This window comes from Aquabacterium sp., assembly GCF_016234775.1.
GTDB lineage: Bacteria > Pseudomonadota > Gammaproteobacteria > Burkholderiales > Burkholderiaceae_C > Aquabacterium.
Map to the genome: position 1 here is coordinate 1 of NZ_JACRAH010000046.1, position 56,940 is coordinate 56,940.

51 protein-coding genes (1 of these 51 only partly in view) are annotated in these 56,940 nt (G+C 63.3%); 23 read left to right on the plus strand and 28 right to left on the minus strand.

Annotated elements, in window-relative coordinates:
• A partial coding sequence (locus HY836_RS14115; protein ID WP_290676905.1) for a type VI secretion system Vgr family protein occupies positions 1-1,660 on the minus strand: 1,660 nt, incomplete at its 3' end.
• A 263-nt stretch (positions 1,661-1,923) separates the two neighbouring features.
• On the opposite strand from HY836_RS14115, the gene HY836_RS14120 reads away from it, so the two are divergent.
• The 9 genes from HY836_RS14120 (at position 1,924) to HY836_RS14160 (ending at position 12,583) form a co-directional block, all read left to right on the plus strand.
• A complete protein-coding gene (locus HY836_RS14120) occupies positions 1,924-2,790 on the plus strand; it encodes a gamma-glutamyl-gamma-aminobutyrate hydrolase family protein (protein ID WP_290676908.1) in 867 nt (288 codons plus the stop codon).
• A 35-nt stretch (positions 2,791-2,825) separates the two neighbouring features.
• Positions 2,826-4,193 carry a glutamine synthetase family protein gene (locus tag HY836_RS14125; RefSeq protein ID WP_290676911.1) on the plus strand — a complete coding sequence of 456 codons (1,368 nt, stop codon included), beginning with the start codon at positions 2,826-2,828 and terminating at the stop codon, positions 4,191-4,193.
• A 49-nt stretch (positions 4,194-4,242) separates the two neighbouring features.
• The gene (locus tag HY836_RS14130) at positions 4,243-5,643 is read left to right on the plus strand and encodes an aspartate aminotransferase family protein (protein WP_290676914.1); all 1,401 of its coding nucleotides are present in this window, start codon (positions 4,243-4,245) and stop codon (positions 5,641-5,643) included.
• Between the two features lie 57 nt (positions 5,644-5,700).
• Entirely contained in the window at positions 5,701-6,825 is a 1,125-nt protein-coding gene (locus HY836_RS14135; protein ID WP_290676917.1) for a polyamine ABC transporter substrate-binding protein, read from the plus strand.
• Positions 6,826-6,859: 34 nt separating this feature from the next.
• Positions 6,860-7,996 carry a polyamine ABC transporter ATP-binding protein gene (locus tag HY836_RS14140; RefSeq protein WP_290676920.1) on the plus strand — a complete coding sequence of 379 codons (1,137 nt, stop codon included), beginning with the start codon at positions 6,860-6,862 and terminating at the stop codon, positions 7,994-7,996.
• A gap of 13 nt (positions 7,997-8,009) precedes the next feature.
• Positions 8,010-8,933, plus strand: a complete 924-nt coding sequence (locus HY836_RS14145) for an ABC transporter permease (RefSeq protein ID WP_290676923.1) — start codon at positions 8,010-8,012, stop codon at positions 8,931-8,933.
• A complete protein-coding gene (locus HY836_RS14150) occupies positions 8,930-9,793 on the plus strand; it encodes an ABC transporter permease (RefSeq protein ID WP_290676926.1) in 864 nt (287 codons plus the stop codon). Before HY836_RS14145 ends, HY836_RS14150 begins: the two co-directional genes overlap by 4 nt.
• A 71-nt stretch (positions 9,794-9,864) precedes the next feature.
• Positions 9,865-11,298, plus strand: a complete 1,434-nt coding sequence (locus HY836_RS14155; protein ID WP_290676929.1) for a DUF3138 family protein — start codon at positions 9,865-9,867, stop codon at positions 11,296-11,298.
• Between the two features lie 70 nt (positions 11,299-11,368).
• Positions 11,369-12,583 carry a GGDEF domain-containing protein gene (locus HY836_RS14160; RefSeq protein ID WP_290676932.1) on the plus strand — a complete coding sequence of 405 codons (1,215 nt, stop codon included), beginning with the start codon at positions 11,369-11,371 and terminating at the stop codon, positions 12,581-12,583.
• Between the two features lie 9 nt (positions 12,584-12,592).
• Here the strand turns inward: HY836_RS14160 and HY836_RS14165 are convergent, their stop codons facing one another.
• Both HY836_RS14165 and HY836_RS14170 read right to left on the minus strand, forming a co-directional pair.
• On the minus strand, positions 12,593-13,219 hold the full coding sequence (locus HY836_RS14165) for a ParA family protein (RefSeq protein WP_290676935.1): 627 nt from the start codon (positions 13,217-13,219) through the stop codon (positions 12,593-12,595).
• Between the two features lie 103 nt (positions 13,220-13,322).
• Complete coding sequence (locus tag HY836_RS14170; protein WP_290676938.1) at positions 13,323-15,113, minus strand: hypothetical protein; 1,791 nt, start codon at positions 15,111-15,113, stop codon at positions 13,323-13,325.
• A gap of 223 nt (positions 15,114-15,336) precedes the next feature.
• Here HY836_RS14170 and ytfE point away from each other — a divergent pair, with 223 nt between their 5' ends.
• The gene (gene ytfE / locus HY836_RS14175) at positions 15,337-16,005 is read left to right on the plus strand and encodes an iron-sulfur cluster repair protein YtfE (RefSeq protein ID WP_290676941.1); all 669 of its coding nucleotides are present in this window, start codon (positions 15,337-15,339) and stop codon (positions 16,003-16,005) included.
• 29 nt (positions 16,006-16,034) lie between these two features.
• Here ytfE and HY836_RS14180 read toward each other — a convergent pair whose 3' ends face one another.
• Positions 16,035-16,529 carry an Rrf2 family transcriptional regulator gene (locus tag HY836_RS14180; RefSeq protein WP_290676944.1) on the minus strand — a complete coding sequence of 165 codons (495 nt, stop codon included), beginning with the start codon at positions 16,527-16,529 and terminating at the stop codon, positions 16,035-16,037.
• A gap of 84 nt (positions 16,530-16,613) precedes the next feature.
• On the opposite strand from HY836_RS14180, the gene HY836_RS14185 reads away from it, so the two are divergent.
• Positions 16,614-18,143 (plus strand): aldehyde dehydrogenase, encoded by a 1,530-nt coding sequence (locus tag HY836_RS14185; RefSeq protein WP_290676947.1) that lies wholly within the window; start codon positions 16,614-16,616, stop codon positions 18,141-18,143.
• A gap of 25 nt (positions 18,144-18,168) precedes the next feature.
• Positions 18,169-18,540: a thioredoxin family protein gene (locus HY836_RS14190; RefSeq protein WP_290676949.1), complete on the plus strand. Its 372-nt coding sequence runs from the start codon at positions 18,169-18,171 to the stop codon at positions 18,538-18,540.
• A 16-nt stretch (positions 18,541-18,556) separates the two neighbouring features.
• Here HY836_RS14190 and HY836_RS14195 read toward each other — a convergent pair whose 3' ends face one another.
• From HY836_RS14195 to HY836_RS14205, 3 genes are all read right to left on the minus strand, one after another.
• The gene (locus HY836_RS14195; protein ID WP_290676951.1) at positions 18,557-20,971 is read right to left on the minus strand and encodes an EAL domain-containing protein; all 2,415 of its coding nucleotides are present in this window, start codon (positions 20,969-20,971) and stop codon (positions 18,557-18,559) included.
• Between the two features lie 25 nt (positions 20,972-20,996).
• The gene (locus tag HY836_RS14200; protein ID WP_290676953.1) at positions 20,997-21,203 is read right to left on the minus strand and encodes a hypothetical protein; all 207 of its coding nucleotides are present in this window, start codon (positions 21,201-21,203) and stop codon (positions 20,997-20,999) included.
• A 125-nt stretch (positions 21,204-21,328) separates the two neighbouring features.
• Positions 21,329-22,675, minus strand: a complete 1,347-nt coding sequence (locus HY836_RS14205; protein ID WP_290676956.1) for an acyltransferase — start codon at positions 22,673-22,675, stop codon at positions 21,329-21,331.
• Between the two features lie 202 nt (positions 22,676-22,877).
• On the opposite strand from HY836_RS14205, the gene HY836_RS14210 reads away from it, so the two are divergent.
• Positions 22,878-24,113, plus strand: a complete 1,236-nt coding sequence (locus HY836_RS14210; protein WP_290676959.1) for a cystathionine gamma-synthase family protein — start codon at positions 22,878-22,880, stop codon at positions 24,111-24,113.
• Positions 24,114-24,125: 12 nt separating this feature from the next.
• On the opposite strand, the gene holA is transcribed toward HY836_RS14210, so the two are convergent.
• From holA to HY836_RS14275, 13 genes are all read right to left on the minus strand, one after another.
• Positions 24,126-25,181, minus strand: a complete 1,056-nt coding sequence (holA, locus tag HY836_RS14215) for a DNA polymerase III subunit delta (protein WP_290676961.1) — start codon at positions 25,179-25,181, stop codon at positions 24,126-24,128.
• Positions 25,182-25,205: 24 nt separating this feature from the next.
• Entirely contained in the window at positions 25,206-25,871 is a 666-nt protein-coding gene (gene lptE, locus HY836_RS14220) for an LPS assembly lipoprotein LptE (protein ID WP_290676964.1), read from the minus strand.
• Positions 25,872-25,876: 5 nt separating this feature from the next.
• Entirely contained in the window at positions 25,877-28,603 is a 2,727-nt protein-coding gene (leuS, locus tag HY836_RS14225; protein WP_290676967.1) for a leucine--tRNA ligase, read from the minus strand.
• A gap of 91 nt (positions 28,604-28,694) precedes the next feature.
• Complete coding sequence (locus tag HY836_RS14230; RefSeq protein ID WP_290676970.1) at positions 28,695-29,387, minus strand: YafY family protein; 693 nt, start codon at positions 29,385-29,387, stop codon at positions 28,695-28,697.
• A gap of 30 nt (positions 29,388-29,417) precedes the next feature.
• Positions 29,418-29,813, minus strand: a complete 396-nt coding sequence (locus HY836_RS14235; RefSeq protein WP_290676973.1) for a VOC family protein — start codon at positions 29,811-29,813, stop codon at positions 29,418-29,420.
• Positions 29,814-29,890: 77 nt separating this feature from the next.
• Positions 29,891-30,775 (minus strand): SDR family NAD(P)-dependent oxidoreductase, encoded by an 885-nt coding sequence (locus HY836_RS14240; protein WP_290676976.1) that lies wholly within the window; start codon positions 30,773-30,775, stop codon positions 29,891-29,893.
• Positions 30,776-30,786: 11 nt separating this feature from the next.
• Positions 30,787-31,686 carry an alpha/beta fold hydrolase gene (locus HY836_RS14245; RefSeq protein ID WP_290676979.1) on the minus strand — a complete coding sequence of 300 codons (900 nt, stop codon included), beginning with the start codon at positions 31,684-31,686 and terminating at the stop codon, positions 30,787-30,789.
• Between the two features lie 115 nt (positions 31,687-31,801).
• Entirely contained in the window at positions 31,802-32,233 is a 432-nt protein-coding gene (locus HY836_RS14250) for a PACE efflux transporter (protein WP_290676982.1), read from the minus strand.
• Positions 32,234-32,268: 35 nt separating this feature from the next.
• Positions 32,269-35,073, minus strand: a complete 2,805-nt coding sequence (locus HY836_RS14255; RefSeq protein ID WP_290676985.1) for a response regulator — start codon at positions 35,071-35,073, stop codon at positions 32,269-32,271.
• Positions 35,070-35,498, minus strand: a complete 429-nt coding sequence (locus HY836_RS14260; RefSeq protein ID WP_290676988.1) for a response regulator — start codon at positions 35,496-35,498, stop codon at positions 35,070-35,072. The genes HY836_RS14255 and HY836_RS14260 overlap by 4 nt, the downstream gene beginning before the upstream one ends.
• Positions 35,485-36,963, minus strand: coding sequence for a PAS domain S-box protein (locus HY836_RS14265; RefSeq protein ID WP_290676991.1), 1,479 nt, complete (start codon positions 36,961-36,963; stop codon positions 35,485-35,487). The genes HY836_RS14260 and HY836_RS14265 overlap by 14 nt, the downstream gene beginning before the upstream one ends.
• A gap of 130 nt (positions 36,964-37,093) precedes the next feature.
• A complete protein-coding gene (glpK, locus tag HY836_RS14270) occupies positions 37,094-38,623 on the minus strand; it encodes a glycerol kinase GlpK (RefSeq protein WP_290676994.1) in 1,530 nt (509 codons plus the stop codon).
• A 45-nt stretch (positions 38,624-38,668) separates the two neighbouring features.
• On the minus strand, positions 38,669-39,451 hold the full coding sequence (locus tag HY836_RS14275; protein ID WP_290676997.1) for a DeoR/GlpR family DNA-binding transcription regulator: 783 nt from the start codon (positions 39,449-39,451) through the stop codon (positions 38,669-38,671).
• A 131-nt stretch (positions 39,452-39,582) separates the two neighbouring features.
• On the opposite strand from HY836_RS14275, the gene glpD reads away from it, so the two are divergent.
• From glpD to HY836_RS14290, 3 genes are all read left to right on the plus strand, one after another.
• A complete protein-coding gene (gene glpD / locus HY836_RS14280; protein ID WP_290677000.1) occupies positions 39,583-41,253 on the plus strand; it encodes a glycerol-3-phosphate dehydrogenase in 1,671 nt (556 codons plus the stop codon).
• A 94-nt stretch (positions 41,254-41,347) separates the two neighbouring features.
• Positions 41,348-42,271, plus strand: coding sequence for a family 1 glycosylhydrolase (locus HY836_RS14285; protein WP_290677003.1), 924 nt, complete (start codon positions 41,348-41,350; stop codon positions 42,269-42,271).
• Positions 42,268-42,528, plus strand: coding sequence for a family 1 glycosylhydrolase (locus tag HY836_RS14290; RefSeq protein WP_290677006.1), 261 nt, complete (start codon positions 42,268-42,270; stop codon positions 42,526-42,528). Before HY836_RS14285 ends, HY836_RS14290 begins: the two co-directional genes overlap by 4 nt.
• A gap of 23 nt (positions 42,529-42,551) precedes the next feature.
• On the opposite strand, the gene HY836_RS14295 is transcribed toward HY836_RS14290, so the two are convergent.
• Positions 42,552-43,622, minus strand: a complete 1,071-nt coding sequence (locus HY836_RS14295; protein WP_290677009.1) for an AraC family transcriptional regulator — start codon at positions 43,620-43,622, stop codon at positions 42,552-42,554.
• Between the two features lie 87 nt (positions 43,623-43,709).
• Here HY836_RS14295 and HY836_RS14300 point away from each other — a divergent pair, with 87 nt between their 5' ends.
• Together HY836_RS14300 and HY836_RS14305 are read left to right on the plus strand one after the other, a co-directional pair.
• Entirely contained in the window at positions 43,710-44,516 is an 807-nt protein-coding gene (locus HY836_RS14300; RefSeq protein ID WP_290677012.1) for an SDR family oxidoreductase, read from the plus strand.
• Between the two features lie 35 nt (positions 44,517-44,551).
• Positions 44,552-45,547, plus strand: coding sequence for an NAD(P)-dependent oxidoreductase (locus tag HY836_RS14305; RefSeq protein WP_290677015.1), 996 nt, complete (start codon positions 44,552-44,554; stop codon positions 45,545-45,547).
• Between the two features lie 21 nt (positions 45,548-45,568).
• Here the strand turns inward: HY836_RS14305 and HY836_RS14310 are convergent, their stop codons facing one another.
• The 3 genes from HY836_RS14310 to HY836_RS14320 form a co-directional block, all read right to left on the minus strand.
• The gene (locus tag HY836_RS14310) at positions 45,569-46,561 is read right to left on the minus strand and encodes a hotdog domain-containing protein (RefSeq protein WP_290677018.1); all 993 of its coding nucleotides are present in this window, start codon (positions 46,559-46,561) and stop codon (positions 45,569-45,571) included.
• 61 nt (positions 46,562-46,622) lie between these two features.
• Positions 46,623-48,098: a methyl-accepting chemotaxis protein gene (locus HY836_RS14315; RefSeq protein ID WP_290677022.1), complete on the minus strand. Its 1,476-nt coding sequence runs from the start codon at positions 48,096-48,098 to the stop codon at positions 46,623-46,625.
• 91 nt (positions 48,099-48,189) lie between these two features.
• Positions 48,190-48,789 carry a DUF1439 domain-containing protein gene (locus HY836_RS14320; protein ID WP_290677025.1) on the minus strand — a complete coding sequence of 200 codons (600 nt, stop codon included), beginning with the start codon at positions 48,787-48,789 and terminating at the stop codon, positions 48,190-48,192.
• A gap of 136 nt (positions 48,790-48,925) precedes the next feature.
• Here HY836_RS14320 and HY836_RS14325 point away from each other — a divergent pair, with 136 nt between their 5' ends.
• On the plus strand, positions 48,926-50,404 hold the full coding sequence (locus tag HY836_RS14325; protein WP_290677029.1) for a tetratricopeptide repeat protein: 1,479 nt from the start codon (positions 48,926-48,928) through the stop codon (positions 50,402-50,404).
• Here HY836_RS14325 and HY836_RS14330 read toward each other — a convergent pair.
• The 4 genes from HY836_RS14330 to HY836_RS14345 all read right to left on the minus strand — a co-directional run bounded on the left by HY836_RS14330 (position 50,353) and on the right by HY836_RS14345 (position 54,373).
• Entirely contained in the window at positions 50,353-50,826 is a 474-nt protein-coding gene (locus HY836_RS14330; protein WP_290677032.1) for a putative toxin-antitoxin system toxin component, PIN family, read from the minus strand. The two genes, HY836_RS14325 and HY836_RS14330, sit on opposite strands and share 52 nt — an antisense overlap.
• A 133-nt stretch (positions 50,827-50,959) precedes the next feature.
• On the minus strand, positions 50,960-52,624 hold the full coding sequence (locus HY836_RS14335; protein WP_290677035.1) for an RNA-binding domain-containing protein: 1,665 nt from the start codon (positions 52,622-52,624) through the stop codon (positions 50,960-50,962).
• A 6-nt stretch (positions 52,625-52,630) separates the two neighbouring features.
• A complete protein-coding gene (gene mnmA, locus HY836_RS14340; RefSeq protein WP_290677038.1) occupies positions 52,631-53,764 on the minus strand; it encodes a tRNA 2-thiouridine(34) synthase MnmA in 1,134 nt (377 codons plus the stop codon).
• Between the two features lie 51 nt (positions 53,765-53,815).
• Positions 53,816-54,373: an NUDIX hydrolase gene (locus tag HY836_RS14345; protein WP_290677041.1), complete on the minus strand. Its 558-nt coding sequence runs from the start codon at positions 54,371-54,373 to the stop codon at positions 53,816-53,818.
• A 321-nt stretch (positions 54,374-54,694) separates the two neighbouring features.
• Here HY836_RS14345 and HY836_RS14350 point away from each other — a divergent pair, with 321 nt between their 5' ends.
• The 4 genes in view from HY836_RS14350 to HY836_RS14365 are tightly spaced (at most 39 nt apart) and all read left to right on the plus strand, a layout consistent with a single transcriptional unit that may run on beyond the window.
• The gene (locus HY836_RS14350) at positions 54,695-55,810 is read left to right on the plus strand and encodes a Re/Si-specific NAD(P)(+) transhydrogenase subunit alpha (protein ID WP_290677045.1); all 1,116 of its coding nucleotides are present in this window, start codon (positions 54,695-54,697) and stop codon (positions 55,808-55,810) included.
• Positions 55,811-55,841: 31 nt separating this feature from the next.
• The gene (panD, locus tag HY836_RS14355) at positions 55,842-56,207 is read left to right on the plus strand and encodes an aspartate 1-decarboxylase (RefSeq protein ID WP_290677048.1); all 366 of its coding nucleotides are present in this window, start codon (positions 55,842-55,844) and stop codon (positions 56,205-56,207) included.
• Positions 56,208-56,246: 39 nt separating this feature from the next.
• Positions 56,247-56,564, plus strand: coding sequence for an NAD(P) transhydrogenase subunit alpha (locus tag HY836_RS14360; RefSeq protein WP_133610116.1), 318 nt, complete (start codon positions 56,247-56,249; stop codon positions 56,562-56,564).
• Positions 56,565-56,940, plus strand: partial view of an NAD(P)(+) transhydrogenase (Re/Si-specific) subunit beta gene (locus HY836_RS14365; protein ID WP_290677057.1) — the 5' end (the start) only. 1,082 nt of this gene lie beyond the right edge of the window; only the first 376 of its 1,458 coding nucleotides appear in the window; its start codon is at positions 56,565-56,567; its stop codon lies beyond the right edge, outside the window.

A 56,940-nucleotide genomic window follows, 5' to 3' on the forward strand; every position in this document is an offset into this window, starting at 1 on the left:
CCACGGGGCGGTCGATGTCCCCCTCCACGAAGGCGATGACCACTTCCTGGCCCAGGCGAGGTGTGAACACGCCACCCCAGTTGGCGCCGGCCCAATCTTGCGCCACACGCACCCAGGTGCCGGAAGCATCCGACGCGGGGGCGTTGCATCCTGCTGTGTGATCCAGCCTGTGGCTGCTGCCTGCGCCGCGTTGCCAGTGGAACTGCACCTTGATGCGGCCGTCGCGGTCGGTGTGGATGGGGCCATCCAGGCCCACGACCAGCGCGGTTTGCGTGCCCCACACGGTAGGTTTGGGGTGGAGCAGGGCGCCCTTGTCGTCCGTCAGCGCAGGGCGTACGGGAATGGCAGCGCGCTGGGCGTCGAAGCGGGCTTCGTACAGGGGCTCGGCGCTGGCATTGCCTGCTGTTCGGCCTTGGCCCGGCGCATGTTCGCCCCCGAGCAAATGACCGGCATCGCCCAGCAGATGCTGCAGGCCGGCCTTGGCGTCGGCGCTCATGTTGTTGCGGGCGCGGTGCACCACGTTGAGCACGACGAACTGGCTGGCGTCGCCACCCAGGTTCAGCATGTCGAGATCGTGTTCACTGTGATCGGCCAGCGTGAAGGTCGTGGCCGGCGCCAGGGTGCGCACGGTGGCGCGCCCTTCAAACTGTTTGCGGCGGGCTTCGAGCGATTGCAGATACACGGTGGCCAGGCGCTGTGCTTCTTCAGGCGTCTCGAACGCGTAGGCGCCAGGTTGGTCGGCATGGACCAGCGGCATGGGCTGGTCGTGCCCGGCATCGACATCCGCGCTGCCGCTGTGGTTGCTCACAGAGCGGTAATCGAAGCTGGCGGTATGCAGGCTGCTGGTGCCTACGCGGCGGATGCCATGCCAGCGGGTGATGCTGTCTTCCTTCATCACCGCGCCTGGCTGGGTGAAGCGGATGCGGCTTTGCTCGTTGGCAGTGAAGGCGCCGTTGTGATCGGCGATCACCAGGGTGTGGCTGCCCAAGGTGACCGTATCGGCGGCATCCCCCGTGTGCTCGAACCAGCAGAACAGGCCGTTGGCGGCCCACAGACGTTGCAGGAAGTCGAAATCCGTCTCGGCGCGCTGGCTCAGGGTGCTGAGCTTGGGGTAGACGGCCGCATCCTTCAGGTCCCAGCGCCATGTGGGCTGCAGGGTGCCTTGGGCAGCGTAGTCGGCAAAGATGCGCTCCGTGATGTCGATGACGGATTGATCCTGAAAGATCCAGGCATCGGTCCGGTGGCGCAGGAAATCCAGCCAGGCGCCGATCTGCAGGCGGTAGCGGGCATAACCGCCATCGGAGCCCAGCAGCTCGAAGGCCAGCACATGGCCATGGAAGGGGCGCAACTGCGTGGTGCTGTGGGCCGTGAGCAATTCCAGCAGCACGGGTTGCCCGATGAGGTCGGTGGGCTGAAGGTCGGCCCTGGTGCTCAGGGCCAGCAGGTCGATAGAAAAAGCGGCTTGCGTTTGACGTGGGCCGATGCCCTCGGTGATCTGAGCGCGTTCGGCCAGCAGCACATCGCCACCCAGGGGCGTGTGCAGGCGCAACAGGCGGGTGTGCTGATTCGGCCCAAAGCTGAGCAGATCGCCCAGCAGGCTGTCCGCGAGCGCGTGCGCGGCACCGGCCAATGCCGATTGGATGCCGGAGAGGTCGATCATGCTTGCCATCCCAGAATTTTCTTTATAGGGCGCGTGGCATGGAGAGACACGTCACCCGAGGCTGGGAAGTTATCGCAAAAGACTCTGGCCGGATGCCCCTCACCCCCGCATGGGGGCCTGCATTCTGGCATCAATGTGAAAGCAAATGTTAGGGGCTGCAAGTACTTGTCGCCGGCCCGATTTCACGGCTTTGACAACACCGCGCGTCGCCCCCCGTTGACAGTTGTAACGGCTTTGGCACACTGTTTGCAGCGAGTGGCATCATGAGTGCAAACCAGATTCACCCGCCCCTTGTGCTGGTGCCCGCGTGTCAGCGCATCCTCGGGCGTCATCCCTTCCATGTCGCGGGCAAAAAGTACATCGATGCGGTGCGCATGGCGGGTTGTGTACCCTTGGTGGTGCCCGCCGCACAAGCCGATGAGTTGCCAGCCTTGCTGGATCTCGCCAGCGGCATCTTGCTGACCGGCTCGCCCTCCAACGTGCACCCTAGTCATTTTGGCGAGGACGTGCTCGACGAATCCCTGCCCCTTGATCCCGAACGTGACGCCTGGACCTTGCCCATGATCCGGCTGGCGCTTCAGCGTGGCATGCCCTTGCTGGGCATCTGCCGGGGCTTCCAGGAGGTCAATGTGGCGCTGGGTGGCTCCCTGTATCAGGCGGTGCATGACGAGTCGGGGCTGATGGACCATCGAGGCGATGGCACCAAACCGGTCGACGAGGAGTACGGCCTGGCCCATCCGGTCAAGCTGATCCACGGCGGTTTGCTTGACAAGGCCTTGCAGGGCCTGGCCGAGCCCGTCATCCTGGGCGGTGAATTCATGGTCAACAGCCTGCATGGGCAGGGCGTCAAGCGCCTGGCCGACGGTGCGCGCATCGAGGCCCTGGCGCCTGATGGCGTGGTCGAAGCGTTTTCCTGGCACCCCTTGCCCGACGACACCGAATCGGTGCGTGGCGGCTTCAATCTGTGCCTGCAATGGCACCCCGAGTGGCAGGCCGCGGGCAATCCGGTCTCCCAACGCATCTTCAAGGCTTTCGGATCAGCCTGTGCGGCTTACCAGTCTGCGCGCTTGTCGCCCTCGGGCGCCGCGTCAGATCATGTCGAGCGCGTGCAGCATCCCGAGAGACGGTAGTTCAACCCAGTCCCACACAGAACTTAGGTGATGACATGCAAAGCAAGTTACCCGGCAGCTTCAGCGAACTGGAGCAATGGCTCAACGAGCGGCGTGTCACCGAGATCGAATGTCTTGTTCCTGACCTGACCGGTGTGGCGCGCGGCAAGATCCTGCCGCGCGAGAAGTTCACCGAAGACCGCGGCATGCGCCTGCCCGAAGGCATCGTGGCGATCGGGGTGACGGGCGAGTTTCCGGCCAGCGGCCCGTATTACGACGTGATCACGCCCACCGATCGGGACATGCACCTGCAGCCCGACCCGGCCACCGTGCGCATCGTGCCCTGGGCCACGGACCCGACGGCGCAGGTCATCCACGATTGTTATGACCGCGAAGGCAAGCTGATCCCGTATGCGCCGCGCTCGGTGCTCAAGCGGGTCTGCCAGTTGTATGACGACCAGGGTTGGTCGCCCGTGGTGGCGCCCGAGCTGGAGTTCTACCTGATCGAACGCAGCGTGGACCCCAACATGCCGCTCAAGCCGCCGAAGGGCCGCAGTGGCCGCGCCGAGACCTCGCGTCAGGCTTATTCGATCGACGCCGTCAATGAGTTCGACCCGCTGTTCGAGGACATTTACGACTACTGCGAGAAGATGGAGCTCAACGTGGACACCCTGATCCACGAAGTGGGCGCGGGGCAGATGGAGATCAACTTCTTCCACGACCACCCGCTGGGCCTGGCCGATGAGGTGTTCTTCTTCAAGCGCACGATCCGTGAAGCGGCGCTGCGCCACGAGATGTACGCCACCTTCATGGCCAAGCCCATGGCCAACGAGCCCGGCAGCGCCATGCACATCCACCAAAGCGTGGTGGACAAGGCCACGGGGCAGAACATTTTCAGCAACCCGGATGGCAGCCCCTCCAAGGCCTTCTACTGGTTCATTGGTGGCCTGCAGCGCTACATCCCCTCGGCCATGGCCTTGTTCGCGCCCTACGTGAACAGCTACCGCCGCCTGGTGCGCTCGAATGCCGCACCCATCAACATCCAGTGGGGCACAGACAACCGCACGGTGGGCATCCGTTCACCTGTGGCCACGCCGGCTGCGCGCCGCATCGAAAACCGTGTGGTGGGCTCGGATGCCAACCCCTACGTGGCCATGGCCGCTACGCTGGCCTGCGGCTACCTGGGCATCACCAAACAGATCGAGCCTTCGCCTGAATGCCGGGGGGATGCCTATCTGGGCGATTACCAGTTGCCACGCAGCCTGGGCGAAGCCGTCAACCTGTTGCGTGACGAGGCCGATCTGGCCGAGGTGCTGGGGCAGGACTTCATCACCGTGTATACCGAGATCAAGGAAGTCGAGCATGCCGAGTTCATGAAGGTGATCTCGCCTTGGGAGCGCGAGCACCTGCTGCTTCACGTGTGATCCTGCCCCTGACCAAGATACCGACATAACGATAAGAAGGACCCCCACCATGAGCCCCACTTTCGAACACAGCACGGCCGAATGGCAGGCGCTGGACGCCGCCCACTTCCTGCACCCCTTCACCGACTTCAAGGCACTGGCGGCCAAGGGCACCCGCGTCATCACCAAGGCGGACAACATCTACCTGTGGGACAGCGAGGGGCACAAGCTGTTCGACGCCATGAGCGGCCTGTGGTGCGTGAACGTGGGTTACGGCCAGAAGGCCTTGATCGATGCGGCCACCGATCAGCTCACGACCCTGCCGTTCTACAACTCCTTCTTTCAGACCACGACCATGCCGGCCATCGCGCTGGCGCACAAGCTGTCGCAACTCAGCCCGCCTGGGTTCGAGCATGTGTTCTTCAGCGGCTCGGGCTCGGAGGGCAACGACACCATCGTGCGTCTGGTTCGCCGCTATTGGGATCTGCTGGGGCAACCGGGCCGTCACACCATCATCAGCCGCTTCAATGCCTATCACGGCTCGACCGTGGCGGGCGCCTCGCTGGGTGGCATGACGGACATGCACGCCCAAGGTGGCCTGCCCATCCCCGGCATCGTCCACATCGACCAGCCTTACTACGTGCAACACGGCCAGCCCGGCGAAAGCAAGGACGACTTCGGCAAGCGCGCCGCCTCCTGGCTGGAGGCCAAGATCCTGGAGGTGGGCGCTGACAAGATCGCCGCCTTCATTGGCGAACCGGTGCAGGGCGCGGGTGGCGTCATCATTCCGCCCGAGACCTACTGGCCCGAGATCCAGCGCATCTGCGATCAATACGGCATCCTGCTGGTGTCCGACGAGGTGATTTGCGGTTTCGGGCGCACGGGCCACTGGTTTGGTTGCGAGCGCTTTGGCTACAAGCCTGACCTGATCACCTTTGCCAAGGGCGTGACCTCGGGCTACATCCCGCTGGGCGGGGTGATGGTGGGCGAGCGCGTGGCCAAGGTGCTGATCGAGCAGGGTGGGGAGTTTGCCCACGGCTATACCTACAGCGGGCACCCGGTGGCCTGTGCGGTGGCCCTGGCCAATCTGCAACTGATCGAAGAGCAGGGCCTGGTGCAGCGCGTGCACGATGACACCGGCCCGTATCTTGCGTCGCAATTTGCAGCGCTGGCGGCGCACCCCCTGGTGGGCGAGGCGGAAACCTGTGGCCTGATGGGCGCGATCCGGCTGGTGCGGCGCAAAGCGCAGGGTGATCAGCCTGCAGAAGCGTTCACGTCGGATAAATCGGTGGGCATGGTCTGCCGGGGGCATTGCTTCGGCAACGGGCTGATCATGCGGGCCGTGGGCGATCGAATGATCATCGCGCCGCCCCTGGTGATGACGCGCGCCCAGGTGGACGAGCTGATGGCCTTGATCCGGCATTGCCTGGACCTGACCTGGGCTGATTTGCAACAAAGGGGCTGGGTTTGACACACAAGCCCGCCCGGATGGATTGACAATACGAACGACTTCAAGGAGCTGGACACCATGACCGCAAGGATGACTGTGAAGACCTTTTTGAAACCCCTGTGCGCTGCCACGCTGCTGGCGCTGACGGCTTTGGGCAGCGCCCATGCCGAAGAAGAAAAGGTGCTCAACGTCTACAACTGGTCCAACTACATTGCACCAGACACGGTGGCCAACTTCGAGAAGGAGTACGGCATCAAGGTGCGCTATGACGTGTTCGACTCCAACGAGATCGTGCACGCCAAGCTGGTAGCCGGTAAAACGGGTTACGACATCATCGTGCCTTCGTCCTACTGGGCCAAGATGCAGGCCGACGGCGGTTTGCTGCAGAAGGTGGACAAATCCAAGCTGCCCAATCTGAAGAACATCGACCCGGGCATCATGGCTCAACTGGCGCGCCTCGATCCGGGCAACCAGTTCATGGTCAACTGGATGTGGGGCTACACCACGGTCGGCATCAACGTGGACAAGGTCAAGGCGGCCCTGGGTGGCCTGCCCATGCCGGACAACGCCTGGGATCTGGTCTTCAAGCCCGAGTACATCAGCAAGCTCAAGTCTTGCGGCGTGTCCTTCCTGGATTCCGCGACAGAAGTGGTGCCTGCCACCCTGCATTACCTGGGGCGCCCCGCCTACAGCAAGAACATCGCCGACTACCAGGCTGTGCCACCTGTGCTCAAGGCCATTCGCCCTTACGTGACGCTGTTCAGCTCCACCGGCTACATCAACGATCTGGCCAATGGCTCGATCTGCGCAGCCTTTGGCTACTCGGGCGACATCAACATCGCCAAGAACCGGGCGATCGAAGGCAAGACGGGCCAGAACATCAAGACCCTGACGCCCAAGACGGGCGGCGTGATCTTCATGGACACCATGGTGATCCCGGCCGATGCGCCTCACCCCGAGAATGCGCACCTGTGGATGAACTACATCATGCGCCCCGAGGTGCATGCTGCGCTGACCAACAAGGTGTTCTACGCCAACCCCAATCTGGCCGCGCGCAAGTTCGTCAAGCCTGAAATCGCCAATGACCCGGCGGTGTTCCCGCCCGAGGCCGAGATGAAGAAGATGGCTCAGCCTGAGGCGCTCAACAACGACATCCGTCGCCAGATGACGCGCATCTACACCTCGTTCAAGACCGGCCTGTAAGCCACCACGGCCAGCAAACGGAGGGCGAACAGGCATGAGCGGTAGCGACCAGGCTGAAGCCTTCCTGCGCATCGACAAACTGATCAAGGATTTCGCTGGTCAGGATGGCAGCGTGTTCCGCGCGGTCGATGGCATTTCGCTGGACATCCACCAGGGCGAGATCTTTGCCTTGCTCGGGCCTTCGGGTTGTGGCAAGACCTCGCTGTTGCGCATGCTGGGCGGTTTTGATCTGCCCACATCTGGTCGCATCATGCTGGGTGGGCAGGACCAGTCCCAACTGGCGCCGTATCAACGGCCCATCAACATGATGTTCCAGTCGTACGCGCTGTTCCCGCACCTCAGTGTGTGGGACAACATCGCGTTCGGGCTGCGCCGTGAAGGCCTGCCCAAGGATCAGGTGGCCTCACGCGTGGACGCCATGCTCAAGCTGGTGCAGCTGGGCAAGTTTGCGCGCCGCAAGCCGCATCAGTTGTCGGGCGGGCAGCAGCAGCGTGTGGCCCTGGCGCGCAGCCTGGCCAAGCAGCCCAAGCTGCTCCTGCTGGACGAGCCCCTTGGTGCGCTGGACAAGAAACTGCGTGAAGAAACCCAGATCGAGCTGGTCAACATCATCGAATCCGTGGGCGTGACCTGCGTGATGGTGACGCACGACCAGGAAGAAGCCATGGCCATGGCCAGCCGCATCGGCGTCATGAGCGAAGGTCGCATCCTGCAGGTGGGCACGCCACGCGAGATCTATGAAACGCCTGCCACCCGCTTCGTGGCGGACTTCATCGGCAATGTCAATCTGATGGACGGCACGCTGGAGGTGGACGAGGCCGCGCACGTGGAGATCACCTGCCCGGACGTGCGCCACTATGTGGGCCATGGCATCACCGGCCACACGGGCATGCCCGTCACCGTGGCTTTGCGGCCCGAGAAGATCCGCATCTCATGCAGGCCGCCTGCACAGGAAGACGACATGGCGCCCGCGCCCTTCAATCAGGTCAAGGGCCGGGTGAAGGACATGGTCTATTTCGGCAGTGACACGCTCTATCACCTGCAACTGCCCAGCGGGGCCATCCTCAAGGTCACGCAAAGCAACACCGAACGCCACCCCGATGACACCCTGAGCTGGGACGATGAAGCCTACGCCTGGTGGCTGCCCTCCGCCCATGTGGTGCTGACGCAATAAGGCAAGGCGGGCAATGGGCACCATCAGCAAGCCAAAACTGACCTGGTCCGGCCGCACCGTGATCGGTGTGCCTTACCTGTGGCTGCTGCTGTTTTTCATGCTGCCCTTTCTGATCGTGGTGAAGATCAGCGTGTCCGAGATGGAGACGGTGGCCTTCGAGGACCTGATCACCTGGACGGATGGCATCCTGCAGTTGCGCTTCAAGCTCGGCAACTACCTGTTCATCACGCAGGATGATCTTTACTTCAAGGCCTACCTGGCCAGCCTGAAGTACGCCGGCATCACGACTGCCTTGTGCCTGTTGATCGGTTACCCCTTTGCCTACTTCATGGCGCGTGCAGCCAAGGCCGTTCAACCAGCCTTGTTGATGATGGTGATGCTGCCGTTCTGGACGTCCTTCCTGTTGCGCGTGTACGCCTGGAAGGGCCTGCTGACCGAAGGCGGCTGGGTGGCTTCGGCGCTGGATGCCTTGTACGTCGACCGCTTGCTGATGGCGCTGGATCTGATCCCCGGGCCAGGTCAGTACATGAACACCCCGTTCTCGCTGGTGCTGGGCATGGTCTACACCTATTTGCCTTTCATGATCCTGCCTCTGTACGCCAACCTGTCCAAGATGGACATGCGCTTGCTGGAGGCCGCCTCCGATCTGGGCGCGACAGCCTGGGTGGCGTTCTGGAAGGTCACCGTGCCGCTGTCCCGCGCGGGCATCGTTGCGGGGTCCATGCTGGTCTTCATCCCTTGCGTGGGCGAGTTCGTGATCCCCGAGTTGCTGGGCGGGCCGCAGACCTTGATGATCGGCCGTGTGCTGTGGGATGAGTTCTTTGCCAACAACGACTGGCCGATGGCCTCCAGCGTGGCGGTCGTCATGATCCTCTTGATCCTGGTGCCGCTGGCGCTGTTCAACAAGGCCCAGGCCGATCAGGAGGCGCACCGATGAGCAAGCCGGCTTTGATCCCGGCCTACCAGCGGCGCGGGCAATGGATTGCCAGGGCGTGGCTCACGGCGGGCTTCACCTTCCTCTACCTGCCCATCGTGGCGCTGGTGGTCTACTCCTTCAACAATTCGCCCTTGCCGACGGTGTGGGGTGGTTTCACCTTGCAGTGGTTCGGCAAGCTGGCCCACGACGAAGAAATACTGGGCGGCTTGTGGCTGTCCTTGAAGATCGCATTCTGGTCTGCCAGTGCGGCTGTGGTGCTGGGCACGCTGGCGGCGTGGGCGCTGGCCAAGTTCAAGCGCTTTGGCGGGCGTACCTTGATGGTGGGCATGATCAACGCCCCACTGGTCATGCCCGAGGTCATCATCGGCTTGTCGCTGTTGTTGATGCTGGTGTCCATGCAGCGTGCACTGGGTTATCCCGAGCGCGGCATGATGACCATCTGGCTGGGGCATCTGCTGGTGGGCATGGCTTACGCCACCGTGGTGATCCAGGCTCGCCTGCAGGATCTGAATCCGCAACTGGAGGAGGCCGCGCAGGATCTGGGCGCGCGCCCCTTGCAGGTCTTCTTCCTGATCACGCTGCCCATGATCGCGCAGTCCATGGCTTCGGCCTGGCTGCTGACCTTCACGCTCTCGCTGGACGATGTGGTGCTGGCCGCCTTCTTGTCCGGCCCGGGCTCGACAACCCTGCCGCTGGTGATCTTCTCGCGTGCACGCCTGGGTGTGGATCCCAGTGTGAACGCCGTGGCCACCGTGGTGATCGCGTTCGTATCCATCGCAGTGGTGGGTGGCAGCTACATGCTGGCCAGAGCCGAGCGCAGGCGTTCGCAGGACATGGCGCAAGCGGCCCGGTCTGCCTGAGTGGCATGCGAACGATGGCGGCAGCAGATACAAGACAAGCAAATCGTATTTGATACAAGGAGCACAGCAAGATGAAGCACAAACTGACCTGGTCCCTTCTGCCCGTGGCACTGGCCGTCTGCGCCGCGTTTCCTGCGCCGGCCCTGGCCGACACCAACCAGGATCTGCTCAACGAGTTGCGCGCCTTGAAGGCTCGTGTGAACGAGCTTGAAAAGAAGATCGAGGCGCAGGCCGGCAAGCAGGCTCAAGCGCCAGTACAAGCAGCTGCTGCGGGCATGACACCCGAGCAGCAGCAGGACTTCAACCGCATCGCCGTGAAGACCGAAGCGCTGGAAGATTCGCGCGACATGCTCGGCTTCAAGGGCTTGAAGGTCAGCGGCTACATGGACCCGACCTTCGTGTTCAATCAGCGCCAGCATCGGGCGGGCTTCCAGTTCCTGAACTCGGTGGGCGATGGCGGCTACACCTATGACAACTCCTACATCGGCTCCGCGGCGATTGACTTCGTCAAGGAAACCGAAGGTGGCTCGCGCTGGCGCTTGACGTTGTCACCGCAGCGCAGCACGCAGGCCGTGTCGGAAGGCAGTGCCTCCATCCTGCATGAGGCCTCGGTGTCCGTGCCACTCACCGATCTGCAGACACGCTTCATCGCTGGGCACATTCCGGACTGGTCTGGCTACGAATACCTGCAGCCCACGCTCAACAAGCTCATCACGCACAACCTGTTGTTCGATCTGACCTTGCCCACGGCCTACACCGGCGCAGGCCTGGAGTTGACCCGCGACAAGTGGATCGTCAAGGGCGTGGTGGCGAACATGAATGCGAGCAAGCGCAACGCCAACGAGAAGACCCCGGTACTGGCTTATCGCGTGGACTATGCCAAGGGCGAGTTCCAGGGCTTTGGGTTCGCGGGGGTGCATGGGCGAGCTGCCAACAATACGGAGAACGTGTTGTCCGATCCAATGGATTCCAGTACGGTAGTCAGTCAGCGTGATTCGCGCGTGGATCTGTTTGAGTTTGATGCTTATTTCATCCGGGGCGATTGGACCGTTCAAGGTCAACTGAGCTGGGGGCGTCAGAAAAAGGCGGCCATCTATTCTCCTGGCACCACAGCGGAGGACCTGCGCGACGCATACTGGAGTGGCTTGTCCGGCCTGGTCGCCTACAAGTTCGAGCCACGCCTGGAAGGCATCGTGCGTTTCGACCACATCTTCAACAGCAAGAACGGCGGTGGTTTGCTGACCTACGCCACCGCTGACGATCACAACGGTATCGGCCCCGCACAGGCCTATCAGGACGACGGTGTGACCTTGGCGAACGCCAACAAGGGCGTCGATCGCTCCGCCTTGACCCTGGGCATGAACTACGCCTTCAACCTGAGCACCGTGTTCAAACTGGAGTACCGTTACGATTGGGCCAGCGGACCGGTGTTCCTGGACACCAAGTCTGGTGACTACAAGAAGAACAACCAGTTGCTGAGCACCGCCGTGGTGGTGAGCTTTTGATTGGCGCGCGACCTGACCGAGGTTTCTGCCGCGGTCAGGTTCGCGGGTGAGATGGCTTGAGGAGCAGCCTATGGCCGACACGCAGAGCGATCTAGACCAGTTGCTGCAACAGCGGCCCTGGCTGGCGCCTGTGCCCGAGCATCTGCAGCAGGCTTATCGCAGCAAGCGACAGGAAGAGTTCGGTCGCCTGGTGCGGCTGTGGTCACCCCTTTTGCCCATCGGGTTCATCGCCTTCCAGGCGTTCACGCTGGTGTTCTACACGGCCGAGTTGCATGGGCCGGATTTAAGCCTGTTGCTCAAGTCGGAAGGGCTGGACATCGGCCTGCTCATGGGTGGCTTGCTGGCTGCACATCAGGTGCGCTGGCGCCTTTCCTTTGATCGCTGGATTCCCTGGGTGTTTGGGCTCATCACGGCGGTGAAGGTGGCCACGGGCTTTTTGCTGCACAGCCCCGTGCTGGCTGTCAACCAGGTCTACATCACGCTGATGGTCTTGTTGATCGGCATGCTGGGCTTGCAGTTGTCCATTCGATCGGGCATCCGTGGGAGCCTGGTGGGTGCGGTGCCTTTTCTGGCTTTGCCGTGGATATCCGACATCCACTATGGGCTGCTGTTTTTGGGGCACTACCTGCTGACCGTGACGGTGGCTTTGTTTGTCGTGGCGGTGCGGGAAGACAAGGACCGCATGATGTTCCTGCAGTCCATGCGCCTTCAGCAGGAGCGCCAGGAGGTGCAGCGCCTGAACGCCGAACTTGCCGAGATGGCCCGCAGGGACGCGCTCACCGGGCTGGCCAACCGGCGCGTGTTTGATGAGTCTTTGCGGGCGGAGTGGGATCGCGCTCGCCGCAACAGGACTTCGTTGGCCCTTCTCATGATCGATGTCGATCACTTCAAGCGTTTCAATGACCGCTATGGTCACCCGGCGGGGGATCGTTGCCTGGCCGAGGTGGCTGCGGCGATCGCGTCTGTGGTGCGTCGCCCTGGTGACGTGGCTGCCCGTTACGGCGGCGAAGAGTTCGTGATCCTGTTGCCCGACACGGATGCGTCAGGAGCCACTGAGCTGGCGCGGCGGGTGATTGAGCAGGTTGATGCTGCTGGCATGGCGCATGAAGACTCGCCGACCGCAGCGAACGTGACGGTCAGCGTGGGCGTGTCGCATTGCCTGCCGCATGGTTCCGCCACAGCCCAAGGTCTGACCGATGCGGCCGACGAGGCCTTATACGAAGCCAAATCGACCGGACGCCATCGTTTGGTCTGTCACGAATGGCGCGCCCTGGACGGGCAGTGAGCGGCTGGCTTACTGTCGCAGCCAGTCCAGCACGGGTGCCCACTGATTCAGGTCCTTTTCGACCTTGGCAGCAGGTACATCCCACAGGCTCAGCCCATGGGCAGCCAGGTGGGCGTAGTTCTGCGTGTCGCGCAGCAGGCCCAGCAGAGGTATGTCCAGGGTCTGAAGGAACTCTTTGAGGTGTTCCGTGGCCTTGGTGTGGTCCTTGATGCGGTTGCCCACCACGCCCATTTGCACTTTGCCGGCCTTGTCACTTTTCTTGCGCCTGGCCAGTTCGGCCAGGAAATCTTGCGTGGCGTAGATGTCGAACACGCTGGCCTGCAACGGCACGATGACCTTGTCGGCCAGTTTCATCACGGCCTCCAACCCTGGCCCATGCAGTCCGGCCGGCGTGTCCAGCACGATGTGGGTTGTGCCTTTGGGCGGGCGGGCGATGTGGTCTTCGCTGATGTCCCAGCTCTGGATGTGGGGCAGGTTGCCCGGGCGCAGCTTGAGCCATAGCCGCGACGATTGCTGGCGATCGACATCGCCCAGCATCACGGCATGGCCCTGGCGAGCGAAGTAGCCCGCGATGTTGCTCGACAGCGTGGATTTGCCCACGCCGCCCTTGGGATTGGCGACCACGATCACCGGCATGGCGTCCTCCTCATTGGGGTCTGAGGTGTTTATTGTGACCCATCTGAATGCCCCACAGGTTGATGGCATCTACCTGTGGGGCACGCCGGTACGCGAATGGTGTTCAGGGCTGTGTCGAGACCAGCTTGAGCGAAGCCGCCGTGCCGGGATTGAGCATCCACAGCGTGTTGCTGTAGCTGTTTTGCGCCTTGAGCACGCCCATTTGAATCAGGCTGTTTCGTCCGCTCCAGCTCTCGTGCAGTCCGAATGCGTTGAACGCAACGACATCACTTGCTTGCGTCAGCGTGCCCAGGTTGATCTGCGCATCGGTGCTGGTGTCGTAACTGAACAAATTGCCATTGGCGCAGCCCTGGGTGGCGTTGCCGGCGGTGCACCACAACAGTTGTTTGACTTGATGTGTGGCCGCAACGATATGGGGGTCGCGTACGTGGTCGAGCAAATAGACGCCTGAGGCCATGTTGAAGGGGCCGAACCCTCCCTGAGCATCACCCTTGTAGATGTCTCGCCAGTACTTGTTGCCAGGTGAGCTCTGGCGGCTGAAGTAAACCGTGTTGCCGAAGACGGACTCAATGGCCAGTTCGGCCGAGCTGTTGCTGTTGGTCAGCTCGAAATACGTCCCGGTATTTTTGTTGAAAGACCACAAGGTGGATGCAGGCGGTGCGACCGGCGTGACGATGGGCGGGGTGGGGACGCTGGCCGGCAGCAGCAGAGCTGACTGTGCCGCCACGGTTGCAGTCGGTGTCGAGGTACCCGTGCCCGGGCCAGTACCCGTGCCGCTGCGAATCGTCTGATTCACGATCACACCCAGGTCTGTGATGGCGGCTTCAATGATGTCGCCGCGTTCTGGCGGAAAGCTGAAGGTAGCCAGCAGCTGGCCGGACGTATTGATCGCATGGCCTTGCGTGCCATCGCCCAGATAGTAACGATCGTTGTCCCTGGTTGTCACGGGCTTGGCGCTGTTGGCGGCGCCAGAGCGCAGATTGTTGATGATGGGGGCCGTCAGCGTCAGTGTCTGCCCGTTCCAGTCAGCCATTCGTACCGTGGTACCCAATTGAATCAAGGACTTGCGCGCCTTGACGGATGAGCCGATCAGTTCGCGGGCGGCGTCGCCACCGGATACGGCAAAGCCTGGAACTGGCACGTTGTACAGCTTGGTCTTGAGGTCATTGCTGTAGACGGCCAGCGCAGCACGATCCCTGTCTATCACCAGCAACCCTTGGGCGAGCCCCGCCGCATCGTTCAGACTGGAGATGATCTCGCGACCCGAGTTCAAACCTGACGCCACAGCTTGATCGGTCGCCGTCATGTCAAGAGAGGCCAGCACGCTGAGGTTGTCAGCCTGGTTGCTGCAATTGCGGTCGGGCCCCTGGGTTGTGACACGAACCCAGGCACGGCGCCCATCAGGGCTCAGGTGAACCTCATCGCGATTGATCGTGCAGGCGTCTGCGATGTTGGTCAGTTGGCGGGGGGTGCCCAGGGCGTCGGCATTGAGGTCCAGCGCCATGACCTTGCCATCCTGAATGTACGTCAGCTGGCTGGGGCCTTGCACGGTGTAGCCCACGCCGTCGCTGTCCACCATGACGCCAAAGATGACATTCCACGAGCGGGAAGGATATTCACCAAGGAAGGTGGCCGTGGTCAATGGGATACGGCGAGCAACCGCGCCGGTGCGCAGATCCACAATCTGCAGCTGGACCAGGCTGCCAGCGCTGTTCTCGCTGCGCGTCTCAGCGACCGTGAAAGGGTTGCCGGAAGTCGATTTTGGCTCAGCCTGGGGCTCAGGGCTTGGCGTATTAGAGCCGCCTCCGCCACAGGCGGTCAAGAGGCTGATGCTCGCGGCCACAAGGCTGTTGAGCAGGTATGTTTTGCGCTTAAGTGGTCGAGTACGGTCCATGGCCCATCCCTTGAGTTTTTTTCGTGGGCGATTGTCTCCGACCTTGGTGGCTTTTTCACGGGGGGGGGCGTCCTGGATTGCCAGTGCCTGTCGCAATATGCCCCGTCACGACCTCCGTGATGCCGCAGCTTTTGCGTTGATGCCCATCATCTGCGCGCGGCAATGGTCATCCAGCACTTAAAACATATATAGTTAATGAATGTTTTAAGCATGAAGGCAAACCATGACATTCATCCAGCAATCCCTCGGTCAGATCGCGCGCGAGGTGCCTGGCGCGACAGACGTGTTCCATGCCTACAAGCTGGACTTCTGCTGCGGTGGCGCTCACACCTTGCAAGAAGCTGCAGCCAAGAAGGGGCTGGATGCCGTCCTCATCGCCGATCGGCTAGCGCAACTGGTGGCGCAAGCTCAACAGCCACCTCGACAATGGCTGGAAACGGACGTGCCTGAACTGGTGGACCACATCCAGTCGCACTTCCACGAGCGTCATCGCGCGCAATTGCCGGAACTGGTGCGGCTGGCGCGTCGGGTGGAGGCTGTGCACCGCGATCATCCCGCGTGTCCGGCCGGGTTGGCGGCCCTGCTGTCCGAGATGAACTCGGAACTGGCCAGCCACATGGAGCGTGAGGAAAGCATCCTGTTCCCGCTGCTCAAGGAGCGCCAATACCTGGTGTCTCAAGGGCCCATCCAGGTGATGTTGGAAGAGCATGATCACCATGGCGAGAACCTCGCGAAGGTGGAGGCGCTGACCCAGGACATGACCCCGCCCGCAGGTGCCTGCAACACTTGGCAGGCGCTGTATCTGGGTTTGCGCACCTTCAGGGAGGAGTTGATGCAGCACATCCATCTGGAGAACAATGTGCTGTTCCAGCACGCGGCCAGGATGGGCTGATGGGCCTGCTCGGCCGGGCACTGGCCGGATCAGTCTGGCGTGCCGGCCTTGCGTGAGCGCGGCCCACTGATCTTGCTCATCGCCGGGATGCCCAGCAACGACGCCGCCGCGACCGGCGCCGTGATGGCTTGCGCCAGGGTGAGCGCATCAAGCTCGCGCATGAAGGCTTCCATCGCTCGGCGCAAGGTGCGCTGCAGGTTGCAGGCGGGCTGGATGGTGCAGATGTCGGGGCTGTCCGGGTCATGGCAGGCGACGACGGCGAAGTCCTTTTCTGCCAGCCGCACGATCTCGCCGATGGTGATGGCCGACGGCGGTTTGGCCAGTTGCATGCCGCCGCTGCGCCCCCGCACCGTATCGACCAGACCACTGTGACCCAGCTCATGCACGATCTTGGTCAGGTGGCTGCGCGAGATGTTGTAGGCCTGGGCGATGTCATCGATGCGCGAGAGCTCACCCGTGCGATGCCGGATCGCCAGGAACATCATCACTCGCAGCGTGTAGTCCGTGTAGACGGTCAGGCGCATCTTGAATTACCCATGGCTCATGGTAGCGCGAGATGTGGCAGGATGAAGGCGAAGTGAAGCCCTTGCGTTTTCAGGAGACCGGTCATGAGTGCGATTGCCCCTTCCAGCCCGCAGGCTCGCATCTGGCGAGACCGCGCCGATGCGCTGATTGCAGAGCGCCGCATCGACGGTCGCGCTTTCATCAACGGCCTGCGTGTGCAGGCGCTCAGCGGCGCCACGTTTGATTGCCTGTCCCCGATTGATGGGCGCCTTTTGGGCGTCATCGCAAGAGGCGAGCGTGCCGATGTGAATGCCGCCGTGGCCTCGGCCCGTCAGGCCTTCGAAGACGGCCGCTGGGCACGCCAGGCGCCAGCCGAGCGCAAACGCGTGCTGCAACGGTTTGCCGAGCTCATGATCCAGCACAAGGACGAACTGGCCTTGCTGGAAACGCTGGACATGGGCAAGCCCATTCAATACAGCCTCAGCGTGGATGTGCCGCTGGCGGCGCGCTGCATCAACTGGTTCGGCGAGGCCATCGACAAGGTGTATGACGAGATCGCTCCGACGCCTCACACCGCCCTGGCCTTGATCCAGCGTGAACCCATCGGCGTGGTGGGGGCCATCGTGCCCTGGAATTACCCCATGCTGATGGCTGCCTGGAAGCTCGGGCCAGCGCTGGCGTGCGGCAACAGCGTGGTGCTCAAGCCCTCTGAAAAATCTCCCTTGACGGCCTTGAAGCTGGCCGAACTGGCGATCAAGGCCGGGCTGCCTGAAGGTGTGTTCAACGTGGTGCCAGGCTATGGGCACGAGGCGGGCGAAGCGCTGGCCTTGCACATGGACGTGGACGCACTGGGCTTCACCGGCTCCACGCGTGTGGGCCGCAAGATGCTTGAGTACGCGGGTCAGAGCAACCTCAAGCGCGTGTTCAACGAGCTGGGCGGCAAGTCGGCCTTCATCGTGTTTGACGATACCGACAGCATTGAGCGCGCCGCCGATACGGTGGCCGGTTCCTTGTTCTTCAACCAGGGCGAATCCTGCAATGCGCCATCGCGTTTGCTGGTGCACGAGTCGATCGCCGATGAGGTCGTGGCGCGCATCGTGGCGCAGGTGCCGTCGTATCAACCCGCTGACCCGCTGGACCCTGCCACGGTGATGGGCGCGCTGGTGGATGAAGGCCAGTTGCGGTCGGTGCTGGGCCATATCGAGGCGGGCGTGCAGCAAGGTGCGGCCTGTGTGGCTGGTGGCGCACACGTTCTCGCGGACACCGGCGGCTTCTATGTGCAGCCCACGGTGTTTGACCGTGTCGACAACGGCATGAAGATCGCGCAGGAAGAGATATTCGGTCCGGTGCTCAGCGTGATCCGCTTCAAGGACGAGGCCGAAGCCATCCGCCTGGCCAATGGCACACCCTACGGCTTGCAGGCCAGCGTGTGGAGCCAGCACATTGACCGGGCCCACCGCGTGGCCCGTGCCTTGAAGGCGGGCACGGTGCACGTCAATCAATACGATGAAGACGACATCACCGTGCCTTTCGGCGGCTTCAAACAGTCGGGCAACGGGCGCGACAAGTCTCTGCATGCGCTGGACAAGTACACCGAGTTGAAGACTACCTGGATCCGCATCAACGGAGCCTGAGCGCGGGCTCTGACACAATCACCGCATGGCTACCCCACCCCTTGTTCTTGACGTCGTCTGCCTGTGCGCCGCCTGGTGCGGCACCTGCCGCGAGTACGAGGCCACCTTTGCCGAGTTGCAGCAAGCCTTGCCGCAGCATCGTTATCGCTGGATCGACATCGAGGACGAAGCCGATTTTGTGGGCGATGTGGATGTCGAAACCTTCCCGACCTTGCTGGTGGCCTGGCAGGGGCAGGTGATGTTTGCGGGGCCGGTATTGCCGCGCCTGGGTGACGCCCAGCGGCTGATCGAGGTGCAGCAGCACCAGGCGGAGCGCGGGCAAGTGCCCGGCGCGGCTTTGCTCAACTTGCCTGCTGATCAGATTGACGCGTTTGAGGTGCTGGCCAGATCGTTGTGACCGTGGCCGACGAGCATCACATGATGTCCGCGAACTCGGTGGGCAGCATCTCGTGCGTGGTGTCAGGCGGCGTCCACTGCCGCACCCAGTTGGCGAACTGCGCGCCGGGCATGGGTTTGGCGATGAAGAAGCCTTGCACCTCGTCGCATGACAAGCTGGCCAGCAGCTTCCAGGATTTGGCGCTTTCCACGCCTTCGGCCACCACGCTCAGGCCCAGGTTGTGGGCCAGGTCCACGGTGGAGCGCACGATCTTGGCATCCTGCAGATCGCTCTCCATGTTCATCACGAAGGACTTGTCGATCTTGAGCTCGTCAACCGGCAGGCGCTTGAGGTAGGCCAGGGATGAGTAGCCCGTGCCGAAGTCGTCGATGGACAGCTTCAGGCCCATCGCGTGCAGGCGGTTGAGCGTCTGCAGGGCGCGCTGGGGGTCGTCCATGATGGCGCTTTCGGTGATCTCCAGCACCAGCAGGGTCGGATCCACCTCGTAGCGAGCCAGCACCTGTTCGAGTTTGAAGGGCAGCTCCTGGTCCATCAGATCGCGTGTGGACAGGTTGACGGCCAGCTTCATGCGAAGGCCTTGTTCGGTGAGCGAGTGGCTCATCTGGGCCACCTGCTCGATCATCCACATGGTCAGCACGCGCACGAAGCCGGTCTGCTCGGCAAAGGGGATGAAGCGCATGGGCGGCACCATGCCGCGCACAGGATGCTCCCAGCGCACCAGGGCCTCGGCGCCCAGCACTTCGCCCGTGCGCAGGTTGATTTTGGGCTGGAGGTACAGGCGCAGTTGGTCCTGGTCCACGGCCGAGCGCAACTCGCTGAGCATGGTCAGCGATTCTTCGCTGGTCGAGTCCAGGCCGGGGTGATAGGTGACCGTGCCGGATTGCTGCTGCTTGGCGGCATACATCGCCACTTCGGCGCGGCTGAGCAAGGTGTCGGCATCCAGGCCGTGTTCGGGGCTGCTGGCCACGCCAATGCCCGCGCCCAGGTCCACCGTGTGGTCGTCCAGGGTGATGGGGCGCTCGAAGGCCGACATGATGCGCTGTGCCACGGGGTAGGCCGATTTGGCATCGGTGCCTTGCAGCAGGACGGCGAACTCGTCGCCGCTCAGGCGCGCGAGCACGTCTCGCTCGGTCAGGGCATCGTTGCGCAGGCGCTCGGCCACGGCCCGCAGCAGGCGATCGCCAAATCGGTGGCCCAGCACGTCATTGACGTGTTTGAAGCGGTCCATGTCCAGCAGCAACACCGCGCAGGGCACACCATCGTCGTGCGCTTTCTGGATGGCCTGACGCAGGTCGTGGCGGAACTGCTCGCGGTTGGGCAGGTCGGTCAGGGCATCCTGATAGGCCAGGCGGCGGATCTCACCTTCACGCGCCTGGATGGCCTGCCGCATGGTCTCAAAGGACTGAGCCAGCTCGCCGATTTCGCCTTTGAAGGTGTCACGGACTTCAGCGCCATAGTCGCCGCGCTCCAGGCGGCGGGCTGAGGTGGACAGCACGCGCAAGGGGGTGGTGATGCGGCGGGCTGTGACGAAGCTGCCCAGTCCGAATACCACCAAGCCCACCGCATTGAGCATCAGCAGCGTGAATTTGAGTTGGTTGAAGGGCTCCAGCGCCTTGTCCACCGAACGCATGAGCAAGGCGGTGGTGGGCGATTGGCCGGGGGCGCCCGGCAGCATCACCGGCAGGGCGCTGTATTCGGTGCCGGTGACGCGCATGGCCACGCCCTGGGTGTCGCCGTTGTTGATGGGCTTTTCCCAGGCGCTGGCCACTGCCAGCCATTTGCTGGTGTCCATGGAGGCCACCGCCACGCGCCAGTCACCGGTGTTTTCGCGCAGCATCAGGGCCACTTCCATCCCTGAGAGGTTGCTCATGTCCTGCAGCAGACCCCGGTCGATCTTGAAGCCCATGCCGACCCAACCGATGGTGGCGGGCGCACGAACAGGCACGGCCACGATCTGGTAGGGTAAGCCGTCGATCACTTCGATCTGGTATTGCGGGGCGCCACCGGCCTGCAACTGGCCCGCGTAGCGCCGCACGGCAGCCAGGAAGTGCGAGGCATCGGGGGTGGTACTGGCCTTGAGCTGGAATTCGGTGTCGGTGAACAGTGCCAGATTGGCGTGGATGCGCTCGCTGTTGTTGGCCAGGGCCGATTGCACGGTTTCCTGGTCACCACTGGCGATGGCCGAGCGAAAGCCATAGTCGGCCGACAGCACACGCGTGGCTTGATCCAGATTGGCGTTGTTCTGGCTGAGCAGGCGCAAGAACACACGCTCCCCGGTGCTCAACTCCGTGCGGATGGACGCTCGGGCGTTGTGGTCAATGCTGTCCTGAATGAACCAGTACGTGGCGGCCTGGACGACCAGCAACAGGCCCAGGTACACGGCCACGATCCGTGTCTGGAGCTTTTGCGGGTTGAAGATCGCTGGCAGCATGAGGGGCTGGGGGCGGCCTCGGGAATCAGCGAACGGCGGCGTTCAAGCCAGTGTCGGTGGCGTGCTTGCGTTTAGGTGCGTCATCGTCACGCATCCAGATGGCCATGGCCGTGCTCAGCCAGTTGATGGCGGAGGTGCCAATGGTGCTGTCGTCTTTCACCGTTTGAACGTCGGCTTCACAGATGGCCGGAATCGCCTTTTTGCTCGGTTGTTGTGTGTCGATCCGTTCCATATACAGCCTCTAGGTGCGTGGGTCATTTTTTTTCTTGACCTCTGTCTATCGGCTATCTTGGCGCGGGGATGAAGGGTACTGCCTGCCCATGAGGGGTGCAAAAACACCCTATTTCGTGTGGGACTTCACGCGGCTTGAGATTCGCTCATGACCTGCAGGATCTGCCGGTCAAATTCGGCGCGGAAGGCATCTACGGCCTCACGCGGGATCTCGTCATTCTGATGGGACAGGCACAGGAACTGTTTGCCGTTGAGGATGACCGCACCGATCAGGAACACCGTGCTGAGCGTGGTGGGCCACAGCTCATGCAATCGGACGCGGGCGTTCTTGGGGTTGATGAACTCGCAGGCGCCCAGGTTGCTGAGGTGGCAGCTCAAGGTGGGCAGCGTGCCTTTGACCTTGCTCCTGTAGATCAGGTAGCTGAACAGCGTACGCCCCAGCAAGGGCAGCAGCTCGTAAAACAGCAAAGGCAGGGCGTAGTCTCGGGTCTCGTAGCGGGCCAGATGGGTTTTGACCTGGTTTTCCAGAGACTGGATCTGCGCGTCCAGCGTGGCTTGCTGGCGCGCCAGGACCGTGAAGGAATGCACGAAGTTGCCGAACTCGGGCGCCTTGCCTTCGGGGTAGTAGCGACGCAAGTCCACCGAGATGCGGATGGCCGCCATGGCTTTGGGGTTCTTCTCGGCCAGGGCCAGGAAGGTGTTGCCCACGAGGGCGGTCAGCAAGGTATTGACGGTGGTGCCGTGCGCTTTGGCCAGGGCCTTCATCGTGTCGGCCGGGCAGGGGATGTCGTGATAGACGATGCCGGTGGTGGTGTAGCGCGGGCTTTGCTTGCGGTTGAGCGTGACGATCTGGTGGCCGCTTGCGGCCTGCTTGTCGGCCCGGCTGTTGCGCCACCAGCGCGCGATGTTGCCGGGCCACTGCCACCACTTTTGCGGCATCACGGCGGGCAGCATCGTGGGGTTGTCGATCTGGCAGGCCGGCATGGCCTGGCCGCTGAGGCGGGCCATGATGGCGCACACCATCTGCACCATGGAGCGGCCGTCACCGATGATGTGGTTGATCGAAAACAGCAGCGCAGGTTGCGTGGGATGGGGGATGAACCGGGCAACCCAAGGCAGACCACGCTCCATGCAGATCGGCTGGTTGATCAGCTGGGTGTGCAAGGTCTGCAGGGCCTCACGCGAGGTGGCATCCACACCCTGGACCACCTGAAAGGCATCGTCAAACAGGATGTTGATCTGGGCTTCGTCAGACAGGAGGCGCAGGGCGTAGCTCAGCCCGGTGGGTTCGATCACGCCGCGCATGCGGGGGAAGGCCGTGGCCAGTTCGCGCATGGTCTGGCGGATCAGCGCCAGTTCGACCGGTGCATCGAAGCGCAGGATGAAGGGGATGTTGATGGGGCCGAGATAGCCTTCGGCTGCCCAGTACATGTGCTCGGATCGATTCAGGGGGATCAGGTCAGGGGCGGCCACAACAGCTTCCAGCTCGGATGAGAGGCCCGGAAATCGAGCTTCGTACAACGCATCTCGATGAAATATAACAATTCGCGCCAAATCCCAGCGTGGGGGCTTACCAGCGCAAACAGGCCCCAAGTCAGGGGGGGCTTCAGTGGCGCAGGGCTTAGCATGGCAGGCCGGCATCTAACCGGCATCAACCAAGAGGGAAGAGGGCGCCATGAGCCAGGGCTTGACCACCAGACTGCTGCACGCTGACCGCCTCGCCGGTGTCGAGCATGGTGCGGTACACAAACCGCTGCATACCGCCGCGACTTACGGCTATCCGACAGCGCAGGCGCTGATCGATGTCTTTCAGGGGGCGGCACCGGGCTACGTGTATTCGCGCCAGGGCAACCCCACGGGCGCGGCGCTGGAAGCCAAGCTGGTGATGATGGAGGCGGCGCGCTCGGCCGCGGTGTTTTCAACCGGCATGGCCGCCATCAGTGCGCTGTTCCTGAGCCTGCTCAAGGCGGGCGATCACGTGGTCAGCAGCCGCTTTCTCTTTGGCAACACCAACAGCCTCTTGCAGACCTTGCAGGGCTTGGGTGTGACGGTCAGCCTGGTGGATGCGACGGAGGTGGCCGAGGTTGAAAGCGCTTGTCGGCCCGAAACCCGCATGGTGTTCGTCGAGACGATTGCCAACCCGCGCACCCAGGTGGCTGATCTGGCCGGGATCGGCGCCCTGTGCGCCCGCCTGGGCCTGCTCTATGTGGTGGACAACACCATGACCACGCCGGTGCTGCTGCAGGGCCGGGATGTGCAGGCCGGCCTGGTGGTGCACTCCTTGACCAAGGGCATAGGCGGCCACGGCCATGCCCTGGGCGGTGCGGTGGTGGACACGGGCCTGTTCGACTGGGCCACCTACCCCCACATCGCCGAGCCGTATCGCAAGGGTGACCCCAAGGGCTGGGGCATGACCCAGATCCGCAAGAAAGGCTTGCGCGACATGGGGGCCACGTTGCGGGCCGAAGATGCCCATCGTCTGGCCGTGGGGGCCGAGACACTGGCCTTGCGGCTGGATCGAACGTGCAGCAACGCACTGCAGCTGGCGCAGTGGTTGAGCGCCCAGCCCCAGGTGGCCATGGTGCACTACCCTGGCCTGCCCACGCACGCTCAGCATGAACGTGCGGCAGCCTTGTTCAAGGGGCGTTTTGGCAGCCTGATGAGCATCGAGCTGCGCGAAGGACTGGACCCGCTGGCGTTCCTGGATGCGCTCAAGCTGGTCATCCTGTCGAGCCATCTGTCCGACAACCGCACGCTGGCCATTCCTGTGGCCCACACGATCTTCTGGGAGATGGGGCCGGCCAGGCGCGCCGAGATGGGCATGGCCGAGGGCCTGATCAGGCTGTCCATCGGCATCGAGGATCTGGCGGATCTGCAGGCTGACTTTGCGCAGGCGCTGGCCCGGCTCTGAGGCTGGGTTGGGCTAGGCAGCGACCTTGGCCAGCTGCAAGGCCAGGCGCCGCAACGCCTCCCACGGGTCTTCGGGCCATTGCGGGTGACGCAGGCCCTTGACGATGCCGTCCACCGTGCTGGCATTGGTCACCAGGCGCGCCAGCATGGCGGCCTTGGCGCGCGGCAGGATGCGCTCGAACAGCCGCTCGCGCGGGCCCCACACGCGCTGTTCACGCAAGACCATGGGCAGAGGCTTGCCGCCTTCCAGTGCGGTCTTGGCGCGGTGCAGGGCCAGGATGTCTTCGGCCAGGGCCCAGTGCACCAGCACGGCGGCTTCGCCTTCAGCCTCCAGGCCATCGATCATGCGCAGGGTGCGTTCCACCTGGCCTGAGAGCACCGCTTCACTGAGCTTGAAGACGTTGAAGCGCGCCACGTCGACCACGGCCTCTTCGATCTGCTCGATGGTGAGCGTGCCCGGCGGGTGCAGCAAACCGAGCTTGACGATTTCCTGGTGGGCGGCCAGCAGATTGCCTTCCACGCGATCAGCGAAGAACGCCAGGGTGCGCTGACCGGCCTCGCCGGGCTCGACCTGCTGCCCCTGTGCGGACAGCCGTTGTGCAATCCACAGTGGCAGTTGCTGGCGCTCGATCGGGTCACAGCGCAAGGTGGCGCCGATGCCATCGAGCGCCGTGAACCAGGCGCTGCTTTGCTGGGTCTTGTCCAGGCGAGGCAGGGAGACCAGGGTGATCACGCCGTCATTGCCGGCGGCCATTTCGCAATACTGCTGCAGGGCTTGCGAGCCATCCTTGCCGGGCTTGCCCGATGGGATGCGGATCTCGATGAGCTGCTTGTCGCCGAACAGGGACATCTCGCTGGCCGAACCCAGCAGGCTGGACCAGTCGAAATAGGCGCCGCTGACCGTGTGCACCTGGCGCTCGGTGTAGCCGGCCGCGCGTGCGGCCTGGCGGATGGTGTCGCCACCTTCTTGCACCAGCAAGGCCTCGTCGCCATACAGGGTGTAGACAGGCTTGAGCGCACCGCCTGCTTTTTGCAGATGGGCAGAGAGCTGGTCCAGTCGGATCTGCATGGGTTTTTGTGGTGGGGGCGGGCGTCAGCGGGATGCCGCGGGCTCTGCTGGTGACGGTGCAGACGGGGCGTGAACGACCGAGGGCAAGCTGGGCTCTGCAGGCGTCACCAGTTGATCAGGGCGGATGGCTGCCAGGCGGCGCAGCACCTGACCCACGATGTCGGATTGCATGGCCTTGTGCAGGGCAGCGGATTCGTCCTGCTTGGCCAGCGCATCCTTTTCGTTGTAGGTCATGTCGCGGGCCAGTGCCACGTCTGAGGCGGGAAGCAATATGCTGCCATCACCGCGTTTGACCTGGAAGCGCAGCGTGTTGCGCGCCGTCATGTCCCGGATCTGGCCATAAGCGGTGGTGGTGGAGACGGCCATATCTCGCTTGTCCACCAGGGCCTCCAGCACGACGTGGCTGTTGGGCACATTGACCGATGAGGCTGCACGGGTGGCTTCCAGCGTGCTATCGACCACGTCGACCCCCGACGCTTCCAGCGCGCGGGCCAGTTCGGCGGCCATGGGGGAGGTGCCCACAAAGCCGGTGAGCTGGATGGTCTTGAAGGCCATGTCATGGCCGCGACGCAGCTTGAAACCGCAGCCGCTGGTGCCCAGCAGCAGGCCGGCCGCCATGCCCGTGGCAAGGGTCAGGCGAGCGGCTTGGGTGAGCCAGTGGCGGCGAGGGGAGGGCTGTGTGCGGCGCATGGCGATCAAATGACCACGTTGACCAGACGGCCCGGCACCACGATGACCTTCTTGGCTGGCTTGCCTTCGGCAAACTTGGCGAAGTCTTCGCTGGCCAGGGCGGCGGCCTCAATCGCAGCCTTGTCGGCGTTGGGGCTGACCTTGATCGAACCACGCAGCTTGCCATTGACTTGCAGCATCAGCTCGATCTCGTCTTGCACCAGGGCCTCTTCGACCACGACGGGCCAGGGGGCGTCCAGCAAGTCGCCTTGGCCGTCCTGTGCGGCGTAACCCAGGTCTTCCCACAGCACGTGCGTGAGGTGCGGGCAGGCGGGGTACAGGCCACGCAGCAGCACGCTGTAGCCTTCGCGCAGCACAGCCAGATCAGCGGGCGTGTCGCCCTTGTGGGCTTCCAGTGCATTGAGCAGCTTCATGGCGCCGGAGGCCACGGTGTTGTACTGCATGCGCTCGTAGTCGTAGCTGATCTGCTTGAGGATCACGAAAACCTCGCGGCGCAGGGCCTTGGCATCGGCGCTCAGTTCAGCCTGAACGACCTTGCCAGCGGTTTTCAGCGCCTCGGCGTTTTTGGCGCCGAAGTTCCACACGCGCTTGACGAAGCGGTGCGCGCCTTCCACGCCAGCGGCGCTCCACTCCAGCGTCTGCTCGGGGGGCGAGGCGAACATGGTGAACAGGCGGGCCGTGTCGGCGCCCATGGTGTCGATCAGCTCCTGTGGGTCCACACCGTTGTTCTTGGACTTGGACATGGTGCCCACGCCGCCGTAGTCGATGGCGGAGCCGTCGGCCTTGAGTTTGGCGCCGTTGATCTTGCCGTTGGCATCAAACGTGTTCTCGACCTCATGCGGCCAGAAATACTCGATGCCGCCTTGCGCGGTCTTGCGCGAGTAGATGTGGTTGAGCACCATGCCCTGTGTGAGCAGCTTCTTGAAGGGCTCGTCGATCTTGACCAGGCCCAGGTCACGCATGACCTTCGTCCAGAAGCGCGCATACAGCAAGTGCAGGATGGCGTGTTCGATGCCACCGATGTACTGGTCCATGCCGCGGTTGCCGGCGGCATTGGCGGCGCCCATCCAGTAGTTGGTGCGCTCATCGACCATGGCTTGCGCGTTGTCGGCGCAGGTGTAGCGCAGGAAGTACCAGCTCGAATCCACGAAGGTGTCCATCGTGTCGGTTTCGCGCTGGGCGGGCTTGCCGCACTTCGGGCAGCCCACGTTCAGGAAGTCGGGGCGCGATTTGAGCGGGTTGCCGGAGCCATCGGGCACCACGTCTTCGGGCAGGACCACGGGCAGGTCCTTCTCGGGTACGGGCACGGGGCCGCACGCGTCCGGGGAGGGGGCCCCGGGCGTTCCGGAGCCGTGGCAGTGGATGATCGGGATGGGGGTGCCCCAGTAACGCTGGCGGCTGATGCCCCAGTCGCGCAGGCGCCAGGTGGTCTTCTTCTCGCCGATGCCCTTGGCCATCAGGATCTCGGCGACCTTGCCCACTGCGTCCTTGTAGGCCAGGCCATTGAGGCCCTCGCTGTTGACGCACGTGCCGCGTTGCTTGTCACCGTACCACTCGGCCCAGGCGGAGGTAGAGAAGGTTTCGCCTTCCACGCCAATGACCTGCTTGATGGCGATGCCGTACTTCTTCGCAAACGCGAAGTCGCGCTCGTCATGCGCCGGCACGCCCATCACGGCGCCATCGCCATACGACATCAGCACGTAGTTGCCCACCCAGACCTCGACCTTGTCGCCGGTGATGGGGTGGGTGACGAACAGGCCCGTGGGCACGCCTTTCTTCTCTTGCGTGGCCAGCTCGGCCTCGGTGGTGCCACCGGTCTTGCATTCTTCGATGAAGGCTTGCAGGGTGGCATTACCAGCCGCTGCATGCACGGCAAGCGGGTGTTCCGGCGCCACGGCGCAGAAGGTCACGCCCATGATGGTGTCGGCGCGGGTGGTAAACACCCACAGCTGGCCCTGGTTGATCAGGCCGCCGTCGGCACCGGTGATGTCATGCGCGAACGCAAAGCGCACGCCTTCAGACTTGCCGATCCAGTTTTCCTGCATCAGGCGCACGCGCTCGGGCCAGCCGGACAGGTAGTTCGGGTCTTCAGGGTTGGCCACGGCCGAGAGCAGCTCGTCGGCGTACTTGGTGATGTTCAGGTAGTAGCCCGGGATCTCGCGCTTTTCAACGGGGGCGCCCGAGCGCCAGCCCTTGCCGTCGATCACCTGCTCGTTGGCCAGCACGGTCTGGTCCACCGGGTCCCAGTTCACGGTCTGGGTGCGGCGTTCGCACACACCGGCTTCCAGCATCTTGATGAACAGCCACTGGTTCCACTTGTAGTAGTCGGGCTGGCAGGTGGCGATCTCGCGCGACCAGTCGATCGCCAGACCCATCGCCTTCATCTGCTTTTTCATGTAAGCGATGTTGTCGTAGGTCCAGGCGGCGGGTGGCACCTTGTTTTTCAGTGCGGCGTTTTCAGCCGGCAGGCCGAAGGCGTCCCAACCCATGGGCATCAGCACGTTGTGACCGTTCATGCGCAGGTAGCGCGTGAGCATGTCGTTGATCGTGTAGTTGCGTACGTGGCCCATGTGCAACTTGCCCGAGGGGTAAGGCAGCATCGAGCAGGCGTAAAACGCCTTTTTGTCCTTGCTTTCGGTGACGCGGTAGGCGTCGCGGTCGTTCCAGTGCTGCTGGGCACGGGCCTCGACGGCACGTGGGTCGTAGGTCTGGTTTTCTTGTGTAGCGCTCATGGGATCGGTCACCGCAAAGACGAATTCAGGCTGGCAGCCCTTCACCATACGGGAAAAAGGGCTCCAGCCTGTGAAAGGTGGAATCTGGGGATTATAGGAAGGGTGGGGGCTCGCACCATTGCCGAAACATGTCTGCCAGCGTTTTGCCGGCTTCATCCTTGAACGTACCTGGTCCGATCAACAGTTTCCGGATGCGGTCCAGCCGGAACTGTCGGAAATCCTGCCGTAGCTCGCACCAGGCTGACAGGGTCCAGGCAGATTCCCAATAGAAACAGGCCAAGGGGCGCAGGGTACGTTGGCTGGGCTGGCCTTTGACATCGGCATAGTCGATGTGCAAGACCTGGCGGGATTCGATGGCCACGCGCAGTTGCCCCAGCCGTGTCAGGACGATGCTGTCGTGCGGGCGCGCCGGTGCATGCAGGGGAAGGCTGTCGGCCGCTACGCGGCTGCTAAGTGGCAGCACGCTGAGGATCTTGCTCAAGGCTTCTTCAGCTTGCGCGGCCAGGGCCGGGTCCAACCGGCTGCGGGCGATGCGCACCGAGGCCACGAGCGCTTGCGCCTGTTCAGGGGTGAACATGAGCGGCGGCAGGCTGTAGTCCCGGGCGACCCGGTAGCCCACACCCGCCTCGCCTTCGATGGGCACGCCTTGCACTTGCAGAGCAGCCACATCCCGGTACACCGTGCGCACCGACACTTCCATGCGCTGCGCCAGCCACGCCGCCGTGGACAGGCGGCGCCCTCGGATGAGTTGCAGCAACTGGAACAGGCGATCGGCGCGGCGCATGGGCGCAGTGTGTCAGCTTTTGGGCGGTGCTCAGTCCAGCGCGTGCAGGCCGATCCTGTGGCCGTCCGGATCCGCAATGTGGGCGAAGCAGCCCATGTTGTCGGGTAGCACCACGCGTGGTGTCAACAGCTTGCCACCGCAGGCATCCAGGCGAGCCAGCACGGCGTTGATCGACTTGCCAGCGTTCAGGTAAATGATGACGCCATCGGTGTTGGCCGGGGCCTTGTCTACCGCCATCAGGGCACCCTTGACGGCGTCAGGGCTGTCGGTGCAAGGGAAGACGGCAAAGTCGAGTCCTGAGCACGGTTCACGTCGCAGGGTGATGCCCAACAGGCGCTCATAGAAGGCGATGCTGCGGGCCATGTCGGTGACAGGGATCTCGAACCAGTTGATGGCGTGTTCGATGGGCGTGTTGGTTTGGCTCATGAAGGGCTCCTTGTGTTGAAAGAGCCCTCATGGTGCGGACCTGCTGCTGACAGCGTCCTGTCAGCAGCCTTGAGGCTTCACGCGGCGCGTCGCGTCAAACCTTGGCCGGACAGCGCCGGCACTTCGGCCCAGATGCAGCTTTGTTGATACAGCGCTTCCTGCAAGGCCTGATCCTTTGCGAACCGCGACACGATGCGCGGGTGCTGGATCGAGAAGTAGCCACCGGTTTCACCACGCCTGCTGCTGCCAATGGCCAGCTCGGCGGCCAGCTTGCCTGGGCGCTCCGGACCGATCAGGAAGGGGCGCATCACCGCGTATTGCCAGCGCGGCAGTTCGCGGTAGATGGGCGAGGCCACGCCGCCTGGGTGCATGGCTTGCGAGGTGATGCCGGCGGGCAGCTTGCGCGCCAGCGCGTTGCTGAACATCAGGTTGCCCAGTTTGGATTGCGCATACGCAGGCAGCACGCGGTAGGGTGTGCGACCTTTGGCCGTGTCCAGATCGATGCGCCCCAGGTTGTGCGCGATGGACGACAGGTGCACGATGCGTGCATCGCCCTGGCCGGGGCCGTCTGCGTCGGCACTGACCTGCAGCAAGGGCATCAACAGATGCGTCAGCAGGAACGGCCCCAGGTAATTGCCGCCGAACTGCAGCTCGAACCCTTCCTGGGTGAACTGCTGCCGAATGGGCACGGCGCCTGCGTTGTTGATGAGCGCATCCAGTCGGTCGTGGCGTTGGGCAAAGGCATGCACGAAGGCGTGAATGGCCGCGAATGACGAGAGGTCCAGCTTGTAGAGCTCGACCTGGGCGCCGGGTGTGCGCTGCAGGATCTCGGCGCGGGCGGAGGCAGCCTTGCCTTGATCGCGGCAGGCCAGGCAGACGATGGCACCTTGTCGGGCCAGTTCATGGGCCATGGACAGGCCGATGCCGGAGTTGCCCCCGGTGATGACGACGATTTTGCGCATGAGGGCGCTCCTTATCTGGCCGCGGCAATGGGGATGCTGTCAATGAAGCTGCGCACATGCCGGGTGAACAACTCGGGTTGCTTGAGCGTGACCCAATGCCCCGCCGGGATTTCCGTGCGGCGCAATTGAGGCACCCAGCGTGAGAGGTTCTCGCTCAACCAGGGACTGACGAAGTGGTCCTGCGTGGGCACCAGCACCTGAACCGGCGCGTGGGCGTAGCGCATCCGGGGCTTGAGCATGCGCTGGAAGACATTGGCGCGGTACAGGCCCACACCGTGCACGCCGTCCGATGTCTGCGAGGCGCGCGGCTTGATTTCGGTGGACTCCAGCACCCGCATCAGGCCGGGCCAGTTCGGGCCGATCAGCGTGCGCCACAGCGCCTCGGGCAGCAAGGGCAGTTGGAACATGTAGACGTACCAAGACTTGAGCATCTGCAGCGTCACGCGGCCCAGATTGGTGGGCGTGGGGCGCTTGAGGCTGTCACGCAGCCAGTGGCCGAAGTGATCCAGACAAGGGCCCGAGCACGAGGTGAAGGAGGCAATGCGGCCTTTGAGTGCGGGCTCGGTCACGAACTCCCAGCTCTGTACCGAGCCCCAGTCATGCGCCACCAGGTGCACTGGGCGTTTGGGGCTGACGGCGTTGAGCACCGCCTTGAAATCGGCCGTGAGGTGTTCCAGCCGGTAATCGCTGCGGCGTTTGGGTTTGAACGAGTCACCGGCACCGCGCACGTCATAGGCGATGACCTGATAGCGATCGCTCAGGGCCTGGGCCACGGGTTCCCACTTGCTGCGGTTGTCCGGATAGCCGTGAACGAGGATCACCACTGGCAGCGTGGTGCTGCCCCAGCGTTGAACGGCCAGTGGGCCGTGGGGGCCGTGAACCACAAAGGAAGACGAGGGCTTGGAGGACATCAGGACTGCATGCGATGAGGGTCTCGCATGCTAGTGAGGAGTGGCCTGACATGCCAAGAACAAATCACGACAGGAAGGAAGCTGTGGCGACACCCAGCTCAGGTATTTCCCTACCTCACGGTGTAGGCTGACGGGCCGAATCCGGCAGGCCGGCCAGATAGTCAAACAGCCAGTTGAAGCAAAACGCGTAGATCAGGAAGAACGCCACCAGGCCCAGATCCGTGATCAGGGCCTCCCACCAGCCCAGGTTCAGCCACCAGGCGATCATGGGTACCGTCATCAATATCAGGCCGCCCTCAAAACAGAGGGCATGGCCCATGCGCCGCGACACCGTGCGCTGGCGGCTGACCTGACGACGCTCCCAGGCCTCGTACAGGGTGTTGAAGACCATGTTCCAGATGAGCGCCACGATGGAGGTGGACACGGCCAGCCCGCCTGCCTCGGCGGTGCTGCTGCCGGACAGCCAGCGCATGCCCAGTGTGACGATGACGACCGCGATCAGCTCGAACAGGCTGGCGTGAACGATCTTGCGTTTGAAGCCTTGCATGGGGCAAGGGTAGCAGGTGCGAATGCGTCAGACGCTCAGTGCGGTATCCATTTGATCAGGGTATCGACCATGGTCTCCGGCATGATGGGCTTGGTGATCATGTCCACCATGCCAGCCTCCAGGCAACGTTCGCGATCTGCGGGCAGCACCGCAGCCGTCATGGCAATGATGGGAATGTCATGGGCGTGGCCCATCTGCTGGATGCGCCGAGAGGCCTCCAGACCATCCATCACCGGCATGTGCATGTCCATCAGGATGGCCGAGAAGTAGCCCGGCAGCGCCTGTTCCATGCGCTCTACAGCCTGTTGCCCATCGTCCAGTGTTTCGACTTCCAGCCCGGCTTGCTGCAGGAAGGCCTGGGCCACCATCTGGTTGAGCAGGTTGTCTTCTACCAGCAGCACGCGGCAGCCTTTTAGTGCCTGCCCACGTTGTGCCAGCAGGTGAGCAGGCGAGGCTTGCGGCTGTGGCATTGTCTGGTTGTGGGTGCGTGCATGCGCCAGTGTTTTGAACAGCACGCCAGGCAGGACCGGGTGCGACAGCAGCGTGTCCACTGGCGACGGCCCCGTCGCATCCAGCAAGGATTGGCGTTCGAAGCCAGGTATCAAGCCCATGATCGTGGTCTGGTGGTCGCCATGTTGTCGCAACTGATCACGCAGCACGCGCACGACCTGTGCGGCTTGCGCATCGGCTTGCAGCCAGTCGATGATCACGGCATCGAACGGTTCACCATCTTGCGCCTTGCTCATGATGTGGGCGCAGGCCACGTCAAGGTCTTCCGCGGCAGTGACGGCAGCGTGGCGGGCCTGCAGCATACGAGTGAGAGCCTCAAGCGCTGCTGGTGTCGACCCGAGCAGCAGCACCTTGAAGGGCTCGCTGGCGAGCGGAGGGTTGACAGAGGGCGGTGCCGGCAGCAGCGGCATGGTGAACCAGAACTCACTGCCTTCACCCAGGCTGCTGTGCACGCCGATGCGCCCCTCCATCATCTCGATCAGACGCTTGCTGATGGCCAGACCCAGTCCTGTGCCCCCGAAGCGCCGCGTAATGGACACATCGCCTTGAGCGAACGCAGCAAACAAGGCCTGGCGGCGGTCGGGGGCGATGCCGATGCCGGTATCACGCACGGCAAAGCGCAGCATGTCACCATCCGTGCGGACTTCGAGATGGATGCCGCCCTTGTCCGTGAACTTGACGGCATTGCCCACGAGGTTGTTGAGGATTTGAGAAAGCCGCAAGGGGTCACCCAGGATGTGGGTGGGCAGTGGTTCAATCAGGTCCACGCTGAAGCGCAGGCGTTTTTGAGCCATACGCCCGGAGAACAGATCTGCCACGCGTTGCAGGATGTCCTCCAGATCGATGTCGGTGTGCTCCAGCGTCATCTGACCAGCTTCCACCTTGGCATAGTCCAGCACATCATCGAGGATGCCCATCAAAGCCATCGCAGAGTCATGAACGCGCTCGATGTGGCCATAAGCAGAAGGGGGCAAGGCCTCTTCCAGTGCCAGGCGAGACAGTCCGACGATGGCGTTCATCGGCGTGCGTATCTCGTGGCTCATGTTGGCGAGGAATGCGCTGGTGATGCGAGCGGCTTCCTGCGCCGTGTTGCGCGCATTGACGAGGGTCTCGTGCAGGATGTTCTGCTCGGTCACGTCCCGCGCTATCACCAGCAGGTGCGGTTCATCGCCACGGGCCAGTCTGGCCAGCGACCACGCCAGGTGAACGACATGTTCTGGCGAGCGTTGCATGGCGATTTCCAGATGCCGCGTCTGGCCGTCGGCCAGCGTGGCTTGCGCCTCATCGATCAAGTGGCTGGCCGCTCCAGTGGCCAGGGCGGCCATTGGCTGTTGTTTGAGTTGGTGCAGGGCCATGCCGGTGAGCATGGCCATCTCGCTATTGGCCAGCACACACTGTTGATCGGTACGGTAGACGGCCATGCCGATGGGCGAGTTGCCGATCACCGCTTCGACGAAGTGCAACAGCTCTTCCACCTTGGCTTGAGCGGCCTTGATCACGGTGATGTCTGTGATGGTCACGTAGAAGCCGGCAACCTCACCGAACTCGTTGGTATCTGGGCGGTACTCGGCCTGCAGGTGCCGTGTCTTGACGCCGTTGTTACCGGGCAAGGTATGTTCGAAGAGCTGAACCTGCCCTTGCAGCGCACGTACGATGTAGGGCTGGTGAATCGCATACATCACCGGGCCGATGGCATCACGTACGCGCATGCCAGGCAGGTGTTCGGGCAGCAGCTCAAACCAGGCTTCATGTGCGCGGTTGCCAAAGCGCACGCATTGGGCAGCATCCCAGTAGCCGATCAGGCTGGAGGTGTGGTCCAGCAGGTCTTGCAGATCGCGTTCCCGCAGCCGTATGGTCGCCGCTTGCTCTTCAACGCGCCGCTCCAGTTGCCGGTGCATGTCATCCAGCTCGCGCCGCATCTGATGGTGTTCCAGGCTGCGCAGGACCGAGCGCACCAGACTTTCCGCGCTCAGGTGCAGCTTGGAGAGGTAGTCGGCGGCACCCTCTTGCAGCGTCTGCACGACCAGCGCTTCGTTGCCAGCGCCTGTCACCATGATGACGGGGCAGTCCTGGCAGGTTTCCGAGCGCAGTCGCTGCAGGAGGTCCATGCCGGTGGTGTCACCGAGCTGGTTGTCCAGCACCACGCAGTCGAACGGGTGTGTGCGCACCATGCGCAAGGCCTCTTCGCCTGATGAGGCCTCGTGCGTGACGACCTTGACGGGCGAGCGTTGCATGTAGCGCTGCACGCGTTCGCGATCAACGTCGTCGTCATCGACTACGAGCAGATGCAGCGGATTGGTGGGTGCGTTCACGGCTGGGCTTGCATTCATGGCAGTTTGACCGCGCACTGGTAGCTTTGCAGCAGTGCGACCAGTTTCGAGAATTGAGGGCCCACGGCGGACTTCACCATGTAACCTGCGATGTTCTCGTGATAGGCGCGTGTACGGTCCGACTCGTCATCGGAGGTGGTCAGGACGAACACGACTTCATCACTCAGTTTGGGATCTGCGCGCAGAGCCTGCAGGAACTCGAAGCCATTCATGCGTGGCATGTTGAGGTCCAGCAGGATGACGCGTGGCCGGGGAGCGACCTGCCCCGTCTGCGTCGCGCGCAGCATTTCCAGGGCCTTCAGGCCATCTTCGGCCCAGATGACCGGTATGGTCAAGCCCGCTTTTTCGAGGCTGCGCACGACCGCTTCGGCGGCCACGTCATCGTCTTCGATCAACAGGATGGACAGGGCCTCAGACCTGGTCATGGCTGGTTCTCCTCTTGAAGCGGGGCCAGTCGAAGCGGAAGCAGGCGCCGCGGCCATCACGGACGGGGGATTGCACGTCGATGCGCCCGCCATGCACTTCGACCAGGCGTTTGGTCAACGCCAGACCGATGCCAGAACCTCCTCTCTCGGAAGAGGTCAGTGTCTGAAACAGCTTGAAGATACGGGCCTTGGCCTGTTCGGGCACGCCGGGGCCATCGTCTTCCACTTCGATGCGGCAATGCACATCGTCGATGCTGGCTCGCACGGTGATGCGGCCATGTGGCCGATCGTGGTGCTTGAGTACATTGCTCAGCAGGTTGCGCAATACGGTTTCCAGCGGCACCCGGGCGGTCTGCAGTGGCGGCACATCCAGATCCAACTGCACCGTGAAGCCTGGCGGTGGTGGTTGCAGTTCCAGGATGCCCTTGACCAGGCCTTGCAGGTCTACCTGGCTGAACTCGGTGGCGGCGCGGCCGGCGCGTGCGTAGCGCAGGAGGTCGTCAATCAGACGGTCCATGCGTTGAATGCGATGGGTCACGCGTTGCAGGTTGCGCGTCACGTCGGCCGGTATGTTGTCGCCCAGATCGGTGCCGATCCACTCGACCAGATCGGCGATGCCGCGCAAGGGCGAGCGCAGATCGTGTGAAGCTACGTAGGTGAACTCCTGCAGATCGGCGTTGACCTGCCGCAGCTCCAGCTCCAGGCGCTTGCGGATGCTGATGTCGCTGATCACGACCAGGGTGGACAGCTGCCGGTTCCAGCGCACGCGGCTCAGTCCGATCTCAACTGGCAGTTCGGTGCCATCGGCATGCAGGGCTGTGAGGTCTCGGCCCTGGCCCATCATGCGGGCCTCGCCGGTCTGGATGTAGCCCTGCATCAGGGCGCCATGTCGGTGGCGGTAGCGCTCGGGCAGCAGCATCTCCAGTGGCTGCCCGGCCAGCGCCGCACGGTTGTGGCCCAGTGATTCGGCCAGCACGCGGTTGGCCATGACGATGCGCCCCAGGTCATCGACGATGAGTTGGCCATAAGGCGAGGCATCGAACATGCCTCTGAATGCCGATTCCAGCCCGAGGCGCTCGCTGATGTCCACCACCGAAGCCAGCACCAGCAGGCCTTGCGCGGCAGGCAGCGGGTTGAGGCCGATCTCGACGGGAAAGTCATGCCCGTCGGCATGCCGTGCAAACAGAACGCGCCCTGCACCCATGGGCCGGGGCTCGGGATGCGCCATGAAGCTGTCGCGCAGGCCGGCGTGTTCGGCGCGCAGCGGGCTGGGCAGCAAGGCGTCTACGGACGTGCCTGCCAGGGACTCTACGGTGCAGCCAAACATCCGGGCCAGGGCCTCGTTGGCCGCCACGATGATGCCGGTCTTGTCGACCAGCACAAAGCCATTGGGAGCCGCATTGAACGCACGGGCCAGCAGATCAGGCGAGGGGCCTGCTGCGGGCTCGACGGAAGTGGTGACCATGACGCCCTCATTTATTCGCGATGGGGCGCTTGGCCACCCCTGCCTTGAGGAGCATCAGTGTTGATGGTCGGCAGCAGAAGTCAATCGACAACCATGTTGCCAGCGGTGGCAAAGCACCGGGGCAAGGGACTCAGTGCTGGCAGGTTTGCCTGACAGCATGCTCCCAATTGCCCATCAATTCAGCGGCGCGATCGCGCGACAGTGTGGGATAGAAAGTACGGTCGGCCTGCCACAAACGGGCGATCGTGGCCGTGTCGGCATACACGCCCGTCGACAATCCAGCGAGGTAGGCGGCACCCAGCGCGGTGGTCTCGATCACTTGTGGGCGCACCACGGGGATGCCCAGCAGATCCGCCTGGAACTGCATCAGCAGGTTGTTGACGCAGGCGCCGCCGTCCACGCGCAACTCGCTGACGGGGCGACCGCCCGCGGCCACGGCGTCACGGCTCATGGCCTGCAACAGGGCGGCACTCTGGAAGGCAATCGACTCCAGTGCAGCGCGCGCGATGTGGGCCACCGTGCTGCCTCGTGTCAGGCCGACGATGGCACCGCGCGCGTCACTTTGCCAGTAAGGTGCGCCCAGACCCGTGAAGGCCGGCACGAACATCACGCCACCCGAATCGGGCACGCTCTCGGCCAGGGATTGCACTTCGCTGGCGGCCTTGATGGCATGCAGGCCGTCGCGCAGCCATTGCACCACCGCGCCACCGATGAACACGCTGCCTTCCAGCGCATAGGCGCGTTGATCGGGCAGTTGCGCCGCAGCCGTACTCAGCAGGCCATTGGCCGAGGTGCGCACTTCGTTGCCGGTGTGCATGAGCATGAAGCAGCCGGTGCCATAGGTGTTCTTGGCCAGGCCGGCCTCAAAGCCTGCTTGCCCGAACAGGGCCGCCTGTTGATCACCCGCGATGCCGCCTACTGGCAGCGCAGGCAGACCGGGTATGGCGCTGGCATCCGGCCCCCACACCGTGGGTGCGGCTTCGCCAAACAGGTGGCTCGATGGCTTGACTTCGGGCAGCACCTCGCGTGGGATGCGCATCAGCTTGAGCAGGTCGTCATCCCAGTCATTGGTGTGGATGTTGAACAGCATGGTGCGCGAGGCATTGCTCACATCGGTGGCGTGCACGCGCCCGCCGGTCAGGTTCCACAGCAGCCAGGTGTCCACGGTGCCGAAAGCCAGTTCGCCACGCTCGGCCGCTTCGCGTGCGCCGTCCACGTTGTCCAGCAGCCATTGCAGTTTGCTGCCTGAGAAGTAGGGGTCGATGACCAAGCCGGTCTTGGCGCGGATGCTGTCACCCAGGCCTTGCTCGCGCCATTGCGCGCATTGCGTTTCGGTGCGGCGGTCCTGCCAGACGATGGCGCGGTGCACGGGCTGGCCGGTCTGGCGGTGCCACAGCAGGGTGGTCTCGCGCTGGTTGGTGATGCCGATGCCCTTGAGCTGGCGCAGATCGTGGCCTGCCTGATGCAGCTGCGCCATGGCCGCATGCGCCGTGTCGCGCTGCGTGGTCCACAGTTCCAGCGGATCGTGCTCCACCCAGCCCGGTTGCGGGTAGTGCTGGCGGATCTCAAGCTGGGCACTGGCCAGGATGCGGCCATGCTCGTCAAACACCACACTGCGCGAACTGGATGTGCCCTGATCCAGGGCCAGGATGAATGCCATCTTGCGTTGCTCTCTTTGTTTCTTGTTGGTGCCTTTGGCGCAGGCTCAGGAGGCGATGGTCAGGGCCACGTCCCATTCCTGCAGCATCTTGGGGTAAGGGGCGGGCGGCAGCGCATCGGTGAACACGCGCTTCATGCTTTGCAGGTGGCCCACCTTGGCCAGTTCGGCCTCGCTGAATTTGCTCACGTCGGCCACCAGCCAGGTCTCGCGGGCTTGCTCGACCAGGGTCTGGGCCACCGGCAGTTCGCGCAGATCGCGGTCACGCAGGGTGCCGTCTTCGTCGATGCCCATGGTGCTCATGATGGTGTAGTCCACCTTGAACTGTTTGAGGAAGGCCACGGTGCTGTCGCCTTCGAGCGCGCTGTCACGCGAGCGCAGCACGCCGCCGGCTACGTGGACCTTGCAGTTGGGGTGCTCGCTGAGCATGCTGGCCACGTGCAGGTTGTGCGTGATCACGCGCAGGCCGGACTTCTTGAGCAACTCGCGCGCCACGGCCTCGACGGTGGTGCCGATGCCCATCATGAGCGAGCTGCCATCCGGGATGGCCGCGGCCACCGAGCGCGCGATGCGGCTCTTGGCTTCAGCGCGCAGCGCCTGACGTTCTTTCCATGCACCCACTTGCGGGGCGATGCGGGGCAGGTTCACGCCGCCGTGAAAGCGTTGCAGCAAGCCGGCATCGGCCAGGCGCTGCACATCGCGGCGCACGGTCTGCATGGTCACATCCAGACGCTGGGCCAGTCGCTCGACCGACACGGCGCCGCGCGCCTTCACTTCTTCAAGCAAGGCAAGCTGGCGCGGATTGGGGCTCCAGTGGGAATCAGGGTTCATACCAGGTCTCCGTTGATTGTTTTTGCGCAATTTTCCGGGTTATGGAGAGCGTATACGAAAAAAAACAAACACAAAAGAATATAAACGCGCTTGTGTTGTACGCTTCGGTGCCGTAAAACACGCACTGTGTCATGAAGGAGTCTAGTTTGCAGCCCGCAAGCCCCCCATCCCTGCCAAAGTCCGACGATCACACCAGCGAAGCGGACTATCACTGCGACGTGCTGGTGATCGGTGGTGGCATCAATGGCGTGGGCATTGCCCGCGATCTGGCGGGCCGTGGATGGCGTGTGGTGATGTGTGAGCAGGAAGACCTGGCCAGCCACACCTCCTCGTCGTCCACCAAGCTGATCCATGGCGGATTGCGCTATCTGGAATATGGCGAATTCGGGCTGGTGCGCAAGGCGCTGATGGAGCGCGAACTGCTGCTGCGCTCGGCACCGCACATCATGTGGCCCTTGCGCTTTGTGCTGCCGCACGATGCCTCCATGCGCCCGGCCTGGATGATCCGCCTGGGGCTGTGGCTGTACGACAACCTGGCGCCACGCGAGTTCCTGCCCGGGTGCGAATCCGTGGCCTTGGCCAAATCGCCTTTGGGCGAGCCGCTCAAACCTGGCTGGACCAAAGGCTTCGTGTATTCCGACGGCTGGGTGGACGACGCCCGCCTGGTGGCCTTGTGCGCGCTGGATGCGGCCGAGCAAGGCGCGCAGGTGCTGACGCGCACGCGGTGCGAAGCGATACGTGCCCATGCGGGAGGGTGGCGCGCCACCCTGGCGCATCTGGATCCGAATGTGCAGGTGACCACGCACAAGCTCACGGTGCAGGCGCGCATGGTGGTCAATGCGGCGGGGCCTTGGGCCGAGCACTTGCTGCGCGACGTGATGGCCGTGCCCACCACCGCAGGCAAGGGCGGCGATGCCAACAAGAAACTGCGCCTGGTCAAGGGCAGCCACATCGTGGTGCCGCGCATCTTCAACCACGATCACGCCTATATCTTTCAGGGGCAGGACAAGCGCATCATCTTTGCCATTCCTTACGAACGCGATTTCACCCTGATCGGCACCACCGATGTCGAGCACAAGGCCGCGCCGGGCCATGTGCAGATCGAGCCGGAAGAGGTGGTCTACCTTTGCACCGAGTTGAGCCGCTATCTGCGCCGCCCTGTGCAGCCCGGTGATGTGGTGTGGAGCTATGCCGGTGTGCGCCCCCTGCTCGATGATGAAAGCGGCAAGGCCGCGGCCGTCACGCGTGACTATCGCCTGCAGACGCAACTCAAGCCCTCGCCCTGGTTGACGGTCTGGGGTGGCAAGCTCACCACCTTCCGCGTGTTGTCGCAGGAGGCTGCTGACGAAGTCGGCAAGATGCTGGGCGACGAGCGCCACCAGTGGACGGCAGATGCCGTGTTGCCAGGCGGCTTCCTGGGTGACTTGATCGAGGAAACCGGCAACCCGGTGGCCGACATGGCAGAGTTCCAGACGCGTTTGCGTCGTCGCCATCCCTGGATGGACTTGGGGCTCATGCGCCGCTGGACCCGCGCTTATGGCAGCCGTGTGCTGCGCCTGCTCGATGGCGTGCGCTCACGCAGTGACCTGGGTGCCGAGATCGCGCCGGATCTGTACGAGGCCGAGCTGTTCTACCTCAAGCGCCATGAGTGGGCCATGACGGCCGACGATGTGCTGTGGCGCCGCTCCAAGCTGGGCTTGCACTATTCGGCCGAACAGCGTCAGGCTGTGGTCGAATGGTTTGCCGCGCAAGCCAGCACCGCAGGCGAACAAGGCTTTCACCACAGTGCCTTGAGCCGTTGATGGGGCGATGTCTCGTCCGTCGCGGCTGGTCAGCTTTCGGGTAGCAGGGTGGCCAGCGCAGTGCGATCCACCACGCTTCCTTCCATGGCCGCAGATGCTTGCTGATGCACTGCCGACTCAAGGCCAGCATCTGCGCCAGCATGGCCTGGCTGATCTGCAACAGATGCTGATCGGGATCTTCCTGCCCGTCAGCGGTCGAGGACAGCCACAGCAGGGCCATGGCCAGGTCGGCATCCAGTTGCCAGCCCGATACAGGTGTGTGGGCCACCGCGCAGCTCATGGTGGATGCACGCGTGAAGATTTCCAGATCGCCAAAAACGCCAAGTACGATGCCTACCGTGATTCCGTGGATTTCTACAAGCATTACGAGGCCGATCTGGATCGCGCTGCCGCCTTGGGCGTCAAGGTGTTTCGCATCAGCATCGAATGGGCGCGGGGCGAGCCGCAACCTGGCGTGGTGGACCCTGCGGCACTGGCCTTTTATGACGCCGTCATCCAACGCATCGTGAAACTGGGCATGCGGCCCATGCTCACGCTGGACCACTGGGTCTACCCCGGCTGGATGCTGGACCGTGGCGGTTGGGCCAGTGCCGAGATGCCGGCCAACTGGCTGAGCAACGCCCGACGCCTGGTCGATCGCTATGCGGGCTACGCGCCGATCAGGATCGCCATCAACGAGCCGACTTTCTATCTGAATAACGAGATTGGCAACGGTGGGTTGAAAGCGCAGGACATCCGGAAGATGAACGATGGCATGGTGGCTGTACACAGGGCCATCTATGACTATATTCACGCTCGTCAGCCTGGCTCCGTGGTGTCCAGCAACGTGGCTTACCGAGGCACTGCTGGACGCGATGTTCTTCAACCGTGTGGCGGACAAGCTCGATTTCATCGGGATCGATTACTACTACGGCATGCCCACCAACGATGGCCAGCCATCGCGCGGATGGCCAGCAGCACCACGACGCCTTGCGCGACACGATCTACTGGCTGCAGCGAGCCAAGGCTGATGGTATGAGGATCCTGGGCTACAACTACTGGAGCCTGACCGACAACTACGAGTGGGGCAGCTACAAGCCGCGCTTTGGTTTGTACACGGTCAATGTACAGACCGATGTCAACCTGACTCGCGATCCGACCCATGCCGTGGCCGCATATGCCGGGCTGATCGCCAATCATGGCGTCCCGTTGGACTACAAGCCCAAGGTGGCGCCTCAGGCTTGTTCACTGGTGGCGCCAGCTGCCAGTTGCTTGCGCCCTGTGCGGGTACGGTAGGCGCATGGCTGCGGCGTGCTCAGTCACGCGTGGGGCGCAGCTTGCTCTTGGCGCCACTGCAGCGGTGAGATACCTTTCCAGCGCTTGAAGGCCCGTGTGAAGGCGCTCTGTTCGGAATAGCCCAGCAAGGTGCTGACCTCGGCCAGCGTGAGCCGCTCATCGCGCAGATGCAGGTCGGCCAGTTGCTGCAAGGCGGCTTCTCGTAAGCCCCTGAAGTTCAGGCCCTGCTCGGCCAGACGCCGGTAGAACACGCGCGGCGAAAGCCGCAGTTCATGGGCCACCTGCTCCAGTTCGGGCATGCCATGTGGCGCCAGGTGGGCCACCACACGTTGGGTCATGTCCCCGAGGTTGCCCGTCTGGGGTAGCTGGGCCATGGCGGCATCTACCTGCGCTTCCATCAGCTTGAGCAGGGTGGGGTCCGGCTGGCGCAGAGGGGCCGCCAGCGTCTCCAGCGGGATCACCAGCCGCGTGAGGGCCTGGCCAAAACGCACCGGGCAGCCGAAGTAGCGCGTGTAGGGGCGTGCATCGACGGGAGGCGGGTTCACGAAATCCACGGCGCTCAAAGGCAGGTCCCGGCCGCACAGGTCGCGGCCGAACTGCACGATGCTGGTGATGCCCGCCTCATCGAACAAAGCGCCGGGCTTGCCATGTGCCGTGCCCCAGCGCAACTCCAGCTGCCCGTTGATCACCTCATGCTCGATCGGGTTGATGTCGTGCACCAGCCGGTGGTAGCGCTGGATACGCATCAGCGCAGCGCCCAGGTTTTCACAGGCCAGCAACACATAGCCCAGTGCCCCCAGTTGCGCGGGCTGCATGGCCTGGCCCAGGTGCAGGCCCAGCAGCGGGTCATTGAGGCGCTCGGCGGCCTGGATCAGCAGCAGGCAGTAGTCCTGTGCGGGCATGCGGCCGAGGTGCTGCGCACTGTCGAGCTTGTAGCGCCTGGGGATCAGCTCATGTGGCGCCACGCCACGCGCCTGCAGATAGCCGGCCAGCACGCGCAGAAAGGTCAGCGGGACCATGCCTTGCACCGCGTCTCGCGCATACAGCCGGGCGGGTAGCGGGCTGGTCGGGCTGGCCTGAGGGGTGGTTGGCATGGACGAAATTGTTAAAAAACATGGCCGACGGCGTCAAGACCTGTCAACCCTGTGGCCGTTATGCTGCGCATCAGATCAGGAGCGTCCATGAGCCAGACCACGAGCATCAACAGCACCAGAAGCATCTTCATCACGGGGGCGGCCGCTGGCATCGGCCGGGCGATTGCCGAGCGGTTCGCCAAGGCAGGCTGGTTCATCGGGGCGTATGACGTGGACGAGGCCGGCGTGATGGCCTTGCGTGCGCAACTGGGGGCACACCGCTGCCACGCGGGGCGGCTGGATGTGAGTAATCCTGATGACTGGGCACGTCAGCTGGAAGCCTTCTTCAAGGCCGCCGACGGGCGTCTGGATGTGCTGGTCAACAATGCCGGCGTGGCGGTGACGAGCTACTTCGAAGAGGCCGAGCTGATTCGCCATCACCGCCTCATCGACATCAACCTCAAGGGCGTGGTCAACGGCTGCCATCTGGCGCTGCCCTATCTGCGCCGCACGCCCCAGTCCCGTGTGGTCAACCTGTGCTCGGCATCGGCCCTGTACGGGCAGCCCATGCTGTCTACCTACTCGGCCACCAAGGCGGCCGTGCGCAGCTTCACCGAGGCGCTGGACATCGAATGGCAACGCTTCGATATCCGTGTGGTGGATGTGCTGCCGCTGTTCGTGAATACGGCCATGGTGGCCAACGATGTGAGCAAGATGAAGACGGTGCAGACGCTGGGTGTGCGCCTGTCGGCTGATGACATCGCCGCCAGCATCTGGCGACTGGCCCAGGGCGCGCCTGGCAGCCTGCCCGTGCACACGCCTGTGGGCATGCAGACCAAGCTGTTTTATCTGCTGTCCAAGCTGTCGCCGGACTGGATGAACCGCCTGGTGACGGCCCGCATGGCCGGGCATTGAAGACGCCGACAGCGTGACCGTGAGGTAAGCAAGCCATGGATGAACGTGATCAAACCGTGCTGGTGACCGGCGGCTGCGGCTTCCTGGGTCAGGCACTCGTTGCCCAGATCCTGACGCGAACCAGATGGGCCGTGCGCGTGCTGGCCTTGCCCCATGAGCGCGTGCCTGCGTCATGGGGCCACCGTGTGCAGATCCTGCGTGGCGACATCACCCGGTCGGACGATGTGGATCAAGCCATCCAGGGCTGCTCGCATGTGTTCCATCTGGCGGCCCTGGTGGGCGATGCAGGCAGCTACGCAGCGCACGACCGCGTCACCGTCGGGGGCACGGCCCATGTGTTCGATTCGGCCCTGCGCCATCAGGCCATCGTGGTGCTGACCACCAGCATCTGTGCCTATGGTGATGCCATCCAGCGCAGCGTGTGCGCCGAAGATGTGCAGCCCGGGCAGCCTCAAGGGCCTTATGGCAAGGCCAAGCAAGGTCAGGAGGCGCTGGCCTGGCGCTTCAAGGCGCAGGGCGGTCGTGTGTGCGTGGTGCGGCCGGCCAACATCGTGGGCCCCGGCTCCGGCCCCTGGCTGCTGGATGCGGCCCATGCCTTGCGCCAGGGCTTGCCTGCGCTCATCGGCGGCGGGCAGGGCCATGCCGCGCTCACCGTGGTGGACAACGTGGCCGACTTCATGCTGCTGGCCGCGCAGACGCCCGCTGCTTATGGCCAGGCTTTCAACATCGAGGACGACCTGCCCGTGACCTGGCAGCGTTACTTCAACGACCTGGCCTTCCTGATGAAAGCACCCTTGCCGCGCTCGATACCGCGCTGGGCAGCCTACCTGGGTGCCAGTGTGGTGGAGCCAATCTTCAGGCGCTTCTTTCAGCGCCAGCGCCCGCCGGTCACGCGCGAGGCGCTCAACCTCATCGCCTGGGACGGCCGCTTTCCCACCGCCAAGGCGCGTGCCCTGGGCTGGGCACCAAAGGTGTCTTACGAGCAGATGCTGCTGGCACTGGGCAAGGACATCCAGGCGCGCGGCCTGTAGCCCGCCCGGATACCCGGTCGATCAGGCCTCGTCGCGCGGCATCAGGCAATGGCCGCGGGCCTGTGCCACGGGCCGCTGCGGATCGTCCTGCCAGATCGAGACCTGCACCAGCGCCACGCGGTTGCCCTGGCGCACGGTCGTGCCTTGCACAAAGGTGTCCACGGGCTTGGCCGAGCGCATGTAGGCGATCGCGAAATCGATGCCACGCGGCACGCCCTTGATGGCCGGGTTGGTGTTGGTCAGGTGCAGGATCATGGCCGTTTCGCCAAAACCCGCCAGCACGCCGCCGTGCAGCGCAGGCAGCACCGGGTTGCCGATCAGCTCGCGCTTGAAGGGCAGGCGGAAGATCGGGCCGGCATCGATCTGCATCTGCTGGTGGATGTCGAGGAAGTCCACATACGGCGAGCGGCCGGCTGGCAGGGCGAGCGATTCAGGCACATCGGCGCGCTGGCTGATGAACACGGGGCTGGGTTCGATGCTGGCCGGGGCGCTCAGGCTGGCCGCAGCCTGGGTCGGGGTCAAGGCAGCCTTGGCGTCGGTGCCAGAGGGCGCGGGGGCGCTCATGTCCTTGCGGCGCGTGTTGGCCGTGGCGCGCATGAAGGTGGCATTCACCGTGGCCACAGGCTCGTCCTGGCCGATCTGGAACACCTGGCCGCGCACGAAGCCGATGCTGCGCGACAGGCGATAGCACTCGGCCTTGCACACCAGTTCGGTGTTGGCCATGGCGGGGCGCAGGTAGTCCATGCGCAGATCCAGCGTGGCGATGGGCTCGGGTGTGTCCATCGCAGCGCCCACGGCCAGGCCGCAGGCGGTGTCGGCCAGCACGCTCAGGCAGCCGGTGTGGATCATCTGCAGTTCCGAGTCACCCGTCCAGGTGTCGCGGGCAGGTTGATACAGGCTCACCGTGCCCTTGCCCAGCTCGGTCACTTTCATGCCCGAGGCGACGGCGTAAGGAATGCCGGCGATGAAGGCGTCGGCCCAGGTGGTGCGGCTGTCGCCGGTATAGGTGCTCATGATGCGAATGGGCTGCGTGAACTAGGTGGAAACACTGAGTATCGTTATTGTCCACAACTTTTCAGGCGACGCGGAACTGCCCCACGGTCTGAACCAGGGCATTGGTTTCCTGGCGCACGGCATCCACCGTCGCGGCGGACTCCTCGGCCAGCGCTGCGTTCTGCTGCGTGGCCTGGTCCAGCTGGCTCATGGCCTGGTCGATCAGGCCAATGCCGCTGGCTTGTTCCACCAGCGAACCGTTGACCTCCGAGATCAGCCCCGAGACCTGTCGCACGGCAGACACCACCTCGTTCATGGTCTGCCCCGCCTGGGTGACCAGGTGCGAACCGGACTCGACCTTGTCCACCGAATCGCGAATCAGCGTGGCGATCTCCTTGGCAGCCGATGCACTGCGCTGTGCCAGGGTGCGCACCTCGCCGGCCACCACCGCAAACCCGCGACCCTGCTCGCCAGCGCGGGCCGCTTCTACGGCGGCATTGAGCGCCAGGATGTTGGTCTGGAAGGCGATGCCGTCGATCACGCTGATGATGTCCGAGATCTTCTTGGATGACTGGAGGATCTGCGCCATGCTGGCCACCACCTCGTCGACCGTCTGCCCACCCTGGGCGGCGATCTGAGCGGCTGATGAGGCCTGGTGATCGGCATTCTGCGCGTTGTGCACGCTTTGCTGCACGGCCGCCGTCAGTTGCACCACGCTGGAGGCGGTTTGCTGGATGGTCGAGGCCTGCTGCTCGGTGCGGTGCGACAGATCGCCATGGCCGGTGGCCACTTCGTCCATGCTGTGGGCCACGGCTTGCGAGCGCTGGCGCACATCGCCCACCACCCGGGCCAGGCTGTCTTTCATGTCGGACAAGGCCTGCATCAACTGGCCCATCTCGTCTTGTGAATGCACCGCCACCGGGCTGGCCAGATCACCAGACTGGATGCGGCGGGCTGTCTGCAGCGCCTCACCCAAAGGCGCCAGCGTGGCCTGGCGGATCAGCCAGAACGCGGCGCACAGTGCGGCAATGCCCAACAGGTTGGTCGTGATCACGATGAGTTTGACCACCTCGACAGCCTTTTGCACCATGGGGCCGAAGCGGTTGGAGTTGTCCAGCACCTGTTGCATGTCGGGCTGGATCTGCTGGATCAGATCGGGTGTGACCGGGCCACTGCCCGCTTCAATCAGGCCGCGCAGGTGGGCCAGATCCTTCATGTCCTTGTGTGGCAGGTCGATCACATCGCCAAAACCGATGAGCCTGAACGCCCATTGCTCCACCGTGAACAGCTCGAAGTCCACATGCGCTGCGATCTCGTCAGCCTTCTTGATGGAGGCCAGCATGGCCTCGCGCGTTACCGTTCGGCTGCCTGGGGCCACAGTCGCCAGCTCCAGATCGTGCGCCATGCCGACCACCACGGCCATATGCTCGCGCTCCAGATAGTGGAACAAGGCACTCTTGCTCAACAGCCGGATGCCCAGCAAGATCACCAGCGAAACGACCAGTACCGTGCTCAGGCCGGCGACAAACTTCTGCCTTAACGTCCAACTTCCACCCATAGCCGTCCCGTCTAGAAAGATTCACCTGGACGTTTTATCGGACGGTGAGACGGTTTCTTCAGCACTGTTTGGCGTGGCCGGGTGGGGCGCGTCAGGGGCGGGGCACCAGGTGAACGGCCAGGCCGGTGCGCGTCACGGCGATGTCCTTGACCTGGTAACCCAGGCGGTCAGCGGTGCGCAGGTCTTCAGGCTTGAGTTGGTGCACCGGATAGTCATTGAGCGTTTCTTCCACCAGCTTGGCGCCCAGGTTGGTCAGGGCCCGCTGGTAGATGGCGGGCAGGCCCTCCACGGCGACCTGTTCCACTTTGGGTTCGGTCAGGCGCAGGGTCAGGTCCTTGGGCTCGAAGCGCAGGCCAAAGCTCAGGGCGACCTTGCCCTTGTATTCCTGGCCCATGAGCAGCTCTCGGGCGGCCAGGTCCACGCTGGCGGTCACCCGGTTCTTCTCCTCCTGCAGATCCAGCGAGGGCAGCGAGGCTGTCACGTCCAGCAGCTTCATGACCCGTTTGGTGGTGGGGAACTGCTTGCCCAGTTTGGTCAGCAACTCATCACGAGAGATCTCGATCGTGCGGGGGCCCAGCAGGGTCGCACAGGCGGCCAGCAGGCCGGCGATGGCCAGGGGCGCCAGCAACATGGTGCGGCGGCGCAAGGTGGCACGTGAGGTGAGGTGACGAGGGGCGTGTGGCTCAAGCATGGGGTGGCAAATCAGATCGGTGCATGTACCTGGCGTGAAAGCGAAAGTATGCGCTCAGGCATCGGGCTTCTGGAAGCGCCATGGGCGGTTCTGCCCGGTATCCTTGTGCATTCCGACTTGCCGCAGCCGTCGCAGCATGACCTCCTCGCCCGCCCCTCGCACCGAACCGCCTGAGCAGGCGCGGCATGCCCTGGACGTGCAGGCCGCTTTTGCCTTGGGCGTGGCGCAACAAAGTTCAGGTCAGACGCAACTGGCCATGGCGAGCTTTCGGCACGCGCTGGGCTTGCGGCCTGACCTGGCCGAGGCCTGGTCCAACCTGGGCATGTTGCTGGAAGATGATCAACAGTGGGATGAGGCCGAATCCTGCTATCAGCAGGCTTTGCAACACGCGCCCGATCTGTTTGCCGCGTGCATGAACCTGGCTACCCTGCAGGCGCAGCGCATGCAATTCGTGCAGGCGGAAGCCAGCTATCAGCGCGCCATCCAGCTGCGGCCGCAGGATCCGGCTGTGTGGTCCAACCTGGGCGCCATGCTGACCTGCATGCGCCGCGAAGACGACGCGCTGGCCTGCCTGAACCATGCGCTGCAACTTGACCCAGACTACGACAAGGCCCGCTTCAACCTGGGCTACCTGTTGATGCGCCAAGGCCAGTTGCGCGAAGGCTGGCTGTGCAATGAAAGTCGGACCTTTCCAAGCGAGTTGCAAGCCAAGCTGGGCATCACGCGCTGGATGGGCGATGCCTTGAATGGCCGGTCCATCCTGATTGCACCGGATGCGGCGCATGGTGACCTCATCCACATGGCGCGCTATGTGCCGATGCTCAAGGCGATGGGCGCCGGCCGCATCGGCATCTGGGGGCAGCCGGCCTTGAAGCACCTGTTGAGCCGGATGCCTGATCTGGATGCCTACTTGGCGTTCGACGAGCCTTTTGCGCCCGCTGCCTGGGATACCTGGGTGCCCTTGATGAGCCTGCCTCATTTATGCGGCACCACGCTGGACACGATCCCGACGCGCTTGCCGTATCTGCAGGCTGACCCCGATCGTGTGGCGGCGCGTGCGGCGCAGGGCATGGCCCCAAAGCGTGTGGAGGATGCCGACCATGCGAAGCCCGCCTTGCGCGTTGGCCTGGTCTGGCGTGGCAACCCCGCGCATGAAAACGATGCGCAACGCTCTTTGCCTTCGCTGGCAAGCCTGGCACCCCTGTGGCGCGTGCCGGGCGTGCGCTTCTTCAGCTTGCAAAGTGGCGTGGGCAGCGAGGAGGCTTTGCATCCGCCGCAGGCACAGCCGCTGGAAGCCCTGGCAGAGCCCTTGGGCGACTTTGCCGAGACGGCAGCGGTCATCGCCAACCTGGACCTGCTCATCGGCGTGGACACGTCCATGGTTCATCTGGCGGGCGCCTTGGGCAAACCCGTGTGGGTGCTGCTGAGCGACTACAAGACCGATTGGCGCTGGATGAACGAGCGCACCGATTCACCCTGGTACCCCGGCGTGATGCGCCTGTTTCGGCAGGATGCAAAGGGCTTGCAGGCGGGCCAGTGGGGGCCGGTGATCGAGCAGGTGGCTCAGGCGTTGGCCGAGTTGGTCGGTGGCTCAAGCGATGCCGCAGCCAACTGATTCGCCACGTAGGTCTGCAGGCTCATCACGTTCACACCGCGTGTCCGCGCGCGCCGAGCCAGCTTGAGCAGGGCCGCATCCTTGCTGAACAACCAGGTGGCACCCACATGCAAGGCCAGGTCGATGAAGACCTGGTCATCCGGGTCCTTGCAGCGAAACGGGCCGCGCGGTGGCTCGTCCACGAACTCGGCGTGCTGGAACACCGTCAGCGTCAGCATCGGGTCAGGCTGCCAGGCCTTGAGGTAGCTGCGCGGCCAGACCTGGTGCCACTCCTGCTCCATCGAAGGGCAAGCGATCCAGCGCATGCGGCCCTCGAGAATGGCTTGCGCAATCGGCTGGGCGGCGGGGTCCTTGAAGACGCGCCAGTCCAGCAAGGCGTTGGTGTCGAGGATGACGATGGGGATTGGATAGTCAGCAGTCATGTGCGTCAACGCGATATCCGAGCGGCGCCTTTTGCAAGTATTTGATATGAAAGCGCTTTTTCTGATTTTGGATCTGATCTTGGATAGATATCTCGGATAAATGAGCGCTCAGGGGCCTGATTCGTGTTGTTCACTATCCGAGACGCCAGAGGGACTTGGTCGGTGGGCCTTCTCTCACGATGGCACCATCTCGCCGGAGTGCAGCCAGCAGGTTCTTGAGTTTGTTTTCCTTCTGCTCGGTGCTGAGGATCGCGGGCAAGACCGGGAGCAGCATGTCGCGCAGATCGTCGCGGCTGGCCGTTTTGAACTGCTTGAGGTAGTCCAGGATCAGATGACGGTAATGCGCATCGTCCTGCCGTCTGTGCCTGATGTAGCGTCCTTTGTCGTCTGTGGCCTCCGCCAATTTGGCGGACAGGTGCAGCGTCGGCTTGCGCCCTTCGATCATGCCCCGTCGGCGCAGGGCGCGGATGGCATCATCGTCAATAGGCAGGCGCTTCTGGACACGGTCCAGCGCGAGAATGTCTGCCAGCGTGAAATCGTCGTGGGTCAGCAAGAGGCGGCTGTAGTTCTCGTCCAGGAAGCGACCAGACAGTTTCAGCGCAACATGGCTCGCGTCGCTGAGGTCGTAGTCCGGCATGGGCAAATAGCGTCGAGCCTGCCCCCTGAACATCACCTCCCTGATCCCGAAGCCCATGGTGTCCATCATGCGTAGCGTGACCATCGCTTCGGTCAGAAAACGGTTGCGATAACGGCGCGGTGTGCGGTTGCCCAGCACGTAGTCATCAGGTGTGCCATCAAAGAATCCGCCAGCATTGGAGAACTCCAATTCACCACTGCGTTCCGTGACCAGTACGCGTTCGCATGCCGTGTAGTCCTGGTGGGCAATGCAGTTGTGCAGCGCTTCCAGCACGATGGCTTGTTCGTACTTGGGGATGTCGACCGGTATCAATTGGCCTGGCGGCAAAAAGGACAGGCGGAGGTTGCGAATTCGCTGGTAGAGCGCGCTGGTTTGCAGCAAAAAGGGTGGATGGAAATGCTCATAAGCCCGCTCGGGGCCTTCCAGCTTCCAGGTCAACTCCGCAACATAAGGGCTGAGGTGGTGGGTGGATTCGGCTTTGCCCAATAGCAGCAGCGTCGTTCTGGTGATGCGCCCGTTGATCGTGAGCTTGGCGCGATCCAAAAACGCCGTATCACTCCAGCTGTCGATGTCGGCCTCTGACAATCGGCTCTTGAATCTGGCTTTGAAGAGTTCGCGCGCCTTCGCCACAGCGCCTGAGTCCAAGTCGGACAAGTCCGCTTCCGGGCAGATGGCCGCCGACCAATCCTGAGCGCCGCCCTGTTGGCGAATCTGATCCTGCTTGACCAGGCTCAGCGGCACCAGGCTGTCATGGTTGCGCGCATAGAAATGCCCTTGCCAGGCGATGGGCATGCCACGTGGGGCAGCGGGAATCTCGAACAGAACGACGCGCCCGCCAGGTACCTCCAGCACATGGATATCTTTGAAGGACGTCGAAGGTTCGACAACATCGGAGATCTGCTGCTTCAGTGCCATCAGGCGCGCAGGTTCTTCACGAAACCGCGTACCAGTCACCAGGCGTGTTTTGTCGTTGACGCCGAACACAAGCCAACCCGCTTCGAGCCCACGCAGATTGGCCTCGTTGGCGATAGCCGAGAAATATTTGCCAATGTCCGATAACGGAAAGTTGTCGTGTGTTTCCTTGAACTCGACGACTTCACTTTCTCCTGCTGCCAGCAAGGTCTTCAGCAGATCAGGCAGTGAGTCGTTGGCGCGTGTCATCAGTGTTCATTCGGCGCTGGCAATCACGCCGCCGCCCAGGCACACATCGCCCTGGTACAGCACGGCCGATTGCCCAGGCGTGACGGCACATTGCGCATCCGGGAAGCTCAGGCTGATGGTTTTCGCATCGGCAGCCTCTACCACGCAAGGCGCATCGGCCTGACGATAACGCGTCTTGGCGCCCACGCCTGCTGCGCCCACGCCGGGGCCCTTGCCATCGACCCAGCTCAGGTCATCGGCCACCAGGGTGTGCTGTTGCAACCAGGGGTGGTCATGGCCTTGCACCACATACAGGGTGTTGGTGGCCATGTCCTTGCGGGCCACGAACCACGGGTCATGCTCGCCGCCTCCACGCGGAGCGCCTTTCTCTTTCACGCCACCAATGCCGATGCCCTTGCGCTGGCCCAGGGTGTAGAAGCTCAGGCCCACGTGCTCGCCCAGCTTGCGGCCGCGGTCGTCCTTGATCGCGCCGGGCTCGTTGGCCAGGTAGCGGTTGAGGAACTCGCGGAAAGGGCGCTCGCCGATGAAGCAGATGCCGGTCGAGTCCTTCTTCTTCGCATTGGGCAGCTTGATCTCGGCGGCGATGCGGCGCACCTCCGTCTTGGGCAGCTCGCCCACGGGGAACATGGTCTTGGCTAATTGCGCCTGGTTCAGGCGGTGCAGGAAGTAGCTCTGGTCCTTCAACGGGTCCAGTCCCTTGAGCAACTCGAAGCGCTGGCCGTTTTCATAAGCCGCATCGGCCACTGAACGCACGCGCGCGTAGTGCCCTGTGGCGATCTTCTCGGCACCCAGGCGCATGGCGTGGTCCAGAAAGGCCTTGAACTTGATCTCGGCATTGCACAGCACGTCGGGGTTGGGCGTGCGGCCGGCCTGGTACTCGCGCAGGAACTCGGCGAAGACGCGGTCCTTGTAGTTGGCCGCGAAATTCACGTGCTCGATCTCGATGCCAATCACGTCGGCCACCGAGGCAGCATCCAGAAAGTCCTGGCGCGACGAGCAGTACTCGCTGTCATCGTCGTCTTCCCAATTCTTCATGAAGATGCCGATGACCTCGTGCCCTTGTTGCTTGAGCAGCCAGGCGGTGACGGCGGAATCCACGCCGCCGCTCAGGCCGACGACCACGCGTTGGCGTTGTGTCATGAGAATCAGAACCCGGGAAAGAAACAGGAAGGCCGAAGAAATGCGGCGGGATCAGGAAGCGCGGTTGTGGGCCGGCGCCTTGAACACGCTTTCGTGCACGGTCAGGATGGACAGCGGGTAGCGCTCGCCGGCCAGGTAGGCCTCCAGGCACTCCAGCACCAGCGGGCTGCGATGGCGTTCGGGGCAGGCGCGGATCTCGTCGGCCGTCATCCACACGGCGCGCACGATGCCTTCGTCCAACTCCAGGGCCGGGTCCGCCTCGCCGACCGAGCCATAAAAGGCCAGTCGCAGATAGGTGATGTCTTCACCCGTGCGGGTGCGCCGAAAGCGCGACATGAACATGCCCAGGAAACCTTCTGCCTCGAAGGTGCAAGCGGTTTCTTCCAGGGTTTCGCGGATCACGCCCTGGATGGGCGATTCGCCTGGATCCAGATGGCCTGCCGGGTTGTTCAGCAGCAGGCCGTCGGAGGTCTCTTCCTCGACCAGCAGAAAGCGCCCGTCGCGCTCGATCAGCGCGGCGACGGTGACATTGGGCTTCCAGCGCACTTTGGGTGGCTGGGCAGGCTCATGCTGGGGCACAGGCTCGAGAAGCAAATCGGCGGTCTTCATGAGCCGGGCATTATCCCCTAATGTCTTGTCGCGTGTATGACTTAACGTCCTCGTGGGATACCCCAAGAAAGGGCGTTCTACGCACATCTGGTCGGCATCTGCACGCATGTGACGTGCCGGCAGGCGCCAAATTTGACAACGCAAAACCTCAAATTGAGGGGTTTTGGGTGTCCGGACAGGCCAAAACGTCCTCTCTGTCAGCTGAAACCCTAGGAAAGACGTGAACTTTGTGTATGCTGGTGGGTTAGGCAAAGTTCACGCCGGCCGCGCGCTTTTCAAGAAGCACAGCGGCTGCATCATCCACATGTGTAGGAGACTCGGATGCTGATAGGCATTCCCCAGGAGACCACCGTCGGCGAAAGCCGCGTGGCCGTGACACCGGAGACCGTCAAGAAATTGAAGGCCCAAGGACACACCTTGCGTGTGCAGGCTGGTGCCGGTATGGCTGCCAGCGTGACCGATGAAGCCTATGTGGCCGCCGGTGCCGAGATCACCGATGCAGCCGGCGCCCTGGGTGCCGACATGGTGCTCAAGGTTCGCAGCCCCTTTGCCAACGAAATGGCCCAGATGAAGCCGGGCGCCGTGCTGATCGGCATGCTCAACCCGTTCGACAAGGACGGCTTGCAGGCCATGACCGACGCCAAGCTCACCGCCTTCGCCCTGGAAGCCGCGCCACGCACCACCCGTGCCCAGAGCATGGACGTGCTGTCCTCGCAGGCCAACCTGGCTGGCTACAAGGCCGTGATGATCGCCGCTGACAAGTACCAGCGCATCTTCCCCATGCTGATGACCGCTGCCGGCACCGTCAAGGCCGCTCGCGTGGTGATCCTGGGTGTGGGGGTGGCCGGTCTGCAAGCCATTGCCACCGCCAAGCGCCTGGGTGCCGTGATCGAAGCCTCCGACGTGCGTCCTTCCGTGAAGGAGCAGGTCGAGTCGCTGGGCGCCAAGTTCATCGACGTGCCTTACGAGACCGCCGAAGAGAAGGAAGCCGCTGAAGGCGTGGGTGGTTACGCCCGCCCGATGCCGCAATCCTGGCTGGACCGTCAGAAGACGGAAGTGGCCAAGAAAGTGGCCGCTGCCGACATCGTCATCACGACAGCGCTGATCCCTGGTCGTGCCGCACCCGTGCTGGTCACCGAGGACATGGTCAAGGCCATGAAGCCCGGCTCCGTCATCGTCGACCTGGCTGCAGCGCAAGGCGGCAACTGCCCCCTGACCGAAGCCAACAAGACTGTGGTCAAGCATGGCGTGACGCTGGTGGGTGAAACCAATCTGCCCGCGCTGGTGGCCGCTGACGCGTCTGCCCTGTACGCCCGCAACGTGATCGACTTCCTGAAGCTTGTCTTCAACAAGGAAGGCCAGTTCAACGTCGATCTGGAAGATGACATCGTCAAGGCTTGCCTGATGTGTCGTGACGGCCAACTGCTGCGCGCCTGATGCGCGCACGGTGAGCCCTGAGGAGAAAGCCATGCAACGCAATATGCTGCGCGCGAAACTGCATCGCGCCACCGTCACCGAAGCCATCCTGGACTACGAAGGTTCCTGTGGCATCGATGAAGACCTGATGGACGCAGCCGACATGAAAGAGTTCGAGTACATCGAGCTCTACAACGTCAACAACGGCGAGCGTTTTGCCACCTACATCATCAAGGCGCCGCGTGGCTCCGGCACGATCTCGCTCAATGGTGCGGCCGCCCGCCGTGCCCATGTGGGCGATCTGCTGATCATCTGCACCTACGCGCCGATGAACGAAGAAGAAGTGGCCAGCTACAAGCCCAAGGTCGTGCTGCTCGACGAACGCAATGGGATCAAAGAGATCCGCAAGTTCGATTGATCGCCTGACAGTCCGATTTCTTACTATCTGGAGACAACGATGGAAGCTTTAGAGCCCGTCAGCCACGTCGTCATCAACCTGAGCATCTTCGTGCTGGCCATATATGTGGGCTATCACGTGGTCTGGACGGTGACCCCCGCTTTGCATACCCCCTTGATGGCCGTGACCAATGCGGTCTCTGCCATCGTGATCGTGGGCGCCATGCTGGCCGCCGCACTGACCGTCACGCCTTTGGGCAAGACCATGGGCGTGCTCGCCGTGGCCCTGGCGGCCGTGAACGTATTCGGCGGCTTCCTCGTCACGAGGCGCATGCTTGAAATGTTCAAGAAGAAAGACAAGAAAGCAGGAGCCAAGTAAATGAGCATGAACCTCATCGCTTTGCTCTACCTGTTCGCCTCGGTGTGTTTCATCCAGGCGCTCAAGGGTTTGAGCCATCCGACCACGTCCATCCGCGGCAACCTGTTCGGCATGATCGGCATGACGATCGCCGTGCTGACCACGGTGGGTCTGATTCAAGGTCAGGCGCAAGCCCTGAACGTCGACTTCGGCCAAGGCATCGCCTATGTGCTGGGTGCCCTGGTGGTGGGCGGCGCAGCCGGCTCCATCATGGCCAAGCGCGTCGAGATGACCAAGATGCCCGAGCTGGTCGCCTTCATGCACAGCATGATTGGTCTGGCCGCCGTGTTCATCGCGATTGCTGTGGTGGCCGAGCCGTATGCCTTCCAGATCGTGG

Excerpts from the sequence above, each read along its gene's own strand:
- HY836_RS14120 (WP_290676908.1), top strand. The coding sequence starts at position 1,924 with ATGAGTGCAAACCAGATTCACCCGCCCCTTGTGCTGGTGCCCGCGTGT.
- HY836_RS14125 (WP_290676911.1), top strand. The coding sequence starts at position 2,826 with ATGCAAAGCAAGTTACCCGGCAGCTTCAGCGAACTGGAGCAATGGCTC.
- HY836_RS14130 (WP_290676914.1), top strand. The coding sequence starts at position 4,243 with ATGAGCCCCACTTTCGAACACAGCACGGCCGAATGGCAGGCGCTGGAC.
- HY836_RS14135 (WP_290676917.1), top strand. The coding sequence starts at position 5,701 with ATGACCGCAAGGATGACTGTGAAGACCTTTTTGAAACCCCTGTGCGCT.
- HY836_RS14140 (WP_290676920.1), top strand. The coding sequence starts at position 6,860 with ATGAGCGGTAGCGACCAGGCTGAAGCCTTCCTGCGCATCGACAAACTG.
- HY836_RS14145 (WP_290676923.1), top strand. The coding sequence starts at position 8,010 with ATGGGCACCATCAGCAAGCCAAAACTGACCTGGTCCGGCCGCACCGTG.
- HY836_RS14150 (WP_290676926.1), top strand. The coding sequence starts at position 8,930 with ATGAGCAAGCCGGCTTTGATCCCGGCCTACCAGCGGCGCGGGCAATGG.
- HY836_RS14155 (WP_290676929.1), top strand. The coding sequence starts at position 9,865 with ATGAAGCACAAACTGACCTGGTCCCTTCTGCCCGTGGCACTGGCCGTC.
- HY836_RS14160 (WP_290676932.1), top strand. The coding sequence starts at position 11,369 with ATGGCCGACACGCAGAGCGATCTAGACCAGTTGCTGCAACAGCGGCCC.
- HY836_RS14165 (WP_290676935.1), bottom strand. The coding sequence starts at position 13,219 with ATGCCGGTGATCGTGGTCGCCAATCCCAAGGGCGGCGTGGGCAAATCC.
- HY836_RS14170 (WP_290676938.1), bottom strand. The coding sequence starts at position 15,113 with ATGGACCGTACTCGACCACTTAAGCGCAAAACATACCTGCTCAACAGC.
- ytfE (WP_290676941.1), top strand. The coding sequence starts at position 15,337 with ATGACATTCATCCAGCAATCCCTCGGTCAGATCGCGCGCGAGGTGCCT.
- HY836_RS14180 (WP_290676944.1), bottom strand. The coding sequence starts at position 16,529 with ATGCGCCTGACCGTCTACACGGACTACACGCTGCGAGTGATGATGTTC.
- HY836_RS14185 (WP_290676947.1), top strand. The coding sequence starts at position 16,614 with ATGAGTGCGATTGCCCCTTCCAGCCCGCAGGCTCGCATCTGGCGAGAC.
- HY836_RS14190 (WP_290676949.1), top strand. The coding sequence starts at position 18,169 with ATGGCTACCCCACCCCTTGTTCTTGACGTCGTCTGCCTGTGCGCCGCC.
- HY836_RS14195 (WP_290676951.1), bottom strand. The coding sequence starts at position 20,971 with ATGCTGCCAGCGATCTTCAACCCGCAAAAGCTCCAGACACGGATCGTG.
- HY836_RS14200 (WP_290676953.1), bottom strand. The coding sequence starts at position 21,203 with ATGGAACGGATCGACACACAACAACCGAGCAAAAAGGCGATTCCGGCC.
- HY836_RS14210 (WP_290676959.1), top strand. The coding sequence starts at position 22,878 with ATGAGCCAGGGCTTGACCACCAGACTGCTGCACGCTGACCGCCTCGCC.
- holA (WP_290676961.1), bottom strand. The coding sequence starts at position 25,181 with ATGCAGATCCGACTGGACCAGCTCTCTGCCCATCTGCAAAAAGCAGGC.
- lptE (WP_290676964.1), bottom strand. The coding sequence starts at position 25,871 with ATGCGCCGCACACAGCCCTCCCCTCGCCGCCACTGGCTCACCCAAGCC.
- leuS (WP_290676967.1), bottom strand. The coding sequence starts at position 28,603 with ATGAGCGCTACACAAGAAAACCAGACCTACGACCCACGTGCCGTCGAG.
- HY836_RS14230 (WP_290676970.1), bottom strand. The coding sequence starts at position 29,387 with ATGCGCCGCGCCGATCGCCTGTTCCAGTTGCTGCAACTCATCCGAGGG.
- HY836_RS14235 (WP_290676973.1), bottom strand. The coding sequence starts at position 29,813 with ATGAGCCAAACCAACACGCCCATCGAACACGCCATCAACTGGTTCGAG.
- HY836_RS14240 (WP_290676976.1), bottom strand. The coding sequence starts at position 30,775 with ATGCGCAAAATCGTCGTCATCACCGGGGGCAACTCCGGCATCGGCCTG.
- HY836_RS14245 (WP_290676979.1), bottom strand. The coding sequence starts at position 31,686 with ATGTCCTCCAAGCCCTCGTCTTCCTTTGTGGTTCACGGCCCCCACGGC.
- HY836_RS14250 (WP_290676982.1), bottom strand. The coding sequence starts at position 32,233 with ATGCAAGGCTTCAAACGCAAGATCGTTCACGCCAGCCTGTTCGAGCTG.
- HY836_RS14255 (WP_290676985.1), bottom strand. The coding sequence starts at position 35,073 with ATGAATGCAAGCCCAGCCGTGAACGCACCCACCAATCCGCTGCATCTG.
- HY836_RS14260 (WP_290676988.1), bottom strand. The coding sequence starts at position 35,498 with ATGACCAGGTCTGAGGCCCTGTCCATCCTGTTGATCGAAGACGATGAC.
- HY836_RS14265 (WP_290676991.1), bottom strand. The coding sequence starts at position 36,963 with ATGGTCACCACTTCCGTCGAGCCCGCAGCAGGCCCCTCGCCTGATCTG.
- glpK (WP_290676994.1), bottom strand. The coding sequence starts at position 38,623 with ATGGCATTCATCCTGGCCCTGGATCAGGGCACATCCAGTTCGCGCAGT.
- HY836_RS14275 (WP_290676997.1), bottom strand. The coding sequence starts at position 39,451 with ATGAACCCTGATTCCCACTGGAGCCCCAATCCGCGCCAGCTTGCCTTG.
- glpD (WP_290677000.1), top strand. The coding sequence starts at position 39,583 with ATGAAGGAGTCTAGTTTGCAGCCCGCAAGCCCCCCATCCCTGCCAAAG.
- HY836_RS14285 (WP_290677003.1), top strand. The coding sequence starts at position 41,348 with ATGCTTGCTGATGCACTGCCGACTCAAGGCCAGCATCTGCGCCAGCAT.
- HY836_RS14290 (WP_290677006.1), top strand. The coding sequence starts at position 42,268 with ATGAGGATCCTGGGCTACAACTACTGGAGCCTGACCGACAACTACGAG.
- HY836_RS14295 (WP_290677009.1), bottom strand. The coding sequence starts at position 43,622 with ATGCCAACCACCCCTCAGGCCAGCCCGACCAGCCCGCTACCCGCCCGG.
- HY836_RS14300 (WP_290677012.1), top strand. The coding sequence starts at position 43,710 with ATGAGCCAGACCACGAGCATCAACAGCACCAGAAGCATCTTCATCACG.
- HY836_RS14305 (WP_290677015.1), top strand. The coding sequence starts at position 44,552 with ATGGATGAACGTGATCAAACCGTGCTGGTGACCGGCGGCTGCGGCTTC.
- HY836_RS14310 (WP_290677018.1), bottom strand. The coding sequence starts at position 46,561 with ATGAGCACCTATACCGGCGACAGCCGCACCACCTGGGCCGACGCCTTC.
- HY836_RS14315 (WP_290677022.1), bottom strand. The coding sequence starts at position 48,098 with ATGGGTGGAAGTTGGACGTTAAGGCAGAAGTTTGTCGCCGGCCTGAGC.
- HY836_RS14320 (WP_290677025.1), bottom strand. The coding sequence starts at position 48,789 with ATGCTTGAGCCACACGCCCCTCGTCACCTCACCTCACGTGCCACCTTG.
- HY836_RS14325 (WP_290677029.1), top strand. The coding sequence starts at position 48,926 with ATGACCTCCTCGCCCGCCCCTCGCACCGAACCGCCTGAGCAGGCGCGG.
- HY836_RS14330 (WP_290677032.1), bottom strand. The coding sequence starts at position 50,826 with ATGACTGCTGACTATCCAATCCCCATCGTCATCCTCGACACCAACGCC.
- HY836_RS14335 (WP_290677035.1), bottom strand. The coding sequence starts at position 52,624 with ATGACACGCGCCAACGACTCACTGCCTGATCTGCTGAAGACCTTGCTG.
- mnmA (WP_290677038.1), bottom strand. The coding sequence starts at position 53,764 with ATGACACAACGCCAACGCGTGGTCGTCGGCCTGAGCGGCGGCGTGGAT.
- HY836_RS14345 (WP_290677041.1), bottom strand. The coding sequence starts at position 54,373 with ATGAAGACCGCCGATTTGCTTCTCGAGCCTGTGCCCCAGCATGAGCCT.
- HY836_RS14350 (WP_290677045.1), top strand. The coding sequence starts at position 54,695 with ATGCTGATAGGCATTCCCCAGGAGACCACCGTCGGCGAAAGCCGCGTG.
- panD (WP_290677048.1), top strand. The coding sequence starts at position 55,842 with ATGCAACGCAATATGCTGCGCGCGAAACTGCATCGCGCCACCGTCACC.
- HY836_RS14360 (WP_133610116.1), top strand. The coding sequence starts at position 56,247 with ATGGAAGCTTTAGAGCCCGTCAGCCACGTCGTCATCAACCTGAGCATC.